Here is a 48,271-nt window from a genome sequence, read left to right as displayed (position 1 = left end):
CGCCATTGCCCCGCATCCCAACCCCGTGTTCGCCACAGCCGAACGCCAACCCTCTTGCCCGTTCGGGATTTCGCGCCCACCCTTGCCCCAGCCTCAAGAGGAGACCGCGATGAGCTGGAACCCCGCACTGACCCCCGGCTGCCCCGACGATACCGGGCTGGACGCCATCGAGACGCTGATCATCCCCCGCGCCCGCGATCTGGGCGGGTTCGAGGTGCGCCGCGCCCTGCCGGCACCCAAGCGGCAGATGGTCGGGCCGTTCATCTTTTTCGATCAGGCCGGTCCGGCAGAGATGCTGACCGGTCAGGGCATCGACGTGCGGCCCCATCCCCATATCGGGCTGGGCACGGTGACCTATCTGTATCGCGGCGACTTTCATCATCGCGACAGCATCGGATCGGATCAGATCATCCGCCCCGGCGCGCTGAACTGGATGGTCGCGGGCCGGGGCGTCAGCCATTCCGAACGCACCTCGGATGCGGCGCGGCAGGGGCCGAACGGTCTCTACGGCATCCAGACATGGATCGCGCTGCCTGAAACGCACGAGGATATGGATCCGCATTTCGAACATCACGCCCAGACCGCCCTGCCCGAAATCCGCGATGCGGGCATCGAAGCGCGGCTGATTCTGGGCCGCGCTTATGGCGAGGTGGCGCCCGCCACGATCTATTCCGACACCTTCTATCTGGATGTGCAGCTGGCGCCGCGCACCCGCTTTCCCCTGCCCGACGATCACGAGGATCGCGGCCTGTACATCACCGAAGGCTCTGTCTTCATCGCCGGGCAGGAATTCGAGGCCGGGCGGATGATGGTCTTTCGTCCGGGCGATGCGATCACCGTCGCCTCGGGCGACCGGGGCGCGCGGCTGATGGCGCTTGGCGGTGCGACGCTGAACGGCCCACGCCATATCTGGTGGAATTTCGTCGCCTCATCGCGCGAACGCATCGAAGAGGCGAAACGCGACTGGCGCGAGGCACGTTGGGGTCAGGGTCGCTTCGACCTGCCCAAGGGCGACAGCGACGATTTCATTCCCCTTCCCTGACGGAGACACGACATGCCCAAGACCCCCGAAGAGGTGCTGGATTTCTGGTTCTCGGACCAGATGACGCCCCTGTGGTTCGCCAAGTCCGACGATATCGACAAGGACATCACCGCCCGGTTCTCGGACACCTACGAGGCCGCGCATGCCGGTCAGCTGGACCTCTGGATGGATGCGCCCGACAGCGCGCTGGCACTGGTGATCGTGCTGGACCAGTTCCCGCGCAACATCTATCGCGGCGGACCGCGCAGCTTCGAAAGCAACGATCTGGCGCTGCGCCATGCCCTGACCGCGCTGGACAAGGGCTATGACACCGCCCAGCCCGCCGACCGGCGACAGTTTCTGTACCTGCCCTTCATGCACAGCGAGGATCTGGCCGATCAGGACCGCTCAGTCGCCCTTTACGAGGCGTTGGGCAATGGCAGCTCGCTGCATTTCGCGCGCGAACATCGCGACATCGTCGCCCGGTTCGGCCGCTTTCCGCACCGCAATGCCATTCTGGGCCGCGACGACACCCCCGAAGAGGCCGCGTTCCTGAAGACCCATTCCGGGTTCTGACGGGCTGCTGAACCTTGCCCCCGCCGCGAAGGCCGCCTAGCCTTCGTGGCATGGACCACCTGCCCTGCTTTTATGCGCCCGACACCGCCGCCCATGATCCGCAATTCTGGATGCTGCGGGGCGTGCCCATGCGCAACAAGGAAACCGCCGAACGGGCGACGCGTCTGCTGGCGGGCCTTGCGCTGGTGGATCTAGATGTCAGCGCCCCCCCGGTCACGGATCGAGCCGCGATGCGGGCGATCCATACCGCGCGCTATCTGGCGTTTCTGGAAACGGGCTGGGCCGAATGGCAGACAGCCCCCGGCGCGGGGCCCGAGGTGGTGGCCAACCTGCATCCGCAAAAGGCCACGCAGACCTATCCGCAGGGGATCACCGGGCGCGCGGGCTGGCACATGGCCGATACCGGCTGCCCGCTTGGCCGCGACACCTATGCCGCCGCATTGCGCGGGGTGGACACGGCGCTGGCAGCGGTCGCCGCCGTGCAGGGCGGCGCGCGCGCGGCCTATGCGCTGTGCCGTCCGCCGGGGCATCATGCGGATGCCGATACGGCGGCGGGGCACTGTTTCCTGAACAATTCCGCCATCGCCGCACAGGCCCTGCGCGCCGGTCACGACCGGGTCGCGGTGCTGGATATCGACGTGCATCACGGCAATGGCACGCAAGAGATTTTCTATGACCGCGCCGATGTGCTGACCGTGTCGGTCCATGCCGATCCGCAGGCCTTCTATCCCTTCTATCTGGGCCATGCGCATGAGGTCGGGCGGGACGAGGGCGCGGGGTTCAACCTGAACCTGCCGCTGCCGATGGGGTCAGGCAATGCGCCCTGGCTGGCGGCCATCGATGCCGCGCTGGACCGCATCGCCGATTTTGCCCCGGGCGCGCTGGTGCTGGCCCTTGGGCTGGACGCGCATGAGAACGACCCCCTGCGCGGTCTCAGCGTGACGACGCCGGGCTTTGCCGATGCCGCCGCCCGGATCAGGACCGCAGGCCTGCCCACCGTCATCGTGCAGGAGGGCGGCTATCTGTCCGACGATCTGACCCACAATATCGCCAGCTTTCTGCGGGGCTGGCAGGCCGCCCCCTGACCGGCCTATAGCGGGCAAATAACAGGGGGCATCCATGCGCATCTGCGTCATCAACACCGGCGGCACCATCTGCTGCACCGGCACACCGCTGGCGCCGATGGCACCGCAGCAATTCGCCCAAAGCGTGACGGATCTGCTGGGCGATGCGCTGGCGGCGGCCCTGCCGGGAGACCGGGTGCATATCGATCACGGGCTGCGGTTTTCGGATGAGGGGCCGGGGGTGCTGGACAGCACCGATCTGCGCCCCTCGGACTGGGCGCTGATGGCGGGGCGGGTGCTGGATCTGTATGACGACCACGATGCCTTCGTGATCCTGCACGGCACCGACACGATGGATTACACCGGCGCGGCGCTGCCCTTGCTGCTGAACGTCTTTGACGATCTGGGCCTGCCCTGCGCGTGCCTGTCCAAACCCGTGATTCTGACCGGGGCGCAGCTGCCGCTGTTCGTCCGGACGCCGCAGGGGCTGTTCCTGAATGCGGCCAGCGACGGGCTGGCGAACCTGACCGGCGCGCTGCAGGCCACCCGCCTGCGCCTGCCCGAGGTGGCGGTGTTCTTCGACGGAAAACTGTTGCGCGGCAGCCGGGCGCTAAAGGTCTCGACCACCCGGTTTGCGGCCTTTGACAGCCCGCATCTGCCGCCCTTGGCCGAAGGCGGGATCGGCCTGCATTCCGGCCCGGCGCAGCGCTTGCCCGGCCCCGCCGATCCCGCGCTGGCGCTGGACGCGGCCCCCGCCCGTGCGCTGGTCCGCGCGCAGCTGGACGCCATCGCGGCCGTGATCGACGATCAGCGCATCGCCCAGATCCCCGCCATTCCCGCCGATCACCGCGCCTGCGCCCCGCTGATGGCACAGATGATCGGCACCGCACTGGCCTCCGGCGCGACCGGCTTGCTGCTGGAAGGGTTCGGCGAGGGCAATATCCCCGCAGGCGGTGGCGCGGTTCAGGCCGCACTGACCGATGCGCAGGTGCCGGTCCTGATCGCCAGCCGGGCCATCGGTGGTCAGGTCGGCGCGTTCCATTATGCCGCCGGGGCGTGGATCGCGGCGACGGGTGCGATCGCGACAGGCGACATGACCCCGGTCGCGGCACTGGCCAAGCTGATGATTCTGAACGCGCTGTCCGGCCCTCGGGGATGGGACCGCCGCGTGCTGGCCGCCCTGCTGACGCGCAGCCTGACCGGCGAATGCGCGGCGACCGACCGGCTGGACGGCCCCCTGCGCCCCGGTCAGGCGATCCGAGCCGCCGATGGTGACGCAAGGCTGGACAACGATCCCGACAGCGGCCCCCGGTTCAGTGTCGGGGGCCAGATCCTCTGGCAGGCGCCCGGTCCCGGCACGCTGGCGATGCGGGACAACCGGCTGGTCCTGATCGCGCCGGATGGGGGGGTGCTGTGGACCAGCCCGGCCGCCGCGCCCGGCGCCGTGGCGATCCTGACCGCCCATCCGCCTGCGCTGCGCCTGTTCGATGCGGCGCGGTTGCAGGCCCCGCTGACGGTTCTGCCCTGCTGACAGGCGCGCGGTGATGGGCTAGTTTGCCCCGTCCAACCGGGGAACCCCATGTCACTGATCCACGTCCTGAACGGCCCGAACCTGAACCTGCTGGGCAAGCGCCAGCCCGAGATCTATGGCGCCGCAACGCTGGCCGATCTGGAGGCGTTGTGCCGCGAGGCCGCAGCCCCGCATGACATCCGCTTTCTGCAATCGAACTGGGAAGGCCAGATCGTCGACTGGATCCACGAGGCCCGCGACGAGGCGCAGGCGATCGTCATCAATCCCGCCGCGCTGACCCATACCTCGGTCGCGGTGCTGGACGCGCTGAACGCCTTTGACGGTCCGGTGATCGAGGTTCATATCAGCCAGGTTCACAAACGAGAGGCGTTCCGCCACCATTCCTTCGTCTCGAAACGGGCGGATGGGGTGATCGCGGGGCTGGGCTTTGGCGGCTATGTCGCCGCCCTGCGCCATGTGGCGACGCTGATCGGCTGAACCGGCGGCCTGACGCGCGCCCCTGAGGGAAACGGAAAAAACCGCCGGATCTGACCGCAGGGAGGAGGGTTGCGGCAGATCCGGCGGCTTTCCGGAGAGGTCCGTTTCCGGACCGGGAGGAGGACGCCACGAAGCATGGGCTTCACCCTTTGATCATGCACCAAGGCGCCGCCGGACGACATGGTTCGATGCGGCAGCGCAGCGGCGACGCGCGATTTTGCCGAAGGAACGGGCGGAATATGCTCGTTATGCCTGCATGATAGGCAGAGGTTCGATGGAACGCCCCCTTGCGGGTGATTCGCAGGCATCAGGGATCAGCGGCCCAAAGCCTCCAGATAGGTGCGCGACCACCATGCGACGTCATGGGTCTGCACGCCCTCCAGCAAAGCGGCGTGACGGTCGCGCCGTTCGGGCTGGGACATGCGCATGGCCTGCGCCATGGCGACGGCCAGATCATGGGGATCGTGGGGATTGATAATCAGCGCCTCGGTCATCGTCTCGGCGGCACCGGCAAAGCGCGACAGGATCAGCACACCCGGATCGGTCGGATCCTGCGCGGCGACATATTCCTTGGCCACCAGATTCATGCCATCGGCCAGCGGCGTCACCAGACCGATGCGCGCCTGCCGGTACAGACCCGCCAGCACCGGGCGCGGAAAGGGCCGGTGGATGAACCGGATCGGCGTCCAGTTCAGCGTCGCGAACTGGCCGTTGATGCGTCCCGCCAGATGTTCGGTTTCCTCGCGGATGTCCTGATAGGCATCGACCGCGCCCCGGGTCGGCGGTGCGATCTGCAGGAACGAGATCTTCTCGTGCAGATCGGGGATCTTTTCCAGCAGCAACTGATAGGCCCGAAATCTCTGCGGAATGCCCTTGGAGTAATCCAGCCGGTCCACGCCGATCATCATCTTGGCCTGCGTCAGGCTGCGCATGCGATCCTCGTCCGGGGCCTCGGCGGCCTCGGCCATGAAGGCGGCGGCGTCGATGCCGATGGGAAAGACCTGCGCGCGGACCTTGCGGCCCGACAGCTGGAACAGGTTGTCGGACACGAAATCCCCATCCGCCAGCTGCCGCGCGCTTTCGGCGAATGCCCCCAGATCGCGTTCGGTCTGAAAGCCCAGCAGGTCGTAATAGGACAGCCAGTCGAACAACTCTGCCGGATTGGGCAGGGCGCCGCAATCGGCGGGCCCGGGAAAGGGGATATGCAGGAAATGCCCGATGGGCGCGGTGACGCCCAAGGCGCGCAGTTCCTTGGCCAGCGGGAACAGGTGGTAATCCTGCACCCAGATCCGGTCGCCGGGCCGCAGATGCGGCAGCAGCATCTGCGCGATGCGGGCATTGGCACGGGCATAGCCGTCCAGATATTCCGGGCGGATCTGCATCAGGCTGGGCCGTCCATGGCACAGCGGCCACAGGATCGAGTTGGAATAGCCCAGATAATATTCGTCATGCTCCTGCGGGGTCAGGTCGAACGACATGCGCTGGAACGCCGCGCCGGGATGGTCCTGCAGGCTGTCCGAGGGGTCATCGACCACATCGCCGGAAAACCCGACCCAGACCCCGCCAGAGCTGCGCAGCGCGTCTTCCAGCGCCACGACCAGCCCCCCCGAGGGGTTGTCCCCCAGGGGCAGGCGGTTCGAGACGACCACAAGACGGGATTCGGGCAGGCGGGACATGGGGTCTCCTCAGGTCAGGGATGCATCAAGCCATGCGGCCAGTGCGGAAGGGTCGGCCAGACGATAGCGGGCGGCAGTCGCCCCGTCGCCCACCTTGATGGCAAAGCCGCCGCGCGACTGCGCCTCGGCCATGGCGGGTTCGTCGGTGGTGTCGTCGCCGGCAAAGACGGGCAGGCGGCCGGCAAAGGGCGGCAGCGTCATCAGATGGGCCAGCGCGCTGTCCTTGCCGACGCCGCCGGGGCGCAGCTCCATCGCCATCTTGGCGGGTTGCAGCATCAGATGCGGGTTGCGGGCGACCATGTCCTGCATGACGCCGTCGACGAAATCCTGCAATGACGGATCATCGCGGTAATGCAGCGCGACGCCATGGGGCTTTTCCTCGACAAGGATCGCGGGATGGGGGGCGGCACGCTCATGCGCCTCGGCATGCAGGGCCTTTGCGTCCACGCCGACGCTGTGCAGCGTGTCGATGCGCCCCGGCGCGGGGGACATCTCAGAGCCGTGGCTGCCCGCGATCATGCCCGCGAAATCACCCAGATGGCCGCGCAGATCCGCCACATCGCGCCCCGAGATCAGCGCCAGCGCGCCGCCCTGCCGCAGGCTCAGCGCCGTCAGACGGTCGCGCAGGGCCTGAGAGACGACCACCGCATCGGGACGCGGCGCGATATCGACCAGACAGCCGTCGAAATCCAGAAACAGGGCGACATCGGCGGGTAAAAGCGGCGGGGGGGACAGGGTCATGCGGGGCGGCTCTCCGGGGTTGGTGCGACAGGGAAACCCGGCAGTCGGCCTGCGGGTTCACGGCAATGTGCGTTATTTCTGCCGCAGCGCGGCGCCGGTGTCAAAACTCGACGCCCGCCTGCGCCTTGATACCCGCCCGGAAGGGGTGCTTGACCTGCGTCATCTCGGTCACCAGATCGGCGGCCTCGACCAGCGCCTCGGGGGCGCCGCGACCGGTCAGGACGACATGGGTCATGGGGGGTTTTTCAGCCGCCAGAAAGGCCAGCACCTCGGCCACGTCCAGATAGCCGTACCGGAATGCGATGTTGATTTCATCCAGCAGCACCATGCGGATGGCCGGATCGCGGATCATCTCCTGCGCCTTGGACCAGCCCGCCTGCGCCATGGCGATGTCGCGGGCCTTGTCCTGCGTTTCCCAGGTGAACCCCTCGCCCATGGCATGAAACTTGCAGATATCGGCGAAATGGGTGGTCAGCAGGGTCCGTTCGCCGGTGTTCCATGCGCCCTTGATGAACTGCACCACGCCCGAGGGCATACCATGCGCGATACAGCGCATGATCATCCCGAACCCGCTGGAGGATTTGCCCTTTCCCGGTCCGGTATGGACGATGATCAGGCCTTTTTCGCCGGTCTTGGTTTCCATCATACGGTCGCGGGCGGCCTTCTTCTTGGCCATCTTTTGCGCATGGCGGGCCAGATCGTCGGGCGTCTTGCCGGTCGTGTCGGGGGTGGTCGCGGGGTCGGGCTGGGTCATCGGGCGGCCTCTGAACGGTTGACAAATCGGGGGCGCGGGGCTTTTGGTGGGCGCGTGTTGGTTCCTGCTTATGGCAGGCGAAGAGGGAATGCGACAGGCCGGGATCACCCCGTCCAAGCGCAGCCGCCCCCGCGACCGTGACCGGAAAGGTCGCCCGATCCACTGGCCGCCCGCCGCAAGGCGCAGGCCGGGAAGGTGGGACGACCGTTGGGGAAACCCTGAATCCGCAAGCCGGGAGACCTGCCAGCACCAGAAACGATGACGGGCGAACGGGGTGTTTCGCAACCGGCAGGGACGTGGTCGCATCGCGCGCGCCGCCCCCGGTTCGGCATGCCCCTTTCGTCCCTTGGCTTTGAAGGGAATGGACCGCGATGCGCGCCGTCTTGCATGTCTGCACCACCTGCCGCGAGGTCGCGACCGAGGCCGATCCGATGGCCGATCCCGCGACCGATCCCGATGCGCCCCGCCCCGGCGCCCTGCTGCATGCCGCCCTGTCGGATGCCGCCCCCGAGGGGGTCGAGATCCGCGGCGTCGAATGCCTGTCGGCCTGTTCGCAAGGCTGTTCGGTCGCGCTGTCGGGCACGGGCAAATGGACCTATGTCTATGGCCGTCTGACGCCTGCCGATTGCGCCGATATTCTGGCGGGCGCCTCGGCCTATGCTGCCAGTGCCGACGGCATCGTGCCTTGGCGCGAACGCCCGGTGATCTTTCGCAAGCAGAGCCTTGCCCGCATCCCCCCGCATACCCCCCTACAGGAGCGACGCTGATGACCACTTTGCCCAAAGGTGATCTGACCAAGACCCCCGTCACCGTGATCACCGGCTTTCTGGGGTCGGGGAAAACCACGCTGATCCGCCACCTGATGCAGAACCCGCAGGGGCTGCGGCTGGCGGTGCTGGTCAATGAATTCGGCACGATGGGCGTCGATGGCGACATCCTGAAGGGCTGCGCCGACGACAATTGCCCCGCCGAGAACATCATGGAGTTGTCGAACGGCTGCATCTGCTGCACCGTGGCCGATGATTTCATCCCCACGCTGGAACGGCTGATGGCCCTGCCGGTGAAACCCGACCATATCCTGATCGAGACCTCGGGGCTGGCGCTGCCGAAACCGCTGCTCAAGGCCTTCGACTGGCCCGCGATCCGGTCGCGGATCACCGTCGATGGCGTGATCGCGCTGGCCGATGCCGAAGCGGTGGCCGCGGGGCGCTTTGCCCCCGATGTGGCGGCGGTCGATGCCCAACGCGCCGCCGATGACAGTCTGGATCACGAGACACCCCTGTCCGAGGTGTTCGAGGATCAGATCAGTTGCGCCGACGTGATCCTGCTGACCAAGGCCGATCTGGCCGGACCCGAGGGCATCGCCAGGGCTCGCGCCGTGATCGAGGCCGAACTGCCCCGCAAGCTGCCGATTCTGACGGTGACCGAAGGCCTGATCGACCCGCGCCTGATCCTGGGCCTGAACGCCGCCGCCGAAGACGACATCGACGCCCGGCCCAGCCATCATGACGGCGCCGACGATCACGAACACGAGGATTTCGACACGATCGTCATCGAGTTGCCCGAGATCACCGACCCCGCCGATCTGGCCGCCCGCATCGCGCGGCTGGCATCCGAACAGAACATCCTGCGGGTCAAGGGCCATGTCGCGGTGGCGGGCAAGCCGATGCGCCTGCTGGTGCAGGCCGTGGGCGGTCGCGTGCGTCACCAGTATGACCGCCCCTGGGGCCAACAGCCGCGCGTCTCGCGCCTTGTGGTCATCGCGGAACATGACGACGTGAACCCCGACGCGATCCGCGCCGTGCTAGAGGGCGTGCCCGCATGACCGGTCCCACCTGATGCATGTCATCTTCCGCGAACAGGTCGGTCTGGATCAGACCGACACCCCCTATGATCCGGGCCAGACGCCCGGCGATCTGGTCGTGCTGTCATTCTCGGACAGCGATCTGGGGGCGTTTGCGGCGGGATGGAAACGGGCGGCGGGCGGTCTGCCCCCGGTCCGGCTGTGCAATCTGGTGGCTTTGCGTCATCCGGTCTCGGTCGATACCTATGTCGATCAGACCCTGTCGGGCGCGCGCGGCATCCTGATCCGGCTGATCGGGGGAGAGGCCTATTGGCCCTATGGGCTGGCCTCGGTCGCCGATCTGGCGCGCAGGCGCGGCATCGCGCTGGCGGTGCTGCCCGCCGACGGGCGCGACGATGCGCGGCTGGACGATCTGTCCACCGTGCCCGCCTCGGTCCTGCGCGTGCTGCGCCGCCATTGCGATCAGGGCGGGGCTGTGGCCGCGCAGGCGGCGCTGGCGCAGATGGCCATCGCCTCGGGGTTGGAGGCCGCGCCGGTGCCGGGCATCAAGACGCTGCCGCAGATGGGGTTCTATGATCCCGATGCCGGGGTGATCGACACGCCGGGCCAGCCTGCGGCGCTGGTGACCTTCTACCGCAGCTGGCTGGCCGCCGCCGACATGGCCGCCATCGACGGGTTGATCCGCGCGCTGCGGGCCAGGGGCATCGCGGCCATCGGCGCCTTTGCGGCCTCGCTCAAGGCGCCGGGACTGGCGGACTGGCTGCGCGCGGCCCTGCCGGTCCCGCCCGCGCTGGTCGTGAATGCCACAGGCTTTTCGGCGGGCTCCGAGGCCCCCTTTGCTCCCTTCCCCGGCCCGGTCTTTCAGGTGGCCCTATCCACCAATCGCAGGCGGGAATGGGCGGTGGCGGAACGCGGGCTGTCGCCCTCGGATCTGGCGATGAACGTGGTCCTGCCCGAGGTCGATGGCCGGATCTTTGCCGGTGTCGTCAGTTTCAAATCGCCCGAGCGGCGCGACCCCGATCTGCAATATTCCCGCTTTGCCCATCGCCCCGATCCCGCGCTGATGACGGCGGCGGTGGACCGGATCGCGGCATGGGCGCGGCTGGCGCAGGTGCCGGTGCCCGACCGGCGAGTGGCGCTGGTCCTGTCCACCTATCCGGGGCGCGACTGGCAGATCGCCCATGCGGTCGGTCTGGACGCCCCCGCCTCGGCGGCAGCGGTGGCGGGGATGCTGGCCGATGCCGGATATGACGTGCCCCCCGGCCCGGCCATGCCCGAAGGCACCGTGGCATGGCCGCTGGACGATTACCGCACGGCGCTGGCCCGCCTGCCGCAGGCGCTGCGGGACGATCTGCTGGCCGCATGGGGCACGCCCGAGACCGACCCCGATTGCCGCGACGGCGCGTTCCATCTGCGCGTGGCGCAGCGCGGAAACCTGTGGCTGGCCCTGCAGCCCGAACGCAGCCACCCCGAGGGCCGCGAGGACAGCTATCACGACCTGACCCGCGTGCCCCGCCACGCCTATGTCGCCTTCTATCTGTGGCTGGCCGAACAAGACCCCCATGCGCTGATCCATATGGGCGCGCATGGCACGCTGGAATGGCTGCCGGGCAAGGCGGTGGCGCTGTCGGATGCCTGCTGGCCAAGCGCCCTGACCGGGGCACTGCCGGTGATCTATCCCTTCATCGTCAACGATCCGGGCGAGGCCGCGCAGGCCAAACGCCGCATCGGGGCGGTCACGCTTGGTCATATGCCGCCGCCGATGCGGGCCAGCGCGCTGCCCCCCGGCATGGCGGGGCTGGAACGCAGCCTTGACGAATACTCGACCGCCGACGGCATGGACCCGGCGCGGCGCGACCGTCTGATCGCCACCATCCGCGACGAGGCGCGCGCCCTTGGCGTCGAGGCCGATCTGGGCATCCCGCCGGAGGCCAGCGCCGCCGAGGCGATCACCCGCATCGACCGCTTTGTCTGCGACATCAAGGAAAGCCAATATGGCGAGGGGCTGCATATCTGGGGCACCGGCTCCTGTGGCGAGGGTGAACGCCACGGCCTGATGGCGGCGCTGGACGGGCGCTTTGTCGCGCCGGGGCCGTCGGGATCGCCCAACCGGGGGCGGTCTGATGTGATGCCCACCGGGCGCAACCTTTTCAGCGTCGATCCGCGCGCGGTGCCCACGCCATCGGCCTATGCCCAGGGCGTCACGCTGGCCGAGGAATTGCTGCGCCGTCATCTGCAGGATCACGGCGACTGGCCGCAGGGGCTGGTCGTGGATCTGTGGGGCAGCGCGACCATGCGCACGGCGGGCGAGGAATTTGCCATGGCCCTGCATCTGGCGGGGCTGAAGCCGGTCTGGGACGACGGCTCGGGCCGCGTGTCGGGGGTCGAGGTGATCCCCCTGGCCCTGCTGGACCGTCCCCGGATCGACGTGACGCTGCGGGTCTCGGGGCTGTTTCGCGACGTGTTCCCGGTGCTGGCGCAGCTGTTCCAGACCGGCGCCGCGACGCTGGCCGGTCGGGACGAGGCCCCCGACATGAACCCCTATGCGGCGGGGGCGCGGGTGTTCGGGCCGCAGCCCGGGCAATATGGTCTGGGCATGGGCACCGCCCCCGACAGCTTTACCGATGCCGCCCGCGCGGCGGCGGGCGAGGCGTGGATCGCGGCATCAAGCTGGGCGATCGGCGCGGATGGGGTCAGCCACGAGGCCCGCGACCAGCTGGAAAGCCGGCTGAACCGCGCCGACAGCTTCGTCCATGCGCAGGATCTGCCCGAAAGCGATCTGTTGCTGGCCGCCGATTACGCCGCCCACGAAGCCGGTTTTGCCGCCGCCATGGCGCGGATCGGTGCGCCAACCCCGGCGCTCTATCATCTGGACGCTACCCAGCCCGACCGCCCCCGCGCCCGCACCCTGACCGAGGAAATCGCCCGCACCACCCGCGCCCGCGCCGCCGATCCCGCTTGGGCCGATGCGATGACCGCCCACGGATATCGCGGCGCGGCGGAAATCGCCGCCACGCTGGACCATATGGCGGCCTTTGCCCATCTGGCAGGCGCGGTGCCGCCGCATCTGTTCGATCTGTATCACGACGCCACCCTTGGCCGCCCCGAGATCCTGGCCTTCATGGCCCATGCCAACCCCGCCGCGCTGGAGGCGATGCGCGATCTGTTTCGCCGACTGGCCAAGGCCGGGCTGTGGGTGACGCGGCGCAATTCGATCGCGGCCACGCTATGAGCGCGGGTGACGGCCAGATCGGGGGCCAGATCAAAGGCTGGTGCCCCGGCGCGCTGCAACCGATGGAATCCGGCGATGGCTGGGTGGTGCGCATCCGCCCCCCCGGCGGGCGTCTGGACGCCGCACAGGCCGGGGCGATCGCGGATGGGGCCTGTGCCCATGGCAATGGCGTGATCGAGCTGACGGGCCGCGCCAACCTGCAGCTGCGCGGCGTGACCCCCGCCAGCCATGCGCCGCTGATCGCCGCGCTGCGCGCCCATGGGCTGGTCGATGCGGATGCGGCGACCGAGGCGCGGCGCAACATCCTTGTGACCCCTTATGCCGACCCGCAGACGGATGCCCTGGCAAGCGATCTGGCCGCCGCGCTGGCCGCCAGCGGGCTGACCCTGCCGTCGAAATTCGGCTTTGCTGTCGATCCCGGTCCAAGCCCGGTCCTGACCCGTGACCCCGCCGATATCCGCATCGAGCGTCACGCCCAAGGTCTGATCCTGCGGGCCGAGGGGATGGCGCAGGGCGCCCCCTATCGCGGCCCGGAACAGGCGCTGGATCTGGCCCGCTGGTTTCTGGATCAGGGCGGCGCGCCGGACGGGCGGGGCCGGATGGCAGCGCTGATCGCGCGCAGCACCCGTCCCCCCGGCGCCACGCTGGCCGCGCCCGCCGCCACCCCACAGCCCGGTCCCGGCGCCACGCCCCAGGGCATGCTGGCGGCGCTGGAATTCGGACAGATCCCCTCCGACACGCTGCGCCGCCTTGCCCGGCTTGGCCCCCTGCGCCTGACACCATGGCGGATGGTTCTGGTGACCGGCACCCGCAGCCTGCCTGTCCTGCCGGGCGTGATTCTGGACCCCCGTGACCCGGCCCTTGGCCTGCGGGCCTGCCCCGGTGCGCCCGCCTGCCCGCAGGCCCATGCTGCCACCCGTCCGCTGGCACGCGCCCTTGCCGGGCTGGTGCCCGAGGGCGCGGTGCTGCATGTGTCGGGCTGCACCAAGGGTTGCGGCTGGCCACGCGCGGCGGATATCACCCTGACCGCGACCGCTGCGGGGTTCGACCTGATCCGCCATGGCCGCGCCTCTGATCCTGCAACCCTGCGCGGGTTGCATGCCCTGCAATTGCCGAAGGTTCTGTGATGCCCCATGATTACGAAAAGGACGGCGCCGCGATCTATCGCCAGTCCTTTGCCACCATCCGGGCCGAGGCCGATCTGGACGGATTTGACGCAGACGAGGAACCCGTCGTCGTGCGCATGATCCATGCCGCGGGGCTGGTCGGGCTGGAACATGACGTGCGCTTTACCCCCGGCATGGCCACCGCCGCCCGCGCCGCCCTGGCCGAAGGTGCGCCGATCCTGTGCGATGCGCGCATGGTCAGCGAGGGGATCACCAAGGCTCGCCTGCCCGCCGGAAATCAGGTGATCTGCACCCTGAACGACCCCCGTGTGCCGCAGATGGCGGCACAGGCGGGCAACACCCGCAGCGCCACCGCATTGGAGCTGTGGCGCCCGCATCTGGGCGGCGCGGTGGTGGCGATCGGCAATGCGCCCACCGCGCTGTTCCATCTGCTGAACATGCTGGAAGACCCCGACTGTCCCCGCCCCGCCGCCATCATCGGCTGCCCGGTGGGTTTTGTGGGCGCGGCGGAATCCAAGGATGCGCTGATGGCCGCACCCCCCGCGCCTGCGGTCATCGTGCGCGGGCGTCTTGGCGGGTCCGCCATCACCGTCGCCGCGATCAACGCGCTGGCCAGCCGGAAGGAATGAGGGCGATGGGCCAGATCATCTGCGCAGGGCTGGGGCCGGGCGATCCCGACCTGATCTCGGTCCGGGCGGACCGGGCGATCCGGGGGGCACGGCATGTGGCCTATTTCCGCAAGCCCGGACGGCAGGGACAGGCCCGCCGCATCGTCGAAGGGATGCTGGCCCCCGACGCCGTCGAATATCCGATGGAATACCCCGTCACGACGGAGATCCCCTTTGACAGCCCGGTCTATAACGACCTGCTGTCGGCCTTTTACGATGACTGGGCCGACCGGCTGGCGGCGTTGGCCCGGGACGCCGATGTCGTGGTGCTGTGCGAGGGGGATCCGTTTCTCTACGGCTCGTTCATGCATCTCTATGTGCGGCTGAAGGACCGGGCGCAGGTCGCGGTCATCCCCGGCATTCCCGGCATGGTCGGCTGCTGGAATGCCAGCGGCACGCCGATGACATGGGGCGATGACGTGCTGACCGTGCTGATGGGCACCCTGCCCGAGGACGATCTGGCGCGTCACATGGCGGGCAGCGACGCGCTGGTCATCATGAAGACCGGGCGCCATCTGCCCCGCGTGCGCCGCGCGCTGGCGGCGGCGGGACGGCTGGACGATGCGCTGCTGGTCGAACGCGGCACCATGCCCGGCCAGCGCATCGCCCGGCTGGCCGATGTCATGGCCGAGGATTGCCCCTATTTCGCCATCGTGCTGGTCCATGGCCGGGGCCGCCGTCCGGTGGCCCTGCCCGATGGCGCCCGCCCCGATGCGGGCTTGCCGGATGTCCCCCTGCCCCACGCTCCCCTGCCCGGTGCAGCCGAATGACCGGCTGGATCGCCGTCGCGGGTCTGGGACCGGGCTCGGACGCGCTGGTCACCCCCGAGGTGACGACGGCGCTGGATCAGGCGACCGATATCGTGGGCTATATTCCCTATGTCGCGCGGGTGGCGCCCCGAGCCGGGCTGGTCCTGCATCCGTCCGACAACCGGGTCGAGCTGGACCGGGCGCGGCTGGCTTTGCGGCTGGCGGCGGACGGGCGGCGGGTGGTCATCGTGTCATCGGGCGATCCCGGCGTCTTCGCGATGGCCTCGGCTTTGTTCGAGGCGGTCGAGGCCACCGGCACCGATCCCGACATCCGCATCCTGCCCGGCATCACCGCGATGCTGGCGGCAGCGGCGCGGGCGGGGGCGCCCCTGGGCCATGATTTCTGCGCCATCAACCTGTCGGACAATCTGAAACCCTTTGCGCTGATCGAACAGCGCCTGCGCCATGCCGCGCGGGGCGATTTCGCGATGGCCTTTTACAACCCCCGTTCGGCCAGCCGCCCCGAAGGGTTCGCCCGCGTGCTGGAAATTTTGCACGAGGAATGCGGCCCCGACCGCCTGATCATATTTGCCCGCGCCGTCAGCACCCCGGACGAGGCGCTGCGCGTCGTCACGTTGGCCGAGGCGCGGCCCGAGATGGCCGATATGCGCACCGTCGTCATCGTCGGCAATGCCGCGACCCGACGGGTGGGGCGGTGGGTCTATGCTCCGCGCAGTGTGGGGGCGGTCTGATGCAGCCAGTCCAGCGCCTGCTGCGGCGTGGCAACCACATCGGCGCCGGACATAGCGGGCCGGTCGATCATCACGACCTGCACCCCCAGTTCGCGCGCGGCCTGCAGCTTGGCGCTGGCGCCCGCGCCGCCGCTGTTCTTGGCGACGAGATGGGTGATGCGATGCGCAGCCATCAGGGTGCGGTCGCCCTCGGGGTCGAACGGACCGCGCGCGATCACCACCTGCGCGCGGGGCAAGGGCACAGTCTCGGGCGGATCGACCAGACGCAGCAGCCAGTCATGCGGCAGGGCGGCAAAGGGCGTCAGGGTCTGCTTGCCGATGGCCAGAAAGACCCGCGCCGGATCGGGCGGCAGGGCTGCGACCGCGCCCGCAATGTCAGGCACATGGGTCCAGCGATCCCCCGGCCCTGCGCGCCATTCGGGGCGTTGCAGCACCAGCAGCGCTATCCCCTGCGCGGCGCAGGCGATCTGCGCATTGCGGCTGATCTGCGCGGCAAAGGGATGGGTCGCGTCGATCACATGGCTGATCCGCCGATCCCGCAGCCATGCTGCCAGCCCCTCGGGGCCACCGAAACCGCCGATCCGCACGGCCAGCGGCTGCGCGACCGGCGCCGCCGTGCGCCCGGCATAGGAAAACACCGCATCGACGCCCGCATCCGCCAGCAGCTGCGCCATGCGGCTGGCCTCGGTCGTGCCTCCCAGCAGCAGGACGCGCATCATGTCTGACCCCTGGCTGTCGATCATCGGCATGGGCGAGGATGGACCGGCGGGCCTGTCCGATGCAAGCCGCCGCGCGCTGGCCGGGGCAAGTGTGGTCTTTGGTGGGCCGCGTCATCTGGCGCTGGCGGATATGGGTGCGCGGGGGCGGGCCTGGCCGGTGCCCTTCGATCCCGCGCCGCTGCTGGCGCTGCGGGGGCAGCCGGTGGCGGCGCTGGTCTCGGGCGATCCGTTCTGGTGCGGGGCGGGGGGCAGTCTGGCCGCCCGGCTGGCCCCCGGGGAATGGCGCGCCTTTCCAGCGCCGGGGGTCATCTCTCTGGCCGCCGCGCGGCTTGGCTGGCGGCTGGAGGATTGCGTGACCCTGGGCCTGCACGCGGCGCCCTTTGCACGGCTGCGCCCGCATCTGGCGCGCGGCTGCAGGATCATTGCGACCCTGCGCGACGGCGACGGCCCCGCAGCGCTGGCCGCATGGCTGGTGGCGCAAGGGGCGGGGGCGACACGATTGATCGTGATGGAGCGTTTGGGTGGGCCGTCCGAACGGGTCCGCCACGCCCCCGCCGATGGGTTTGCGATGGATTGTGCCGCACCCGTGGCCGTGGCGTTGGATGGGGCCGATCTGCCGCGCGGCTTCGGCCTGCCGGCGTCGCCGGGCCGCCCCGAGGCGCTGTTCGCCCATGACGGCCAGATCACCAAATCGCCCATCCGCGCCCTGACGCTGGCGGCGCTGGAACCCCGCCCCGGGGCGCTGCTGTGGGATGTCGGGGGCGGCTCGGGCTCGGTCTCGGTCGAATGGGTGCTGGCCGGGGGACGCGCCCTGACCATCGAGCCGCGCGCCGACCGCATCGCGAATATCCGTGCCAATATCGACGCCTTCGGGCTGGCCGGGCGGATGACCGAGGTCCATGGCGCGGCGCCGGACGCCTTGGCCGACCTGACCGATCCCGACGCCGTGTTTCTGGGCGGCGGCGCCAACCCGGCCCTTGCCGCCGCGCTGTGGGACCGCCTGCCTCCCGGCGCGCGGCTGGTGGCCAATGCCGTCACGCTGGAGACCGAGGCTTTGCTGGCCGATCTGCACGCGCGCCATGGCGGCCGCCTGCTGCGGCTGGACATCGCCGAGGCGCAGCCTCTGGGCCGGATGCGCGGCTGGACCGCCGCCCGCCCCGTCGTGCAATGGGCCGTCACGCGATGAGGCCCCCGTTCCGCATCGCCCCCCACCGCATCGCCGGGATCGGCTGTCGCCCCGGCACGCCGTTGCAGGCGTTGAAAATTGCCCTGAGCGCCATGGGCGGGGCCGACGTACTGGCAACCATCCCCGATCGCGCATCCGACCTGCGCCCGCTGGCCACGGCCCTGAACCTGCCGCTGCATCTGGTCGCGGTGGCGGGCATCGTCACGCCGACGCAATCGCCGCGCATTCTGGCCCTTCACGCCACCGGATCGGTGGCCGAGGCCGCCGCCATCGCCGCAGCCCAGCCTCGGGGGGGCAGGCTGGTCCAGACCCGCCGCACCTTCGGCACCGTCACCATCGCCATCGCCATCGCAGAGGTTTCATGACCGTCCATTTCATCGGCGCAGGCCCCGGCGCGCCCGACCTGATCACCCTGCGTGGGCGCGATCTGATCGCGGCCTGCCCGGTTTGTCTGTATGCAGGCAGCCTTGTGCCGCCCGCCCTGCTGGCCCATTGCCCTACGGGCGCGCGGATCGTGAACACCGCCGCGCTGAGCCTTGATCAGATCATCAACGAGATGGCGCAGGCTCATGCGGCGGGGCTTGACGTGGCGCGGCTGCATTCGGGCGATCTGTCGGTCTGGTCGGCGATGGGCGAACAGCTGCGCCGCCTGCGGGCCTTGGACATTCCGGTTCATGTGGTGCCGGGCGTGCCGTCCTTTGCCGCCGCCGCCGCCGCGCTGCAGGCGGAACTGACGCTGCCCGGCCTTGCCCAATCGGTGGTCCTGACCCGGACGCCGGGGCGGGCATCCGCCATGCCTGCGGGCGAAAGCCTGACCGCATTCGGCGCGACCGGGGCGACGCTGGCGATCCATCTGTCGATCCACGCGCTGGACCGGGTGGTCGCCGATCTGACGCCCCATTACGGCCCTGACTGTCCGGTCGCGGTGGTCTGGCGGGCCAGCTGGCCTGACCAACGGCTGATCCGCGCCACGCTGGCCACCATTCAGGCGCAGGCCCAGGGCATCGACCGCACCGCGCTGATCCTTGTCGGCCCGGCATTGGCGGGCGAGGGGTTCGACGACAGCCGCCTTTACGCCGCCGATTACGACCGCCGTTACCGACCCATCGGCCCCGACCCAAGATTTCCTGACCCGAGGTTTCCCGAATGACCGCCACCACCCCCGCCCCGATGGTTCCGGGCCTGATGATTTCGGCCCCTGCCTCGGGGACGGGCAAGACGATGCTGATGCTGGGCCTGCTGACGGCGCTGCGGCGCAAGGGGCTGGGGGTGCAGCCGTTCAAATCCGGCCCCGATTACATCGACCCGGGGTTTCATCTGGCGGCCTCGGGGCGGGCCAGCTTCAATCTGGATGCCTGGGCGATGGAGCCGGGGCGCATCGCCGCCCATGTCACGGGCCAGCCCACAGCCGATCTGGTGCTGGCCGAAGGCTCAATGGGCCTGTTCGACGGGGTCGCCAAGGCGGGGGAAACCGGCATCGGTTCCAGCGCCGAGATCGCGGTGATGATGGGCTGGCCGGTGGTTCTGGTGGTGGATGTGGGCGGGCAGGCACAATCGGCGGCGGCGACCGCGCGCGGCTTTGCGACGCTGCGCCCCGATCTGCCGTTCGCGGGGGTGGTGCTGAACCGCGTCGCCTCGGCCCGGCACGAGGCGCTGATCCGCGAAGGGATGGTCGAGGCCGGCATCCGCGTGCTGGGCGCCCTGCCCCGACAGGGCAACATCACCCTGCCCGAACGCCATCTGGGACTGGTGCAGGCCGAGGAGACCGCAGGCCTGCAGGCCATTCTGGACCATGCGGGCGATTTCGTGGGCGCGCATTGCGATCTGGATGCGATCGTGGCGGCGGCGGCCTGCCGCGCCCTGCCCGACAGCGCCCCCGCCCTGCCCCTGACGCCGCCCGGCATGCGCATCGCGCTGGCCCGCGACGCGGCCTTCAGCTTTGTCTATCCGCATGTGGTCGAGGCGTGGCGGCGCGCGGGGGCGACGCTTCTACCCTTTTCGCCGCTGGCCGACGAAGGGCCGGATGACAGCGCCGATTGCTGCTGGCTGCCCGGCGGCTATCCCGAACTGCACGCCCCCCGGCTGGCCGCCTGCGACGGCTTTCGCCGCGCCATGCACCGCTTTGCGGCCACCCGGCCGGTGCATGGCGAATGCGGCGGATACATGACGCTTGGCGCAGGACTTGTGGATGCGGCGGGGGATCGCCACCAGATGCTTGGGCTGCTGGGGTTGGAGACCAGCTATGCCAAGCGCCGGATGCATCTGGGATACCGTCGGGCGCAACCGCTGCAACCCCTGCCCGGGCTGGGGGTGCAGCCGCTGCGGGGGCACGAATTCCACTATGCCTCGATCCTGTCCCAGCCCGATGCGGCGCTGGCCCGCGTCACCGATGCCACCGGCGCCGAGGTTGCGGAAACCGGCAGCAGGGTTGCGATGCCGGGTGGCGGGCAGGTCACCGGCACCTTCTTTCACCTGATCGCCCCCGCCCGGACGTAACGCACCCGGACCTGATCACGGGACGGCTTGACGCAAGCTCGCCCTTCCCGTCTAGGTAAGGGTCTGAATGGTGCCCGTCAGACGCGACCCGCGTCGGGCTTCATCGGGAATGGGGAAGGGCGGACCCAATCGCGGCGCCCGAAGCCTCAGCCGCCCCCGCGACTGTATGCGGAGAGCGCGCGTCACCAGATGCCACTGGAGCGATCCGGGAAGGCCGACGCAGCGCCCTGACCCGCAAGCCAGGAAACCGGCCATGTCAGGCAACCTTCCCGCCGTCGGGTGTGACGGCCATCGGAGACTGGACCATGCATATCGAAGAGGGCGTCGTGACCGGCGCCAAGATCATCCTCAGCTATGCCACGGCCGCAACGGCGGGGGTGTATTCCCTGAAACTGGCGCTGGACGCCGTGCGGGCGCAGGGCGCGGCCTCGCTGGCCGGGCGCGCCGCGCTGGCCAGCGCGCTGACCTTCGTGTTCTTTCAGGTGCTGCCCACATGGCCCGTCGGCGTGTCCGAGGTGCATCTGATCCTGGGCTCGACCCTGTTTCTGCTGTTCGGGGCCGCACCTGCAGCGATCGGGCTGTCCTTGGGGCTGCTGGCACAGGGGCTGTTCTTTGCGCCCTTCGATCTGCCGCAATACGGGATGAACGTCACCACGCTGCTGGTGCCTTTGTTCGCGGTCAGGGCGCTGGCGGGGCGCATCATCGCGCCGGGCACGGCCTATGTGGATCTGCGCTATGGTCAGGCGCTGGCGCTGTCGACCGCCTATCAGGGCGGGATCGTGGCATGGGTCGCCTTCTGGGCGTTCTATGGTCAGGGGGCCGAGGCCTTGGCGGGCGTGCTGTCCTTTGGCGCCGCCTATCTGCTGGTCATCGCGTTGGAGCCGCTGGTCGATCTGGCCGTGCTGGCCGGAGCCAAAGCCTCGCGCGGCTTGCGCGGCAGCGGTCTGGTCACGCCGCGCCTTTACGCATGATCCGACTGGTTCTGATCGGGATCGGCACGGGCCATCCCGACCACCTGACATTGCAGGGCGTCCGCGCCCTGCAACAGGCCGATCTGGTCCTGATCCCGCTGAAAGGCGCCGAGAAAGAGGATCTGGCCCATCTGCGGCTGGCGATGCTGGACCGGCACCGCCCCGGCGGCGCGGTGGCCACGGTCGATCTGCCCCGACGCGCGGCGGATGGCGATTATCTGGAGGCGGTCGATCGCTGGCACGATGCCATCGCATCGGCCTGGAGCAGTGCGGTCAGCAAGGCCCTGCCGCAGGGGGGCACCGTCGCGCTGCTGGTCTGGGGCGATCCGTCGCTGTATGACAGCAGCCTGCGGATCGCCGCGCGGCTGGACTGGCCGGCTCAGGTCATCCCCGGCATCACCGCGGTGCAGGCGCTGTGCGCGGCCCATGCCATCCCGCTAAATGCACTGGGCGCGCCCGTCCAGATCACCACCGGACGCCGCCTGCGCGATCACGGCTGGCCCGAGGGCTGCGACCGCGTGATCGTCATGCTGGACGGCGCCTGCGCCTTTGCCGATCTGCAACCCGAAGGCGTGCGGATCTGGTGGGGTGCCTATCTGGCGATGCCCGAACAGCTGCTGGAGGCCGGACCCTTGGCCGAGGCCGCCCCCCGCATCATCGCCGCACGGGCGGCGGCGCGGGCGGCACATGGCTGGATCATGGACTGCTATCTGCTGGCAAAGGACGCCTGATCAGAACAGGAAGATGTCGTCGGCCACATCCTGCCGCGTCAGATCGGGGTTCAGCAGCACGATCCGGTTGCCCGAACCCAGATCGATCACCACCCCCTGATCCGTCTCGGTGACGCGGTTGTTCACAAAGCCGGTCACATTCGGACCAACCAGACCCCTGGCGATCATGATCCGGTCGATATCGGGCTGAAAATCCAGAATCGTGTCGACACCAATCGCGCCTGCAAAGACGAACTGATCCGCCCCCGCACCGCCGCGCAGCTGGTCATTGCCCGGCCCGCCGATCAGCGTGTCATTGCCCATGTCGCCGTTCAGGCTGTCATTGCCAAAGCCGCCCAGCAGCAGGTCATTGCCCGCTCCGCCGAACAGCCGGTCGAATCCCATGTCTCCGGTCAGGACGTCATCGCCGTCGCCGCCCATCAGCACATCATGGCCAAAGCCCCCGGACAGACGGTCATTGCCCGCGTCGCCCATCAGGTGATCATTGCCCATCTGGCCCAGAATGACGTCATTTCCCTGCCCGCCGCTGACCGTGTCATGGCCCGCGCCCGCCACGATCCAGTCGCTGCCCTGTCCGGCAAACACCCGGTCGTTTCCGGCCCCGCGGCTGATCAGATCATTCCCGGCCGTGCCGAAATTGCCACGATGCGGTTCGCCGACCTGCGACAGCCAGGCGGCGCCATTGGGGGGCGGTACGTTCAGAACGGGCGCCGCCACGGTCGAGATGATGATGCCCGGCGCGGCGTCCAGATTGACCGGCCCAAGGGTCGAGGCGAAGTTCTGTGTCGCCATGACGATCCGCTGGCCCTGATACATCCCGGTTTCCAGCCCGACGCCCAGATAAGTGACGTTGGGGTCAAGGATGTTGGCGCGGTGGCTGGGGCTGTCCATCAGGTTCTGATGCAGCTGCCGAACCTCGTCCAGCAGCGATCCGTTCCCGTTATCCGACAGCAGCGCCAGATTTTCGGTCACCCGCCAGCTGCCCTGCAGCGGAAAATTCGCTTCCTCGATCCGGTCGCGCGCGCTGGATCCGCCCTGCCCGGTATGGCTGAAATTGCCGGTCTGCAACAGCCAGCGGCTGTGATCCTCGGACGAATCGTTCAGGCGGGTTTCCAGCGTCAGGGGCTGCAGGCCGTTCCGCCCCCGCTCGGCATTCACCAGGCTTAGAAAATAGCGTTCCGCTGCGGTCGCTTGTGACATTCGATCCATTCCCCACGCCTGTCTTGCGCGATCATAGACCAACATCTCCGCGCCGAGGGCCGCTAAATCCGGAAAATCAGACACAAGATCCGGAGCAAACCTCCGCAGGGTGGCGCTTGGGGGTCATCGCCCCCAAACGCCGTGGCCTTACGCCTGCAGCGACCGGACACCGACCTCGCCCTCTTCGCGCGACTTGATCGCCGCCACGGCCGCGATGCTGCCCGCAGCCGTGGTGAAATAGGGGATCTTGTCATACAGCGCGACGGCGCGGATCTCGCGGCTGTCGGCGATGGCCTGAACGCCCTCGGTCGTGTTCAGGACCATCGCGATGTCGTCATTCTTCAGCCGGTCGACGATGTTCGGACGCCCCTCATAGACCTTGTTCACGCGGGTCGAGGCGACCCCATGCGCATCCAGAAAATCCGCCGTCCCCGAGGTGGCCACCAGAGTAAAGCCCATCCCCACCAGATCGCGGGCGGCCTGTGCCAGCGCGTCGGTCTTGTCGCTGTCCTTGACCGACAGGAACACGCGGCCCGTATCGGGCAGGTTGGTGCCCGCGCCCATCTGCGCCTTGAGAAAGGCCCGCGCAAAGTTCCGGTCCCAGCCCATCACCTCGCCGGTCGAGCGCATTTCCGGCCCCAGCAGCGTATCGACGCCGGGGAAACGGGCAAAGGGCAGCACCGCTTCCTTGACCGAAAACCAGGGCGTGATCGGATCGGCCAGCGTCATCGGATCGGCAAAGGGCAGATCGGTTTCCGGACCCACGCCTTCGGGATAGGGCGCGCGGGCAGGAAAATTCGACATCGGCTCTCCGGCCATCAGGCGGGCGGCGATGCTGGCGATGGCGCTGTCGGTGGCCTTGGCGACAAAGGGAACGGTGCGGCTGGCGCGGGGATTGACCTCCAGCACATAGATCTCGTTGTCCTTCAGCGCGAACTGCACGTTCATCAGGCCCTTGACCTTCAGCGCGCGGGCCATCGCGGTGGTCTGAACCTTCAGTTCCGCAATGGTGGCGGCGTCCAGCGTGTGGGGCGGCAGCGAGCAGGCGCTGTCGCCCGAATGGACGCCCGCCTCCTCGATATGTTCCATGATGCCCGCGACATGGACGTTATGGCCATCGCACAGCGCATCCACGTCAACCTCGATCGCGCCCGACAGATACCTGTCCAGCAGGACCGGGCTTTTGCCGCTGACGGTCACGGCCTCGGTGATATAGCGGCGCAGGTGGTCCATATCGCGCACGATCTCCATCGCGCGGCCGCCCAGCACATAGGACGGGCGGATCACCAGCGGGAAACCGATGCGTTCAGCAATCGCGATGGCCTGTTCGTCGCTGCTGGCGATGCCGTTGATCGGCTGTTTCAGGCCCAGATCCTGCAGCAGATGCTGGAACCGCTCGCGGTCCTCGGCCAGGTCGATGGCATCGGGGGTGGTGCCCAGAATCGGGATGCCTTCGTCCTGCAGCGCATTGGCCAGTTTCAGCGGGGTCTGGCCGCCGAACTGGACGATGACGCCGTGCAGGGTGCCGTTCTGCTGTTCGGTATGCAGGATTTCCAGCACATGTTCGAAGGTCAGAGGTTCGAAATACAGCCGGTCCGAGGTGTCGTAATCGGTGCTGACCGTTTCCGGGTTGCAGTTGATCATGATCGTCTCGTAGCCCGCCTTGGTCAGCGCATAGCAGGCATGGCAGCAGCAATAGTCGAACTCGATCCCCTGCCCGATCCGGTTCGGGCCACCGCCCAGGATGACGACCTTCTTGGCCCCGGTCGGGCGCGATTCGCATTCCACATCGCCCATCGCCGGGGTTTCATAGGTGGAATACATATAGGGCGTCTGCGCCTCGAATTCGGCGGCGCAGGTGTCGATGCGCTTGAAGACCGGGCGGATATCCAGGGCGCGGCGGGCGCGGCGGATATCGGTTTCGTCGCGCTTGGTCAGGCTGGCCAGACGGGCATCGGTAAAGCCCATCATCTTGACGCGGCGCAGGCCTTCGGCATCAGTGGGAATGCCGTTTTCACGGATGACATGCTCGGCATCGATGATCTCGCGGATGCGGGCCAGAAACCACGGATCAAACTTGGTCACGCGGTGGATCTCGTCATCCGACAGGCCGAACCGCATCGCCTCGGCGATGACGCGGATGCGGTCGGGAGTGGCTTTCGACAGAGCGGCGATGACGGCGGGCTTGCCCTGTTCGCTGGCGCCCTCGATGGCGATCTCATCCAGACCGGACAGGCCGGTTTCCATCGAGGCGAGCGCCTTTTGCAGCGATTCGTGAAAGCTGCGGCCAATGGCCATGACCTCGCCCACCGATTTCATCGCCGTCGTCAGCTCGGGCTTGGAGCCGGGGAATTTCTCGAAGGCGAAGCGCGGGATCTTGGTGACGACATAGTCGATGCTGGGTTCAAAGCTGGCGGGCGTGACCTTGGTGATGTCATTGTCCAGCTCGTCCAGCGTATAGCCCACCGCCAGTTTCGCAGCGATCTTGGCGATCGGAAAACCCGTGGCCTTCGAGGCCAGCGCCGAGGACCGGCTGACGCGCGGGTTCATCTCGATCACGACCATGCGGCCATCTTCGGGATTCACGGCCCATTGGACGTTCGAGCCGCCGGTTTCCACGCCGATCTCGCGCAGAACCGCAATGCTGGCGGTGCGCATGATCTGATATTCGCGGTCGGTCAGGGTCAGCGCGGGGGCGACCGTGATGCTGTCGCCGGTATGCACGCCCATCGGATCGACGTTTTCGATGGCACAGACGATGATGGCATTGTCGTTGCGATCCCGCACGACCTCCATCTCGAATTCCTTCCAGCCCAGCAGGCTTTCGTCGATCAGCACCTGCGCCATGGGCGAGGCGTCAAGGCCCGAGCGCACGATCCGTTCGTAATCGTCGCGGTTATAGGCCACCCCGCCGCCGGTCCCGCCAAGCGTGAAGGCCGGGCGGATGATCGCGGGCAGGCCGATGTCCTCAAGCGCTTCCATGGCTTGCGCGACGCCGGTGTTGATGTCGTATTTGCCGTTCGCCAGTTTGGGGGCGGCGATGATCGTGGCCTTGGGATTTTCCAGACCGATGCGGTCCATCGCCTCGCGGAACAGCTTGCGGTCTTCGGCCATCTCGATGGCGCTGCGCTGCGCGCCGATCAGCTCGACCCCATAGCGGTTCAGCGCACCGCTGTCGGCCAGCGCCAGCGCAGTGTTCAACCCGGTCTGACCGCCCATCGTCGGCAGCAGCGCGTCGGGGCGTTCCTTGGCAATGATCTTTTCGACGATTTCGGGGGTGATCGGCTCGATATAGGTCGCGTCGGCCATTTCCGGATCGGTCATGATCGTCGCGGGGTTCGAGTTCACCAGAATAACCCGGTATCCCTCCTCGCGCAGAGCCTTGCAGGCCTGAGCACCCGAGTAATCGAATTCGCAGGCCTGCCCGATGACGATGGGCCCCGCCCCGATGATCAGGATAGACTTGATATCGGTTCTTTTCGGCATGGTTTTGGCCCCCGGGCTGGTCGTGCATCGATCGCGGCAAATCGTCCGGGGTTATAGTCCGCCACGCCTCGGGCGCAAGGTGCGGCGGCGCGCAAAGGGAAAATTGCGGGTGGGGGCGACACAAGGCGTGCTGCAGGCCATCCGACACGATTCAATTCCCGGTCAGCAGGGCCAGCGCCGCCGTGTAGCGGTTGGTGGTGGGCATCGCCGTCAGCTGCGACCGGACCATGAAGGCCTGGACCAGCTTGTCGATCCCCTCGGTCGTCGCGATCTCCTTGAATCTGGCGCTGCCCAGCACGCGTTCGGATGCGCGGGTGTACTCCTCCAGCTGCCGGTCCACGGGCAGCTGGCCATAGCTTTCGGGAAACCCGAAGGCGCCCTGAAAGACCTTCCGCAGCGGGGTGTTTCCGATGATCTCGAACCATAGCGTACGATCGGATGAGTCGCGTCCGCCCAAGCGTTGCACCTCACGCCGGGCGTTCAGCGCCAGGCGCAGATTTTCATCCGACATGCCGATCCGGCGTTCGAATTCGCGCTGCACAAAGGCGTTGCTGACCGTCCGCGCCAATTCCGCATCCGCCGCCGCATCGGCGTCAACAACCGCAGAGGCGTCCGCCGGGGGCTTGGGGGCGCCATAGCCAAAGGCCTCGGCCAGCCGCAGATAACGTTTGTCAGCCAGCCGATTCACCAGCGAGCTTTCATCTGCAACATCCGACTCGAGGATTTTTTGGATAAAAGCCTTGTTGGCGATGTCGCCCTCCAGTCCGAAAGCGGACAGCGCCGTTGACATCAGGCGATAGTCTTTGACCAGATCCTCGGCCTGCCCCGCCCTGCCGATATTCTCCTGAAAATAGGTGGTCGCGCGCAACACGATGGGATCGCGGGCGACGGCCTCGATCTGTTGCGGCTCGATCCGCTGGACGATTTTCCAGCCGGCTAATCCGGTCACGCCGATGGAAATGCTCATTGCGACCTCACTCTCGGGTGCTGGCGAACAGGCGGGCTTCGCGGGGCAGAAGGTCGCGCAGCTTGCGCATCGCCTGATAGGGGTTGGGCGCGATCGCGGCAGCAGTGGCCTCGGCCAGAAGCAGGCGGCTGTCGCGATCCTCGAATACCTGGCTGAGTTGTTCGATGGCCAGAACCAGCTGCCGCTGACCCAGGGCCGGGTCCGCATCGCCCGACAGGATCAGCTGGGCGATATAGAGCGCCCGTGACACCGGGGTCCGGGCGTTGTCGGGATGGATGGCGTCACGCAGGCGCAGCACGTGAACATTGGGCGTCGTGATCGAGATGCGCGCCCGCCGGTCGCCGTTTTCGATCACGGCGCCATTGATCAGCACCCGTTCGCGCGGCGCCAGCTTGAGGACAAGACCGCTCATGCCCTGACCTCGCCCCTCAGCCCGCGCATGATGGTCATATTGATGTCGATCAGCGCCTCGGTGGTGGCCTGTCCGGCCATGACCGCCTGCCCATGGCGGATCGCAAAACCGGCCAGAGAAATCAGGCCCGCCTTTGTCGCGTCCGGCAGGCCATTGGCCGGTTCGGCCAGATCGGTGGCGAGCAACGTCCACAGCTGGGAATTCTTGAAAACTGCCTGGATCGTCTCCTGATTGTCGGCCTTGCCCGGAGACTGGCGCAGCATGCGCGTCACACGGGAAAAGATGTCGTATTCTGCATCCCGGGGCGTGCGCAGCCCGCTGGAGCAATAGCCATTGTCGTTCAGTGGCGTGACCGCGTTCAAGATTGTGCTTCCCGTTCTGGTGTCATGGCTGGGGTGGCGGGAGCCCGAAGGCGCCCGCCCTTTTCATCAGCGGTATCAGCGGAACAGGGCCATGATGGCCGAGGGTGCCTGGTTCGCGATCGACAGCGACTGGATGCCCAGCTGCTGCTGGGTCTGCAGCGCCTGCAGCCGGGCCGAGGCCTCTTCCATGTCGGCATCGACCAGCGCGCCGATGCCCAGCTTCAGCGAATCGGCCAGCTTGCCCACGAATTCGGACTGACCGGCCAGCTGCTTGCCATAGGAGCCCAGCTCGGCAGTGGCTTCCAGCACGGTGCTGATGGCCGTTTCGATATCGGACAGGAACAGACCGATATTGTCGGTGCCATCATCGCTTGGCTCCAGGCTGGTCGCCGCGTCGAAGATGGTCGTTTCGCCGAAGGTGGCGCCGGTTGAATCCAGATCGAGCGCGCCGATGAGCGTATCTAGGCCCGTGGTTTCGACGGTGATCGCGTTGATCGTGGTCGTCACCCCAGTGCCGCGGTCAAGCGAGGCCAGCACCTTAAGATCGGCTTCGCCCGATTTCAGCAGGTTCACGCCGTTCATCTGCGTGCCATTGATCACAGATGCGATCTCTTTGAACTTCAGTTCGATATCGGTGGTGATCTTGGCCTTTTCGCTAGCGGTTGCGGTGTTATAGGCACCCGCTGCCAGATCCTTGATCGCAGTCAGACTTGCGACGATCTTTTCGGCACCCTCGCGGGCGGTGGACACCACGGCATCGGCCACGTTCAGGTTCGACTGGATCGTCTTGAACGCCGAGCGGTCGGTTTCCATGACTTTGGAGATGGCCCAGACGGCTGCGTTGTCCTTGGCGTTGGCGACGCTTTTGCCCGTCGCGATATCCGCCTGCGCTTTGCCCAGTTGTGAGTTGACGGATTTCAGGGTCTGGAGGGCCACCATGGCGCTGGTATTGGTCAGAATGCTGGTCATATCGTTCTCCGTATGGTGCTTTGCACCGGGGATTGCTTCTGAGGCCTTCTGACCGTTCGGGCGGTTGCCCTGCGCCGTTCTGGGCGTCGTACCGTTCTATCTGCCGGTCCTTGACATCTAGTGAACTTTCGCCAGCCGCTCAAACGAACCTTCCGCAGCATTTTATTAAAACCGTTGCGGCATCTGCGCCTGCGTCGGCGTCACATTGCGGCGGCCGAGCGAATCATACGTCTGCAGACTGCGGGCCGCCTGCACGATCGATCGCACCTGTTCGGCAGCCTGCTGCGCCCCGGCCAGCGCGGCCAGTGCCAGAACGCGCAATTCGGCCAGTTCGGGTTCCAGCCGGGTGCGGGCAGCGTCGTCGATGCCGGTTCTGGCTGCGGTGCGCGACAGGGCGTCGATGGCGGTCAGCGCCTGACGGGCATCCCCCGCGATCAGCGCGGCCCGGACCAGTTCCATCTGGCGGGTGACGGCGCGGGTCATGCCCCCTCGCCCAACATCCGGGCAAAGCCCAGATCCAGCTGGCCCGCCAGCAGGGCTGCATGTTCGCGCGTCAGAAAGCTGGCAAACTGGTCTTCGCCCGCGCCGCCGGAAAACGCCCCCTCGGCAGGTGGAGGGCCGTAATATTTCAGCATCTCTTCCAAAAATGCCTGCTCCAGCTGGTCCGCAAGGCCGGTTGTCGTGTCGTTCTGCCGTCCGGCCGGCAGGATGGATCCGATCTGCATATCTGTCCCCGCTGTTCGATTTCGATCCTTCTGAAATATCGCGGAGCCGTAAATAATTAGTAAGGAATCTGCGCTATCGAGGAAAAAACCGCGAGGCTGACCATGGCTGACATCCAGATGATTCCGAACTGGCCCTCTCGACCGTCAGAGGCCGCGCAGGACGCGAGCCTGCCTCAGGACGGCGCGTCAGACTTTGCGCTGCCTGCACTGTCCTATGTGCAGCCCCAGCCCGCGCCGATCGCGGATTCCGCAGCGATGCCCGGCGACGCGCTGACCCGTTGGCTGGAAACCGTGCTGGGCCTGACCGCCGGGATCGGCGAAGCTGCGGATCCCTCCTTTGCGGCGATGGATGCGGGCCTGCCGCAGATCGACATCCCCCCGACGGCGCCGGAGAACGACCCGGCGACGATGGTGGAACTGCTCTTTCAGCCCCCGAATCCGTCGCCCGCCCCGCCCGAGGCTGACATTCCTGTCCTGGTCCAGGGAACACCGCCCCTGCCGATTGTTGCCGAACCGACGCAGGGACCAAACATCGTGACGACGGAGCTGCGCCTGCCCGCGCAGACGCAGATGCAGACGCCTGCAGCTTTGCCGGGTCCGGGCCGTGTTCAGGCCGCCGCCTCGCCTGCACCGGCGGCGCAGCCCGCCCCCGGGACGTCACAGGCGGCACCTGCAGTGACAGGCGCGGGGACAAACCTGTCCGCGTCGGCCATCGGCGCGACGACCGCGATGACGCGGGTTCAGACGCCGGACCGACCCGCCTTCCGTCCGCCCGCCTCCCGTCCGACAGACCCGGCACAGGGTGGCGGCCTGGGCCAGATCCCTCTGCTTCACGATGCGACGCCGCAGCGCGTGGGGGCTGAGGGCGGTCGGACAGTCTTACCTCACCCCGTCCTTGTGACGCAGGGGTCCAAGGTGACCGCGACAGTCCCCGCCGGGGCCGAGGGCAGTGGCGATGGCGATGTCAACGACGCGCTCGCGGTGATCGGATCGCGATCACATCCGGCACCTTTGCCCGAGGCCGAGCGGGCGGCGGCAGGGTTTGCGCCCGTCCTGCGCGACGCCGCAGGACCGCCGCCTGGCATGATGGCGGGCACGGTCGAGCCGGGGGGCAGCGCCGAGCCGATGAATCTGCCGGATGCCCCAAGGGCCGGCGCGCTGGTGGCGGGCGCATCCCCGCCAGCCCCTGACACCGGACAGGCACCCGATCCGCGCCCGGTGATCCGGCAAGTGACCGAGGCGCTTGTGACGATCCGCGGCGACCGCACCGAAATCGCACTGTCACCCGAGGAGCTGGGCCGTGTCCGGCTGATCATGACCGGCCCGGACCGCAGCCATATCACCATCTTTGCCGAACGCCCCGAGACGCTGGACCTTGTCCGTCGCAATGCCGATCTGCTGACCCAGCACCTGGCCGATGCCGGAGTCAGCACCGACAGCATGAGCTTTCGCCGCGACGACCGGGCGGGCTGGCCCGACGACGCGCCGCAGGGGATGGCCGATGACGATGACAGCCCTGCCCCGCCGGATGCCACGCTGGTCCGGCTGACCCCCGCGTCGCTCAGCGACCGGCGCCTTGATATCCGGATATAGGAGATTCCCATGATCGACGCCCTGACGCCCCCCGCCACACCTGCAACGCCCGCCCCCGCGACCGCCACCGGATTTTCCGCAGCGGGCACCGGCGGGGATTTCCAGACCTTCCTGACCATGCTGACCGCGCAGCTGAAGAATCAGGATCCGCTGAACCCGATGGAGGGCACCGATTTCGCCATCCAGCTGGCGACCTTTGCCGGGGTGGAACAGGCGGCGCTCAGCAACACGTTCCTGCAGCAGATGGCCGGTCAGTCCAGCATCGCCGGATGGATCGGGAAAGAGGCCCGGACCACCGCGCCGGTCTGGTTCGGCACAGATCCGATCACGCTGGATGTCGCGCCGGATGACCGGGCGGACAGCGTGCAACTGGTCGCCCGCAACGAACTGGGCGCAGTGGTCGCCCGGGAAGAGATCGGCCCCGGCGCTGGGCAGATCGACTGGCTGGGCCAAACGGCGCAGGGCACCAAGCTGCCCGATGGGCTGTACCGCTTTACCCTGGAAAGCCGCGTCGGAGACGAGCTGATCGCCGACACGGCGGTCAGCACCTATGCCCGCATCGTCGAGGCTCAGTTCGATGCCGGGGGCGGGCGGCTGGTCTTCGAGGGCGGCAGCTCTGTCGCCGCGGATGAGGTGACGGCGCTGCGCGATCCGGCCTGAAACCGGTGACGATCCGGCATCAGCGCGGATTGGGATCGGGTTCGATCCGGGGCAGGAAGCTGCCGCCCAGACCGGCGATGGCGGCGCGGATGCGTTCGGTCGCGGGGCTGGGGGCCCGGTCGGCGCGGTGCAGCAGATACCAGCTGCGCTGGATGGGCAGGCCGATGGCCGACAGCGCGGTCAGACGCCGGGCGCGCAATTCCTCGGTGCAGGTATGCTGAGAGATCAGGGCGATGCCCAGACCCGCGATGACGGCCTGCTTGATCGTCTCGTTCGTGCCCATCTCGACCGCGCGCCACGGGGCGCCTTCGCCGATGCGGTCCAGAAACCGGGTCATCAGGATGCGGGTGCCCGAACCGTCTTCGCGCGACAGAAAGGTCTGGGCCAGCAGATCGCCCGGCATCACCGGATCCTGCGCGGCCAGCGGATGGTCGGGGGCCGCGATGATGATATGGGGATGCGGCCCGATGGGATCGGCGATCACGGCGGGTTCGCGGGGCGGGCGGCCCATGATCGCCAGATCCAGCTCGTCCCCCGCCAGCGCGGCCAGAATGGCGTCGCGATTGCCGATGCGCAGCGTCACCTCGATCCGGGGCAGGGCGCGCAGCAGGGTCGCGACCAGAAAGGGCGCGAAATACTTGCCGGTCGACACCACCCCCAGGACCACAGTGCCGCTGTGCCCCTGACGCAGGGCCGCGACCTCGCGCCCTGCGCGGGCCAGCGCGGTGGCGGTCTGCGCCTCGGCCAGCAGCAGGGCGCGACCTTCGGCAGTGGGGCGAAAGACGCCATGTTCGGCCCGCTGCAACAGCGCCGTCCCAGCCAGATCGTCCAGCGATTTCAGTTGGCTGTGAATGGCGGGCGGGGTCAGGCCCATCTGGGCGGCCGCCAGGGTCAGGCTGCCGCTGTCGGCGACGGCGCGCAGGGCGCGCAGCTGGCGCAGGGTGATCGCATCCGTCCGCATCTTCACGTTTCCTGAATTCTTATTCCGTCTTATTAAATTTCCTTAAACCAACCCCGCTGTCAATCTGTCCTCATGCCGGTCGCCACACAGACCGACATCCGGGAGAGAATGTTCATGACCACAGCGCATCTGGAGACCCGGCTGATCGCCGACCGCTTCCGTCCGGTGCTGACCGGTCTGGCCAATGGCGCGGTGGCGCTGGCCGACCGGATCCGGCGCGGCGGCGTGGATGCAGGCCCCCCGCCCCCCGATCAGGCGGCGGACGGGTTGTTCGCCACCGCCCTGCAAGATGCGGATCTGCGCTGGATGACCAGCAGCCGCCAGCCGCAGATCCGGGCGATGCAGGCAGAGGGCACGCTGGCGCTGGCGCTTGATCCGCTGGACGGCGCGGCAGGTCTGGAAACGAACGCCCCGGTCGGGACGATCTTTGCGATCTTTCCCGCCGAAGACACCCCCGAGGCCAGCTTCCTGCGCCCGGCCCGTCAGATGCTGGCGGCGGGCTATGTGCTTTATGGTCCGCGCTGCTGCCTCGTGCTCAGCTTTGGCAAGGGCACGCAAATTTACGGTCTGGACCCCGAAAGCCAGCGCTTCATGCTGGTGCGGGATGGGGTAACGCTGCCCGCAGCCTCGCCGGAATTTGCCATCGACGCCTCGGATTACCGGCATTGGTCGCGCCCGGTCCGGGCCTATATCGACGACTGCCTGGCGGGAACCGAGGGGCCGCGCGCCCATGATTTCAACATGCGCTGGATCGGCGCGCTGGCCGCCGAGGCGCATCGCATCCTGACCCGCGGCGGCATCTTTCTGGACCCCGCCAACGGGCGGCCCGGTGCGGAGCGCGGGCGGCTGCGGATGCTGCATCAGGCGGCGCCCGTCGCCTTTCTGATCGAACAGGCGGGGGGGCGGGCCACCGATGGCGCGCTGCCGGTTCTGGATGCGCCCATCACCGCGCTGGACGCCCGCTCTCCGCTGATTTTCGGCAGTGCCGACAAGGTGGACCGGGTGGCCAGCTATCACGACCTGCCCGAGGCCGAGGTTTCGGCCCTGTTCGGCCATCGCGGCCTGTTCCGCGCCTGAGGATATCATGAGCAAGAAGCACCCCATTATTTCGGTCACGGGCAGTTCCGGCGCGGGCACCACGACGGTCAAATCGACTTTTGACCAGATCTTCCGGCGCGAGGGCATCAAGGCCGTCAGCATCGAGGGCGACGCCTTTCACCGCTATGACCGGGCCGCGATGAAATCCGAACTGACCAGCCGTCTGGCGGCGGGCGACGCCACCTTCAGCCATTTCAGCTATGACGCCAACGAACTGGAAAAGCTGGCCGAGATCTTTCGCATCTATGGAGAGACCGGCCGGGGCGAAACCCGCCACTATGTCCATGACGAGGCAGAGGCCGCGCGATGGGGCAATGCGCCCGGCACCTTCACCGATTGGGCGCCTTTCGAGGATGGCAGCGATCTGCTGTTCTACGAAGGTCTGCACGGCGCGGTCGTGAACGATACGGTCGATCTGGCCGCGCTGGCCGATCTGAAGATCGGCGTGGTGCCGGTGGTCAATCTGGAATGGACCCAGAAGATCCACCGCGACAAGGCGCAGCGCGGTTATACGACCGAGGCGGTCACCGACACGATCCTGCGCCGGATGCACGCCTATGTGCACTGCATCTGCCCGCAATTCACCCAGACCGACATCAATTTCCAGCGGGTGCCGGTGGTCGACACCTCGAACCCGTTCATCGCGCGCTGGATTCCCACGCCCGACGAAAGCCTTGTGGTGATCCGGTTCCGCAATCCCAAGGGCATCGACTTTCCCTATCTGACCCAGATGATCGATGGATCGTGGATGAGCCGCGCCAATTCCATCGTCATCCCCGGACCCAAGATGGATCTGGCGATGCAGCTGATCCTGACCCCGATGATCCTGCGCATGACGCATGACGCCAAGCGCGCCTGACCCTTTCGAAGGAGGACCGACCATGAACGAGATGCCAGCCAAGATGGACACCAAAAAGCGTTATGCCGCGGGCGTGCTGAAATATGCGCAGATGGGCTATTGGGAACCTGATTATGTCCCCAAGGACACCGACATCATCGCCCTGTTCCGCATCACCCCTCAGGATGGCGTGGACGCGGTCGAGGCGGCAGCGGCGGTGGCGGGCGAAAGCTCGACCGCGACCTGGACGGTGGTCTGGACCGACCGGCTGACGAATTGCGAGAAATACCGCGCCAAGGCCTATCGCGTGGATCCCGTTCCGAACAGCCCCGGCGAATATTTCGCCTATATCGCCTATGACCTTGACCTGTTCGAGGGCGGCAGCATCGCCAACCTGACCGCGTCGATCATCGGCAACGTCTTTGGCTTCAAGCCGCTGAAGGCCCTGCGGCTGGAGGACATGCGCCTGCCCGTGGCCTATGTGAAGACGTTTCAGGGCCCCGCCACCGGCATCGTCGTCGAACGCGAGCGCCTGAACTGCTATGGCCGCCCGCTGCTGGGCGCGACGGTCAAGCCCAAGCTGGGCCTGTCGGGGCGCAACTATGGCCGCGTGGTCTATGAGGCGCTGAAGGGGGGCCTCGATTTCACCAAGGATGACGAGAATATCAACAGCCAGCCCTTCATGCATTGGCGCGACCGGTTCCTGTACTGCATGGAGGCCGTGAACCGCGCCTCGGCTGCCACCGGAGAGGTCAAGGGCACCTATCTGAACATCACCGCAGGCACGATGGAGGAAATGTACGCCCGCGCCGAGTTCGCCAAATCGCTTGGCTCGATCATCGTGATGATCGATCTGGTGATCGGCTATACCGCGATCCAGTCGATGGCCAAATGGGCCCGCGACAATGACATGATCCTGCACCTGCACCGGGCCGGGCATTCGACCTATACCCGTCAGCGCAACCACGGCGTCAGCTTCCGCGTCATCGCGAAATGGATGCGTCTGGCCGGGGTCGATCACCTGCATGCGGGCACGGTCGTCGGCAAGCTGGAGGGCGATCCGGCCACGACCAAGGGATACTATGACATCTTCCGCGAAGAGCGGAATCCCATGGCGCTGGAGAACGGGATCTTCTTCGATCAGGAATGGGCCAGCCTGAACAAGATGATGCCGGTCGCGAGCGGAGGCATCCATGCGGGCCAGATGCACCAACTGCTGCATTATCTGGGCGAAGATGTGGTGCTGCAATTCGGCGGCGGCACCATCGGCCACCCCCACGGGATCGCCGCGGGCGCACAGGCCAACCGTGTGGCATTGGAGGCGATGGTCTTTGCGCGCAACTCGGGCCGCGACATCTGGAACGAGGGCGAGGATATCCTGCGCGCCGCCGCCCGCACCTGCACGCCGCTGAAGCAGGCGCTGGATGTGTGGAAGGACGTCAGCTTCAACTATGCCTCGACCGATGCGCCCGATTTCGCGCCCACCCCCCAAGTCTCGAACTGAAGGACAGATCCGATGAAAATGACGCAAGGACAGTTCAGCTTTCTGCCCGATCTGACCGATGACGACATCCGCGTGCAGGCCCAATACGCCATCGACCGGGGCTGGGCCGTGTCGGTCGAATATACCGACGACCCCCATCCCCGGAACACCTACTGGGAGATGTGGGGCCATCCGATGTTCGACAACCCCGATGCGGCGGCGGTCGTGTTCGAGGTCAACGAATGCCGCAAGGCCCATGGCGGCGTCTATATCCGGGTCATCGCCTTCGACGCATCGCCGGGATGGGAATCGATCCGCATGGCGATGATCGTGAACCGCCCCGCCATCGAGCCCGGCTTCCGTCTGGTCCGGCAAGAGGGCGAGGGCCGGTCGGTCCGCTACAGCATCGAAAGCTATGCGATGCGCGAACCCGAAGGCGCCCGCTATACCTGAGGCCTGCTCGGCCTGACACGAAAGCCTCGGGTTCTGCCCGTGCGGCGTCCCCTCCTGCGCCGCACGGGGTCCATGCCTGACACACCCCGCCCTTCTGCCGCACCCATGAGGTTTCCGATGACCGATGCATCCGCCGATCTGCCCAGCCCGGACGTTCCGACCCATGTCGATCTGGCGCAGGATTTCGCCGATAGCGGCGTGGCCGAGGTGCTGGGTGATCTGGACCGCGAACTGGTCGGTCTGGCCCCGGTCAAGGCCCGCATCCGCGAAACCGCCGCCCTGCTGCTGGTCGACCGCGCCCGCCGCAGGATGGGTCTGGCCACTGAAACCCCCACCCTGCACATGAGCTTTACCGGCAATCCCGGCACCGGCAAGACCACCGTCGCGCTGAAGATGGCGGCGCTGCTGCACCGCTTGGGCTATGTCCGCAAAGGCCATCTGGTCACCGTCACCCGCGACGATCTGGTCGGCCAATATATCGGCCACACCGCCCCCAAGACCAAAGAGGTGCTGAAAAAGGCCATGGGCGGCGTCTTGTTCATCGACGAGGCCTATTATCTTTATCGTGCCGAAAACGAACGCGATTACGGACAGGAGGCGATCGAGATCCTGCTGCAGGTCATGGAAAACAACCGCGACGATCTCGTGGTGATCCTGGCGGGCTATGCCGACCGGATGGACCGCTTCTTCGGCTCGAATCCCGGTTTCCGGTCGCGCATCGCCCATCACATCGAATTTCCCGATTACAGCGACCCCGAACTGATCCACATCGCCACCGGCATGTTGGCGCGCCAGAACTACACGCTGGATCAGGGGGCCAGCGACGCGCTGACCGATTATGTCGCCGCCCGGCGCGGCCAGCCGCATTTCGCCAATGCCCGCTCGATCCGCAATGCGCTGGACCGCGCCCGCCTGCGTCAGGCCAACCGCCTGTTCGCCGAGGCGAAAGGCCCGCTGGACGCCGCCGAACTCTCGACCCTGACGTCCGCCGACATCCGCGCCAGCCGGGTCTTTGACGGCGGGCTTGACGTGGACCGCGCCAGCAGGCAGGCCGCTGCCGAATAAGCCCCGCATGAACTGGGAGAAGACCATGGATTTCGACCGCAAGATCAGGATCGCCCCGTCGATCCTTTCCGCCGATTTCGCGAATTTCGGCGCCGAGATCCGCGCCATCGAGGATCAGGGGGCCGATTGGGTCCATGTCGATGTGATGGACGGGCATTTCGTTCCGAACCTGACCTTTGGCCCCCCGGCCGTCAAGGCGTTCCGCCCGCATGTGAAAACCTTCATGGACGTGCATCTGATGATCGCCCCGGTGGACGCCTATATCGACGCCTATGCCGAGGCCGGTGCCGACATGATCACCGCCCATGTCGAGGCAGGCCCCCATCCCCACCGCACCCTGCAGGCGATCCGCGCGACCGGCAAGAAGGCCGGCATCGCCCTGAACCCCGGCACCCCGGCCGAGGCGGTGGATTACCTGCTGGACCTCTGCGACATGGTGCTGGTTATGACCGTGAACCCCGGATTTGGCGGGCAGAAATTCTTCCACAGCCAGCTGGACAAGATCGCCCGCATCCGCGCCCTGATCGGCGACCGCCCGATCCATATCCAGGTCGATGGCGGCGTCGATCCCACCACCGCGCCGCTTGTCGCCAAAGCCGGGGCCGATGTGCTGGTCGCAGGCTCGGCGGTCTTCAAGGGCGGCTCGGTCGCCAGCCCTGACGTCTACGGCACCAACATGCAGGCCATCCGCGCAGCGATCGCCTGATCCTGCTTTGGTCTAGAAATATCCCGGGGGGTCGCGGGGGCCGGCCCCCCGCTCCAACGGCTGGCCCCCGCTCCCTCCATTTGACAATCCCGCCATCCCCGCGTCTTCTGCGCGCCTGAACACAGCAGGAGGTTAGGATGGATCTGGGCATCAAGGGCAAACGGGGACTGGTCTGCGCCGCCTCCAAGGGGTTGGGCCGGGGCTGCGCCGAGGCGCTGGCCGCCGCAGGCGTCAATCTGGTCATCAACAGCCGCACCGAGGCCGAGATCACCCGCACCGCCCATGAGATCGCCGAAACCTACGGGGTCGAGGTCATCCCCGTCGCCGCCGACATCACCACCGCCGAGGGTCGCGCCCGCGTGCTCGACGCCGTGGGCCATGCCGATATTCTCGTGACCAATGCGGGCGGCCCGCCGCCGGGCAACTGGCAGGACTGGAGCCGCGACGACTTTATCCGCGCCATCGATGCCAACATGCTGTCGGCGGTGGCGCTGATGCAGGCGCTGGTGCCGGGCATGATGGACCGGGGCTGGGGCCGGGTCGTCAACATCACCTCGGGCTCGGTCCGCGCGCCCATTGCCATTCTGGGGCTGTCCAACACCGCGCGCACCGGGCTGACCGGCTTTGTGGCGGGCATGTCGCGTCAGGTGGCGGGCAAGGGCGTCTGCGTGAACAACCTGCTGCCGGGCATCCACGCCACCGACCGCGCCGACAGCCTGGACGGCGGCGTGGCCAAGACCAAGGGCATCACCGTGGACGAGGCCCGCGCCCAACGTCAGGCCACGATCCCCACCGGCAGCTATGGCACGGCGGCCGATTTCGGCGCGACCTGCGCGTTTCTGTGCAGCCAGCAGGCGCGATTCATCGTGGGCCAGAACGTGCTTCTGGACGGCGGCGCGCTGAACGTCACGATCTGACGGCCGCGACCCGCCGCCGCGTGCTGCCCGCGACCCGCCCGGTTGCGGGTGGCCCCGCGCGCTGCTAGGTCCAAGCAAAACCCGACCGAAAGGCTTGGCCCGCATCGTGACGACATCCCCGACCGCAGCCTCCAGATTGCAGGTGGACCGGCTGACGCGCAGCTTCGACGGCGTGCCGGTGGTCGATGATGTCAGCTTCGACATCGCGGCGGGCGAGGTCGCCTGCCTGCTGGGCCCCTCGGGCTGCGGTAAGTCGACCACGTTGCGGATCATCGCCGGGGTGGACATGCAGGATCATGGGCGCATCTTCGTCGATGGCCAGCTGATCTGCGATACCAGCTTTCGCATCCCGCCCGAACGGCGGGCCATCGGCCTGATGTTTCAGGATTTCGCGCTGTTCCCGCATCTGTCGGTGCGCGACAATGTGGCCTTCGGCCTGCCCGGCGGCTTCAAGGCCAACCGGGACCGCGTCGGCGCGCTGCTCGAACGGGTGCACATGTCGCGCCATATCGACAGCTATCCGCACGAGCTGTCGGGGGGCGAACAGCAACGCGTGGCCCTGGCCCGCGCGCTGGCGCCCCGGCCCCGCGTCCTCTTGATGGACGAACCCTTCTCGGGCCTCGACGAGCGCCTGCGCGACGGCATCCGCGACGAGACGCTGGCCCTGCTGAAGGACGAGGGCACCGCCGTCCTTCTGGTCACGCACGAACCGCTCGAGGCGATGCGCATGGCCGATCAGATCCTGCTGATGCGCGCGGGCCGGATCGTCCAGCAGGGCGCGCCCTACAACCTTTACAACGCACCGGTGGACCGTCAGGCGGCAGGGTTTTTCAGCGACATCAATGTGCTGACCGGGCGCGTTCAGGGCGCCCTGACGGACACGCCCTTCGGGCAGTTCCTGACACCCGGCATCCCCGAGGGCGCCGAGGTCGATATCGTCATCCGTCCCCAGCATCTGAGGATCGACTTCGACCGCGCGGGCCAAGGCCCGGCCCCCACCGCCGAAAACGGCAGCGCCGCGCGCGCCCGCGTCATCCGCGCCCGCTATCTGGGCCGCGATTCGCTGGTCGAATTCGCCACGGATGCGGGCGCCATCACCCTGAACGCCACCGTGCCGGGCGTCTTTCTGCCGCCCCCCGGCACGCCCATGTGGCTGATGCTGCGGCGCGACCGCGTCTTTGTCTTTCCGCGCCCCTGACAACCCTGCCGCCGCAAGGGGGGGCCTTGCGCCCCCCGCCGCGCAAGCGCGCCTCCCCCCGCAGGATATTTCCGCCAAGATGAAAGGCCCTGCCGGCGTCATTTCATCTTGGCGGAAATATCCCCGGGGGAGTCGTGGCCTGCCACGACGGGGGCGGGCAGCCCCCCCCTTGCGGCGCATCACGCCTGTCCGGTCGCGTCCCGATAATCCGACAGCACTTGCGCCAGATGCAGGCGTCGCCCGGCGGGATCGGCCAGCCCCTCGCACAGCCGGCGCGCGCGTTCGGACATCTGCTGGCAGGCATCCGGATTGGCGCGGGCCCAGGTCAGACGATCAGTCAGGTCGGTGGCGCCGGGGGCCAGCGGGATGTAATGCGACCAGGGGCGAAAGATCGGGGTGATGAAGCTTTCCCACCCGTCCTCTTCCTTCAGCACCACGGCATGGCTGTGGGCCAATGTCAGGAAATCGGCATCGCCTTCGGAGCCGCCAAGGCAGATCGCATAGCGCGGCGCGATGGCGGGCGGCGGGGAAAGCGGCGCGGGGGCTGTCAGGCTGGCCCGGGCAAGGGACTTGGTCAGGCGCGGATCGGGGGTCAGGGCCAGATCCGTCACCGGCGCGGCCGTGCCGGATTGGGTCGCGCCGGAATGGGCGGCCAGAAATCGCCAACGGGGGGTCTGCGGCAGCGCCTCGGCGGCGCGTCGAAAAGCAGCGGATTCGGGTGGCCTGGACAGAAGGGCGGTGATCGCGGCCTCGGCTGTCAGGGGGCTGTTCGGGGCATGGCCGGACAGACCGCCCCGCCAGAGCGCCACATCCGCACGCAAAGCCCAGACCGGATCGGGACCACGGGGCGCGCCGGGAAAGCCCTCGTTTCCGATCCGGTGCAGCCATGGGGCGGGCCAGAGGAACAGATCCTGTGCGCCCTTGCGGCGCAGCCCGGCGATCAGCGGCCCGCCGGTCGGATGTTCGGGCCCGCTGCCGGACAGGCAGGCCGGGCGCATGTCCAGCCAATAGATGCCCTTGTCGGTCACCTCGGCGATGTCATTGGCCACGGCGGCCACGCGCAGCAGGCCGGGGCGTTGCGCGTCCAGATAGAACTTTCCGTCCGTCCCCCGCGTGACCGGCATGGCCGTGCCATCCGCGCCAAGCAATTCGCCCCGGGCCAGATCGAGGCACAGCGCATCCGTCGTCGGGGGCTGATCGGTGCGCGCTTGGGCGCTGATCCGGGCGGGGGCGGCGTGGCGGGCCAGCCGGTCGGCCAGCCGGGCGCGCCGCGCCGCGCCGATCCCGGCGCCGGGCAGCGGAACCTCCAGCATGCGCGCCACGCGGGGCAGGTTGCTTTGCCGGGCCAGCCTGACCGCCTTGCCGGGCATGGCGGGCACCTGGGCCAGATCATACCAGGGCGCAAGGGCGCGGCGGTAATCCTCGGGCGTGGCCTCGTCGATGTCGATCTCGATGAATTCGGGGCGCGTCCCAAAGTGGGCACGCACGCCGTCCAGATGGTCAGCCCAGTCCTCGGCCCAGATGTCGGCCAGATCGCCCAATGCGACGCCCAGAGACATCGCATAGCTGCGCGCATAGGCGCCGCCGCGATGCAGATAGCGGCTGACGACCCAATCCTCGACCTGCCGCGTGTTCAGCAGAAAGACAGCGCCGGGATAATGCTGGTCCAGCAGGGCGTATTCCTTGAACGCCTCGATCACCGGCATGTTCAGAAAACGGACCGATTCCATGTCGGTAAAGGCGGTGATCTGGTCGGACCAGCGCGCCAGCGGCTTGCCCCCGGTCAGCTTGGCATAGGCAATATCCTCGGCCAGCGCGCCTTCCAGCCAATGGGCGGCGGGGATGCCGTTCATGTCGAACAGTTGGGCGATAAAGGTCGTGCCGCATTTGTTGAAGCCGATCTGGAAGAACTTGGGCGGCATGTCGGGCCTTTCACGAGGTCGTGTCCGACGATGAAGCGCGGCCCCACGCCTGTCAACGGGCCGGGCTGCCGAAGGTCCGTGCAGGGGCCTTTCCCGTCCTGCCGTGCTGCGACAAAGGTCTTGCCTTGGGGCAAGCCTGCGGCTAGCACCAAGGGCAGGAATTCGGGAGACATCGGCCATCGCGCCGGGGCCGAAGGAGAAGCCGCCCCGGCAAGCTCTCAGGCAAAAGGACCGTTTTCCCCAAGAACTCTGGAGAGTGGCCGCAAGGCCCGCCGAAGGGATAACGATCTCAGGCGCCCACAGACCGGATGACGGCGGCGGGCAAGGACAGAGGGGGCATCGACGTGCGGGGCATTCCCCGTCCAACCGATGCCGGCTGTCCGGCTGAACCGCAGGAGGCCCCATGGCCGACGAGACCCGCCGAACCGGACTTTACGATCTTCACGTCGAACTGGGCGCCCGGATGGTGCCCTTTGCAGGCTGGCAGATGCCCGTGCAATTCCCGATGGGCGTCATGGCCGAACATCTGCACACGCGGTCCCAGGCCGGCCTGTTCGATGTCAGCCATATGGGGCAGGTGCTGGTCACCGCCGATGACGGGCAGGTCGCGACCGCCGCCGCCGCGCTGGAAACGCTGATCCCCACCGATGCGATGGGTCTGGCGCCGGGGCGACAGCGCTATGGGCTGTTGACCAACGAACAGGGCGGAATTCTGGACGATCTGATGTTTGCCAACCGGGGCGATCATTTCCTGCTGGTCGTGAATGCGGCCTGCGTGACGCAGGATATCGCGCATCTGCAGGGGCTGGCCGGGGTCCGGGTGACCCCGGTGACCGATCGCGGATTGCTGGCCCTGCAGGGGCCCCTGGCCGCCACGGTGCTGGCGCGGCTGGTGCCCGGCGTGGATGACATGCGCTTCATGGACAGCCGCATTCTGGACTGGGATGGCGCCGATCTGTGGGTGTCCCGGTCGGGCTATACAGGCGAGGACGGGTTCGAGATCTCGGTCCCCGAGGCACGGCTGGACGCCTTTGCCCGTGCGCTGCTGGGCCACCCTGAGGTGGCGCCCATCGGCCTTGGCGCGCGCGACAGCCTGCGGCTGGAGGCCGGGATGCCGCTTTATGGCCATGACATGGACGGGTCGGTGACCCCCGCGCAGGCGGCCCTGGGCTGGTCAATCCCCAAGGTTCGCCGCGCAGGCGGCGCGCGGGCAGGCGGGTTTCCCGGCGCCGATGTGATTCTTCCCGAGCTGGGCACCCCTGCAACCTTGCGCCGGGGCCTGCGCCCCGAGGGCCGCGCCCCGATCCGCGAGGGTGTGGCGATCTTTGCCGCAGCCGAGGGCGGCGAGGCCATCGGTCATGTCACCTCGGGCGGGTTCGGGCCGACGATCGGCGGGCCGGTCGCCATGGCGCGGCTGCCGGTCGATCTGGCCGAGGGCGATCAGGTCTGGGCCGAGCTGCGCGGCAAGCGCATCCCGGTGACCCTGTGCGCCCTGCCCTTCGTTTCCCCATCCTACAAACGCTGAGGAGCGTCTTCATGCTGAAATACACCGAAGATCACGAATGGCTGCGCGCCGAGGGCGACGAGATCGTCGTGGGCGTCACCAAGCATGCCAGCGAACAGCTGGGCGATGTCGTGTTCATCGAGTTGCCCGACGAGGGGCGCGAGGTCACGGCTGGCGAAGAGATCGTCGTGATCGAAAGCGTCAAGGCGGCCAGCGACATCACCGCACCGGTGGCGGGGGTGATCACGGCGGTGAACGCGGCGCTGGCCGACAACCCCGGCGATGTGAACGGCGATCCGATGACCGCGTGGTTTTTCCGCCTGAAGCCTGCCGATGCGGGCGCGATGGACGGGTTCATGGATGAGGCGGCCTATCGGGCGCTGGTGGACTGATGCGTTGCCGGGCCCTGCCCGGCGACAGGCCGGGGGCGCTTCGCCCCCCGGACCCCCCGAGGATATTTCTGGACCAAAGCAGGCCCGAGAGGGGTGCTGCCTGGATGGAGTGACGGATGAGCCGCTGGACCCCGACCGATTACAACCCCGATGATTTTGCCAACCGGCGCCATATCGGGCCGTCTCCGTCCGAGATGGACCAGATGCTGGCGGCGGTGGGCGCCGACAGCCTTGATCAGCTGATCGAACAGACCGTGCCTGCCGCGATCCGGCAGGCGGACCGGCTGGACTGGCCCGCCTTGTCCGAAGCCGGGCTGCTGGCGCGGATGAAAGAGGTCGCGGCCAAGAACCGGGTGATGACCAGCCTGATCGGGCAGGGTTACTACGGGACCGTCACCCCGCCCGCCATCCAACGCAACATTCTGGAGAATCCGGCCTGGTACACGGCCTATACCCCCTATCAGCCCGAGATCGCGCAGGGGCGGCTGGAGGCGCTGCTGAATTTCCAGACCATGGTGGCGGATCTGACCGGGCTGCCGGTGGCGAATGCGTCCCTGCTGGACGAGGCGACGGCGGCGGCCGAGGCGATGGCGATGGCGCGGCGGCAGTCGAAGTCCAAGGCGGATGCGTTCTTCGTGGCCCATGATCTGCATCCGCAGACGATTTCCGTGATCGAGACGCGGGCGGCGCCTTTGGGCATCCGCGTGATCACCGGATCCATCGACGATCTGGTGGCGACCCAGGTCTTTGGCGCGATCTTTCAATATCCCGGCACCTTTGGCCATATCCGCGACCTGACGCCCGAGATCGAGGCGCTGCATGCCGCCGGAGCGCTGGCGGTGGTGGCGACCGACCTGCTGGCCCTGTGCCTGCTGAAGGAGCCCGGCGCGATGGGGGCGGACATCGCCGTGGGCAGCGCGCAGCGGTTCGGGGTGCCGATGGGGTATGGTGGTCCTCATGCGGGGTTCATGTCCTGTCGCGACGGGCTGAAGCGGGCGATGCCGGGGCGCATCGTGGGCGTCAGCATCGACAGTTCCGGCAACCCGGCGCTGCGGCTGGCCTTGCAGACGCGCGAGCAGCATATCCGGCGCGAGAAGGCGACCAGCAATGTCTGCACCGCGCAGGCGCTGCTGGCGGTCATGGCGGGGTTCTATGCGGTCTTTCACGGCCCCGTGGGTCTGCGCGCCATCGCGCAGCGGGTGCATCTGCATGCGGTGACGATCGCGGATGCGCTGCGCGCGGCGGGGGCCGAGGTGGCGCCGCAGGCGTTCTTTGACACGATCACCGTCAAGGTGGGCGTGGGACAGCAGGGCATCATGGCCGCCGCCCGGCATCGCGGCATCAATCTGCGCAAGGTCGGCCGCGATCGCGTCGGCATCAGCGTGGACGAGACGACCGATGCCGGGGTGATCACCCGGCTGCTGGATGCGTTCGGGATCACCGATATGGCCGGGCAGGCCATGGCGCCGGCCATCCCCGAGGCTCTGCTGCGCGAGAGTGATTACCTGACCCATCCGGTCTTTCACATGAACCGCGCGGAATCCGAGATGATGCGGTACATGCGGCGGCTTTCGGACCGGGATCTGGCGCTGGACCGGGCGATGATCCCGCTTGGCAGCTGCACGATGAAGCTGAATGCCGCGGCCGAGATGATGCCGATCACCTGGCCCGAATTCGGGGCGCTGCATCCCTTTGCTCCCCATGATCAGGCGGCGGGCTATCACGAGGCGATTGCCGATCTGACCGACAAGCTGTGCGTGATCACCGGATACGAGGCGTTTTCCATGCAGCCGAACAGCGGCGCGCAGGGGGAATATGCGGGGCTGCTGACCATCGCCGCCTATCACCGCAGTCGCGGCGAGACCCGCGATATCTGTCTGATCCCCGTGTCGGCGCATGGCACCAACCCGGCCAGCGCGCAGATGTGCGGAATGCAGGTCTTGGTGGTGAAATCCGCGCCCAATGGCGATATCGATCTGGAGGATTTCGCCGACAAGGCGGCCAAGGCGGGTGATCGGCTGGCAGCGGTGATGATCACCTATCCCAGCACGCATGGGGTGTTCGAAGATACCGTGCGGCAGGTCTGCGACATCACCCATCAGCATGGCGGTCAGGTCTATATCGACGGGGCGAACATGAACGCGCTGGTCGGTCTGGTGAAACCCGGAGAGATCGGCGGCGATGTCAGCCACATGAACCTGCACAAGACCTTTGCCATCCCGCATGGCGGCGGCGGGCCCGGCATGGGGCCGATCGGGGTCAAGGCGCATCTGGCGCCCTTCCTGCCCGGCGATCCGCGCGATGCCGACAGCGGGGCGGTCAGTGCGGCGCCCTATGGTAGCGCCTCGATCCTGCTGATCAGCTGGGCCTATTGCCTGATGATGGGCGGTGAGGGGCTGACGCAGGCGACGCGGGTGGCGATCCTGAACGCGAATTACATCGCGGCGCGGCTGGCCGGGGCCTATCCGATCCTGTTCATGGGCAACCGGGGCCGGGTCGCGCATGAATGCATCATCGACACGCGGCCCTTTGCCGAACATGGCGTGACCGTCGATGACATCGCCAAGCGCCTGATCGACAACGGCTTTCACGCCCCCACGATGAGCTGGCCGGTCAGCGGCACGCTGATGGTCGAACCCACGGAATCCGAGACCAAGGCCGAGATCGACCGCTTTATCACCGCCCTGCTGGCGATCCGGGCCGAGATCACCGAGGTGGCCGAGGGCCGCATCAGTGCCGCCGACAGCCCGATGCGCCATGCGCCGCATACGGTCGAGGATCTGGTGCGGGACTGGGACCGCCCCTATAGCCGCGAACAGGGCTGCTTCCCTCCGGGGGCGTTCCGGGTGGACAAGTACTGGCCCCCCGTGGGCCGCGTCGACAATGCCCATGGCGACCGCAATCTGGTCTGCACCTGCCCGCCATTGGAGGCCTATGCCGAAGCCGCGGAATAGGCAGTTTGCTGTAATGGTCTGTTTAATCCCGGCCTTTGGGGAACCCACCCATGGGCCGGGGCATTTCACCTTTATGTCAGAACCGGGCACGCGGATGTGACCGCCTGCCCGGCGTTCAACCCAAGAGGTGC

At 67.6% G+C, this 48,271-nt stretch carries 45 protein-coding genes and 3 riboswitches; of the genes, 31 read left to right on the top strand and 14 right to left on the bottom strand.

What is annotated here, in order from left to right:
• The first annotated feature begins 109 nt into the window (after nt 1-109).
• From EG885_RS12030 to aroQ, 5 genes are read left to right on the top strand one after another with little or no spacing between them, the layout of a single operon-like run.
• Nucleotides 110-1,042: a pirin family protein gene (locus EG885_RS12030; RefSeq protein ID WP_131574811.1), complete on the top strand. Its 933-nt coding sequence runs from the start codon at nt 110-112 to the stop codon at nt 1,040-1,042.
• Between the two features lie 12 nt (nt 1,043-1,054).
• Nucleotides 1,055-1,597, top strand: a complete 543-nt coding sequence (locus tag EG885_RS12025) for a DUF924 family protein (RefSeq protein WP_131574809.1) — start codon at nt 1,055-1,057, stop codon at nt 1,595-1,597.
• Between the two features lie 50 nt (nt 1,598-1,647).
• Entirely contained in the window at nt 1,648-2,682 is a 1,035-nt protein-coding gene (locus EG885_RS12020; protein ID WP_242679629.1) for a histone deacetylase family protein, read from the top strand.
• A gap of 34 nt (nt 2,683-2,716) precedes the next feature.
• Nucleotides 2,717-4,192, top strand: a complete 1,476-nt coding sequence (locus EG885_RS12015) for an asparaginase domain-containing protein (protein ID WP_131574806.1) — start codon at nt 2,717-2,719, stop codon at nt 4,190-4,192.
• Nucleotides 4,193-4,240: 48 nt separating this feature from the next.
• On the top strand, nt 4,241-4,669 hold the full coding sequence (aroQ, locus tag EG885_RS12010) for a type II 3-dehydroquinate dehydratase (protein ID WP_131574804.1): 429 nt from the start codon (nt 4,241-4,243) through the stop codon (nt 4,667-4,669).
• A gap of 314 nt (nt 4,670-4,983) precedes the next feature.
• Here aroQ and EG885_RS12005 read toward each other — a convergent pair whose 3' ends face one another.
• The 3 genes from EG885_RS12005 to cobO all read right to left on the bottom strand — a co-directional run bounded on the left by EG885_RS12005 (nt 4,984) and on the right by cobO (nt 7,840).
• Nucleotides 4,984-6,345, bottom strand: a complete 1,362-nt coding sequence (locus EG885_RS12005; protein WP_131574802.1) for an alpha,alpha-trehalose-phosphate synthase (UDP-forming) — start codon at nt 6,343-6,345, stop codon at nt 4,984-4,986.
• 9 nt (nt 6,346-6,354) lie between these two features.
• Nucleotides 6,355-7,086 carry a trehalose-phosphatase gene (gene otsB, locus EG885_RS12000; protein WP_131574800.1) on the bottom strand — a complete coding sequence of 244 codons (732 nt, stop codon included), beginning with the start codon at nt 7,084-7,086 and terminating at the stop codon, nt 6,355-6,357.
• A gap of 100 nt (nt 7,087-7,186) precedes the next feature.
• Complete coding sequence (cobO, locus tag EG885_RS11995; protein WP_131574798.1) at nt 7,187-7,840, bottom strand: cob(I)yrinic acid a,c-diamide adenosyltransferase; 654 nt, start codon at nt 7,838-7,840, stop codon at nt 7,187-7,189.
• Between the two features lie 41 nt (nt 7,841-7,881).
• Nucleotides 7,882-8,102: riboswitch (cobalamin riboswitch) on the top strand.
• Between the two features lie 109 nt (nt 8,103-8,211).
• On the opposite strand from cobO, the gene EG885_RS11990 reads away from it, so the two are divergent.
• The 7 genes from EG885_RS11990 to cobJ are packed head-to-tail and all read left to right on the top strand — an operon-like array spanning nt 8,212 to nt 16,172.
• Nucleotides 8,212-8,607 carry a DUF1636 family protein gene (locus EG885_RS11990; protein WP_131574796.1) on the top strand — a complete coding sequence of 132 codons (396 nt, stop codon included), beginning with the start codon at nt 8,212-8,214 and terminating at the stop codon, nt 8,605-8,607.
• Nucleotides 8,607-9,665, top strand: coding sequence for a cobalamin biosynthesis protein CobW (gene cobW, locus EG885_RS11985; protein WP_131574794.1), 1,059 nt, complete (start codon nt 8,607-8,609; stop codon nt 9,663-9,665). The genes EG885_RS11990 and cobW overlap by 1 nt, the downstream gene beginning before the upstream one ends.
• A 13-nt stretch (nt 9,666-9,678) precedes the next feature.
• The gene (cobN, locus tag EG885_RS11980; protein ID WP_131574792.1) at nt 9,679-12,876 is read left to right on the top strand and encodes a cobaltochelatase subunit CobN; all 3,198 of its coding nucleotides are present in this window, start codon (nt 9,679-9,681) and stop codon (nt 12,874-12,876) included.
• The gene (gene cobG, locus EG885_RS11975) at nt 12,873-14,003 is read left to right on the top strand and encodes a precorrin-3B synthase (RefSeq protein ID WP_131574790.1); all 1,131 of its coding nucleotides are present in this window, start codon (nt 12,873-12,875) and stop codon (nt 14,001-14,003) included. Before cobN ends, cobG begins: the two co-directional genes overlap by 4 nt.
• Nucleotides 14,003-14,632: a precorrin-8X methylmutase gene (locus EG885_RS11970; RefSeq protein ID WP_131574788.1), complete on the top strand. Its 630-nt coding sequence runs from the start codon at nt 14,003-14,005 to the stop codon at nt 14,630-14,632. The genes cobG and EG885_RS11970 overlap by 1 nt, the downstream gene beginning before the upstream one ends.
• Nucleotides 14,633-14,637: 5 nt before the next feature.
• On the top strand, nt 14,638-15,441 hold the full coding sequence (locus tag EG885_RS11965) for a precorrin-2 C(20)-methyltransferase (protein ID WP_131574786.1): 804 nt from the start codon (nt 14,638-14,640) through the stop codon (nt 15,439-15,441).
• Nucleotides 15,438-16,172, top strand: coding sequence for a precorrin-3B C(17)-methyltransferase (cobJ, locus tag EG885_RS11960; RefSeq protein ID WP_131574783.1), 735 nt, complete (start codon nt 15,438-15,440; stop codon nt 16,170-16,172). The genes EG885_RS11965 and cobJ overlap by 4 nt, the downstream gene beginning before the upstream one ends.
• Here cobJ and EG885_RS11955 read toward each other — a convergent pair.
• A complete protein-coding gene (locus EG885_RS11955; RefSeq protein ID WP_131574817.1) occupies nt 16,142-16,888 on the bottom strand; it encodes a cobalt-precorrin-6A reductase in 747 nt (248 codons plus the stop codon). The two genes, cobJ and EG885_RS11955, sit on opposite strands and share 31 nt — an antisense overlap.
• Before the next feature lies 1 nt (nt 16,889).
• Between EG885_RS11955 and cbiE the strand changes: the two genes are divergently transcribed.
• The 6 genes from cbiE to cobF all read left to right on the top strand — a co-directional run bounded on the left by cbiE (nt 16,890) and on the right by cobF (nt 22,275).
• Nucleotides 16,890-18,077, top strand: a complete 1,188-nt coding sequence (gene cbiE, locus EG885_RS11950; RefSeq protein WP_131574781.1) for a precorrin-6y C5,15-methyltransferase (decarboxylating) subunit CbiE — start codon at nt 16,890-16,892, stop codon at nt 18,075-18,077.
• Nucleotides 18,074-18,442, top strand: a complete 369-nt coding sequence (locus EG885_RS11945; protein WP_131574778.1) for a cobalamin biosynthesis protein — start codon at nt 18,074-18,076, stop codon at nt 18,440-18,442. Before cbiE ends, EG885_RS11945 begins: the two co-directional genes overlap by 4 nt.
• On the top strand, nt 18,439-19,227 hold the full coding sequence (cobM, locus tag EG885_RS11940) for a precorrin-4 C(11)-methyltransferase (protein ID WP_131574776.1): 789 nt from the start codon (nt 18,439-18,441) through the stop codon (nt 19,225-19,227). Before EG885_RS11945 ends, cobM begins: the two co-directional genes overlap by 4 nt.
• The gene (locus EG885_RS11935; protein ID WP_131574773.1) at nt 19,224-20,573 is read left to right on the top strand and encodes a cobyrinic acid a,c-diamide synthase CobB; all 1,350 of its coding nucleotides are present in this window, start codon (nt 19,224-19,226) and stop codon (nt 20,571-20,573) included. Before cobM ends, EG885_RS11935 begins: the two co-directional genes overlap by 4 nt.
• A gap of 51 nt (nt 20,574-20,624) precedes the next feature.
• Nucleotides 20,625-20,843: riboswitch (cobalamin riboswitch) on the top strand.
• 35 nt (nt 20,844-20,878) lie between these two features.
• Nucleotides 20,879-21,544: an energy-coupling factor ABC transporter permease gene (locus EG885_RS11930; protein WP_131574771.1), complete on the top strand. Its 666-nt coding sequence runs from the start codon at nt 20,879-20,881 to the stop codon at nt 21,542-21,544.
• A complete protein-coding gene (cobF, locus tag EG885_RS11925; RefSeq protein WP_131574768.1) occupies nt 21,541-22,275 on the top strand; it encodes a precorrin-6A synthase (deacetylating) in 735 nt (244 codons plus the stop codon). The genes EG885_RS11930 and cobF overlap by 4 nt, the downstream gene beginning before the upstream one ends.
• Here the strand turns inward: cobF and EG885_RS11920 are convergent, their stop codons facing one another.
• The 8 genes from EG885_RS11920 to EG885_RS11885 form a co-directional block, all read right to left on the bottom strand.
• Entirely contained in the window at nt 22,276-23,475 is a 1,200-nt protein-coding gene (locus EG885_RS11920) for a CAP domain-containing protein (RefSeq protein ID WP_165571124.1), read from the bottom strand. It lies immediately after the preceding gene.
• 147 nt (nt 23,476-23,622) lie between these two features.
• On the bottom strand, nt 23,623-26,961 hold the full coding sequence (carB, locus tag EG885_RS11915) for a carbamoyl-phosphate synthase large subunit (protein ID WP_131574764.1): 3,339 nt from the start codon (nt 26,959-26,961) through the stop codon (nt 23,623-23,625).
• A gap of 151 nt (nt 26,962-27,112) precedes the next feature.
• Nucleotides 27,113-27,928 carry a DUF1217 domain-containing protein gene (locus EG885_RS11910; protein ID WP_131574762.1) on the bottom strand — a complete coding sequence of 272 codons (816 nt, stop codon included), beginning with the start codon at nt 27,926-27,928 and terminating at the stop codon, nt 27,113-27,115.
• A 7-nt stretch (nt 27,929-27,935) separates the two neighbouring features.
• Nucleotides 27,936-28,340, bottom strand: a complete 405-nt coding sequence (flbT, locus tag EG885_RS11905) for a flagellar biosynthesis repressor FlbT (protein ID WP_131574759.1) — start codon at nt 28,338-28,340, stop codon at nt 27,936-27,938.
• Nucleotides 28,337-28,702: a flagellar biosynthesis regulator FlaF gene (flaF, locus tag EG885_RS11900; RefSeq protein WP_242679628.1), complete on the bottom strand. Its 366-nt coding sequence runs from the start codon at nt 28,700-28,702 to the stop codon at nt 28,337-28,339. Before flaF ends, flbT begins: the two co-directional genes overlap by 4 nt.
• Before the next feature lie 75 nt (nt 28,703-28,777).
• Nucleotides 28,778-29,671, bottom strand: coding sequence for a flagellin N-terminal helical domain-containing protein (locus EG885_RS11895; RefSeq protein WP_131574754.1), 894 nt, complete (start codon nt 29,669-29,671; stop codon nt 28,778-28,780).
• 165 nt (nt 29,672-29,836) lie between these two features.
• Entirely contained in the window at nt 29,837-30,154 is a 318-nt protein-coding gene (locus EG885_RS11890) for a hypothetical protein (protein ID WP_131574752.1), read from the bottom strand.
• On the bottom strand, nt 30,151-30,396 hold the full coding sequence (locus tag EG885_RS11885) for a rod-binding protein (protein ID WP_131574750.1): 246 nt from the start codon (nt 30,394-30,396) through the stop codon (nt 30,151-30,153). Before EG885_RS11885 ends, EG885_RS11890 begins: the two co-directional genes overlap by 4 nt.
• Nucleotides 30,397-30,498: 102 nt before the next feature.
• Between EG885_RS11885 and EG885_RS11880 the strand changes: the two genes are divergently transcribed.
• Nucleotides 30,499-31,989: a flagellar hook-length control protein FliK gene (locus tag EG885_RS11880; protein WP_131574748.1), complete on the top strand. Its 1,491-nt coding sequence runs from the start codon at nt 30,499-30,501 to the stop codon at nt 31,987-31,989.
• Between the two features lie 9 nt (nt 31,990-31,998).
• Nucleotides 31,999-32,649: a flagellar hook capping FlgD N-terminal domain-containing protein gene (locus EG885_RS11875; RefSeq protein ID WP_131574746.1), complete on the top strand. Its 651-nt coding sequence runs from the start codon at nt 31,999-32,001 to the stop codon at nt 32,647-32,649.
• Nucleotides 32,650-32,668: 19 nt separating this feature from the next.
• Here EG885_RS11875 and cbbR read toward each other — a convergent pair whose 3' ends face one another.
• The gene (gene cbbR, locus EG885_RS11870; RefSeq protein WP_131574744.1) at nt 32,669-33,610 is read right to left on the bottom strand and encodes a LysR family regulator CbbR; all 942 of its coding nucleotides are present in this window, start codon (nt 33,608-33,610) and stop codon (nt 32,669-32,671) included.
• A gap of 114 nt (nt 33,611-33,724) precedes the next feature.
• Between cbbR and EG885_RS11865 the strand changes: the two genes are divergently transcribed.
• The 8 genes from EG885_RS11865 (at nt 33,725) to EG885_RS11830 (ending at nt 41,368) form a co-directional block, all read left to right on the top strand.
• The gene (locus EG885_RS11865) at nt 33,725-34,687 is read left to right on the top strand and encodes a fructose-1,6-bisphosphatase (RefSeq protein ID WP_131574741.1); all 963 of its coding nucleotides are present in this window, start codon (nt 33,725-33,727) and stop codon (nt 34,685-34,687) included.
• A gap of 7 nt (nt 34,688-34,694) precedes the next feature.
• The gene (locus EG885_RS11860) at nt 34,695-35,567 is read left to right on the top strand and encodes a phosphoribulokinase (protein WP_131574739.1); all 873 of its coding nucleotides are present in this window, start codon (nt 34,695-34,697) and stop codon (nt 35,565-35,567) included.
• Between the two features lie 22 nt (nt 35,568-35,589).
• Entirely contained in the window at nt 35,590-37,050 is a 1,461-nt protein-coding gene (locus EG885_RS11855) for a form I ribulose bisphosphate carboxylase large subunit (RefSeq protein WP_207392263.1), read from the top strand.
• Nucleotides 37,051-37,062: 12 nt separating this feature from the next.
• A complete protein-coding gene (locus tag EG885_RS11850; RefSeq protein ID WP_131574737.1) occupies nt 37,063-37,482 on the top strand; it encodes a ribulose bisphosphate carboxylase small subunit in 420 nt (139 codons plus the stop codon).
• Between the two features lie 117 nt (nt 37,483-37,599).
• Nucleotides 37,600-38,547, top strand: coding sequence for a CbbX protein (gene cbbX / locus EG885_RS11845; protein WP_131574735.1), 948 nt, complete (start codon nt 37,600-37,602; stop codon nt 38,545-38,547).
• A gap of 25 nt (nt 38,548-38,572) precedes the next feature.
• Nucleotides 38,573-39,253 carry a ribulose-phosphate 3-epimerase gene (gene rpe / locus EG885_RS11840; RefSeq protein WP_131574813.1) on the top strand — a complete coding sequence of 227 codons (681 nt, stop codon included), beginning with the start codon at nt 38,573-38,575 and terminating at the stop codon, nt 39,251-39,253.
• A gap of 137 nt (nt 39,254-39,390) precedes the next feature.
• Nucleotides 39,391-40,170: an SDR family oxidoreductase gene (locus EG885_RS11835; RefSeq protein ID WP_131574732.1), complete on the top strand. Its 780-nt coding sequence runs from the start codon at nt 39,391-39,393 to the stop codon at nt 40,168-40,170.
• A gap of 106 nt (nt 40,171-40,276) precedes the next feature.
• Nucleotides 40,277-41,368, top strand: coding sequence for an ABC transporter ATP-binding protein (locus EG885_RS11830; protein WP_242679627.1), 1,092 nt, complete (start codon nt 40,277-40,279; stop codon nt 41,366-41,368).
• Between the two features lie 179 nt (nt 41,369-41,547).
• Here EG885_RS11830 and EG885_RS11825 read toward each other — a convergent pair whose 3' ends face one another.
• Entirely contained in the window at nt 41,548-43,290 is a 1,743-nt protein-coding gene (locus EG885_RS11825) for a glycosyl transferase family 90 (RefSeq protein WP_131574728.1), read from the bottom strand.
• 153 nt (nt 43,291-43,443) lie between these two features.
• Nucleotides 43,444-43,534, top strand: a riboswitch (glycine riboswitch).
• Nucleotides 43,535-43,693: 159 nt separating this feature from the next.
• Between EG885_RS11825 and gcvT the strand changes: the two genes are divergently transcribed.
• The 3 genes from gcvT (at nt 43,694) to gcvP (ending at nt 48,140) form a co-directional block, all read left to right on the top strand.
• On the top strand, nt 43,694-44,815 hold the full coding sequence (gene gcvT, locus EG885_RS11820) for a glycine cleavage system aminomethyltransferase GcvT (RefSeq protein ID WP_131574726.1): 1,122 nt from the start codon (nt 43,694-43,696) through the stop codon (nt 44,813-44,815).
• A gap of 14 nt (nt 44,816-44,829) precedes the next feature.
• The gene (gene gcvH, locus EG885_RS11815; RefSeq protein ID WP_207392264.1) at nt 44,830-45,186 is read left to right on the top strand and encodes a glycine cleavage system protein GcvH; all 357 of its coding nucleotides are present in this window, start codon (nt 44,830-44,832) and stop codon (nt 45,184-45,186) included.
• A gap of 116 nt (nt 45,187-45,302) precedes the next feature.
• Nucleotides 45,303-48,140, top strand: a complete 2,838-nt coding sequence (gene gcvP / locus EG885_RS11810; RefSeq protein ID WP_131574722.1) for an aminomethyl-transferring glycine dehydrogenase — start codon at nt 45,303-45,305, stop codon at nt 48,138-48,140.
• Nucleotides 48,141-48,271 lie beyond the last annotated feature (131 nt).

The organism is Paracoccus nototheniae (assembly GCF_004335005.1).
Lineage (GTDB): Bacteria > Pseudomonadota > Alphaproteobacteria > Rhodobacterales > Rhodobacteraceae > Paracoccus > Paracoccus nototheniae.
Note: the sequence above shows the minus strand (reverse complement) of the source record. Positions and strands in the feature narration are given on the sequence as shown.

Excerpts from the sequence above, each read along its gene's own strand:
- EG885_RS11935 (WP_131574773.1), top strand. The coding sequence starts at position 19,224 with ATGACCGCCACCACCCCCGCCCCGATGGTTCCGGGCCTGATGATTTCG.
- cbiE (WP_131574781.1), top strand. The coding sequence starts at position 16,890 with ATGTCTGACCCCTGGCTGTCGATCATCGGCATGGGCGAGGATGGACCG.
- EG885_RS11890 (WP_131574752.1), bottom strand. The coding sequence starts at position 30,154 with ATGACCCGCGCCGTCACCCGCCAGATGGAACTGGTCCGGGCCGCGCTG.
- EG885_RS11945 (WP_131574778.1), top strand. The coding sequence starts at position 18,074 with ATGAGGCCCCCGTTCCGCATCGCCCCCCACCGCATCGCCGGGATCGGC.
- EG885_RS12005 (WP_131574802.1), bottom strand. The coding sequence starts at position 6,345 with ATGTCCCGCCTGCCCGAATCCCGTCTTGTGGTCGTCTCGAACCGCCTG.
- EG885_RS11860 (WP_131574739.1), top strand. The coding sequence starts at position 34,695 with ATGAGCAAGAAGCACCCCATTATTTCGGTCACGGGCAGTTCCGGCGCG.
- otsB (WP_131574800.1), bottom strand. The coding sequence starts at position 7,086 with ATGACCCTGTCCCCCCCGCCGCTTTTACCCGCCGATGTCGCCCTGTTT.
- cbbR (WP_131574744.1), bottom strand. The coding sequence starts at position 33,610 with ATGCGGACGGATGCGATCACCCTGCGCCAGCTGCGCGCCCTGCGCGCC.
- rpe (WP_131574813.1), top strand. The coding sequence starts at position 38,573 with ATGGATTTCGACCGCAAGATCAGGATCGCCCCGTCGATCCTTTCCGCC.
- EG885_RS11930 (WP_131574771.1), top strand. The coding sequence starts at position 20,879 with ATGCATATCGAAGAGGGCGTCGTGACCGGCGCCAAGATCATCCTCAGC.
- cobJ (WP_131574783.1), top strand. The coding sequence starts at position 15,438 with ATGACCGGCTGGATCGCCGTCGCGGGTCTGGGACCGGGCTCGGACGCG.
- gcvP (WP_131574722.1), top strand. The coding sequence starts at position 45,303 with ATGAGCCGCTGGACCCCGACCGATTACAACCCCGATGATTTTGCCAAC.
- EG885_RS11955 (WP_131574817.1), bottom strand. The coding sequence starts at position 16,888 with ATGCGCGTCCTGCTGCTGGGAGGCACGACCGAGGCCAGCCGCATGGCG.
- EG885_RS11990 (WP_131574796.1), top strand. The coding sequence starts at position 8,212 with ATGCGCGCCGTCTTGCATGTCTGCACCACCTGCCGCGAGGTCGCGACC.
- EG885_RS11910 (WP_131574762.1), bottom strand. The coding sequence starts at position 27,928 with ATGAGCATTTCCATCGGCGTGACCGGATTAGCCGGCTGGAAAATCGTC.
- EG885_RS12025 (WP_131574809.1), top strand. The coding sequence starts at position 1,055 with ATGCCCAAGACCCCCGAAGAGGTGCTGGATTTCTGGTTCTCGGACCAG.
- EG885_RS11850 (WP_131574737.1), top strand. The coding sequence starts at position 37,063 with ATGAAAATGACGCAAGGACAGTTCAGCTTTCTGCCCGATCTGACCGAT.
- cbbX (WP_131574735.1), top strand. The coding sequence starts at position 37,600 with ATGACCGATGCATCCGCCGATCTGCCCAGCCCGGACGTTCCGACCCAT.
- carB (WP_131574764.1), bottom strand. The coding sequence starts at position 26,961 with ATGCCGAAAAGAACCGATATCAAGTCTATCCTGATCATCGGGGCGGGG.
- cobO (WP_131574798.1), bottom strand. The coding sequence starts at position 7,840 with ATGACCCAGCCCGACCCCGCGACCACCCCCGACACGACCGGCAAGACG.
- EG885_RS11825 (WP_131574728.1), bottom strand. The coding sequence starts at position 43,290 with ATGCCGCCCAAGTTCTTCCAGATCGGCTTCAACAAATGCGGCACGACC.
- EG885_RS11970 (WP_131574788.1), top strand. The coding sequence starts at position 14,003 with ATGCCCCATGATTACGAAAAGGACGGCGCCGCGATCTATCGCCAGTCC.
- EG885_RS11865 (WP_131574741.1), top strand. The coding sequence starts at position 33,725 with ATGACCACAGCGCATCTGGAGACCCGGCTGATCGCCGACCGCTTCCGT.
- EG885_RS12020 (WP_242679629.1), top strand. The coding sequence starts at position 1,648 with ATGGACCACCTGCCCTGCTTTTATGCGCCCGACACCGCCGCCCATGAT.
- flbT (WP_131574759.1), bottom strand. The coding sequence starts at position 28,340 with ATGAGCGGTCTTGTCCTCAAGCTGGCGCCGCGCGAACGGGTGCTGATC.
- cobN (WP_131574792.1), top strand. The coding sequence starts at position 9,679 with ATGCATGTCATCTTCCGCGAACAGGTCGGTCTGGATCAGACCGACACC.
- cobM (WP_131574776.1), top strand. The coding sequence starts at position 18,439 with ATGACCGTCCATTTCATCGGCGCAGGCCCCGGCGCGCCCGACCTGATC.
- EG885_RS11835 (WP_131574732.1), top strand. The coding sequence starts at position 39,391 with ATGGATCTGGGCATCAAGGGCAAACGGGGACTGGTCTGCGCCGCCTCC.
- EG885_RS11875 (WP_131574746.1), top strand. The coding sequence starts at position 31,999 with ATGATCGACGCCCTGACGCCCCCCGCCACACCTGCAACGCCCGCCCCC.
- EG885_RS11920 (WP_165571124.1), bottom strand. The coding sequence starts at position 23,475 with ATGTCACAAGCGACCGCAGCGGAACGCTATTTTCTAAGCCTGGTGAAT.
- EG885_RS11965 (WP_131574786.1), top strand. The coding sequence starts at position 14,638 with ATGGGCCAGATCATCTGCGCAGGGCTGGGGCCGGGCGATCCCGACCTG.
- cobF (WP_131574768.1), top strand. The coding sequence starts at position 21,541 with ATGATCCGACTGGTTCTGATCGGGATCGGCACGGGCCATCCCGACCAC.
- EG885_RS11855 (WP_207392263.1), top strand. The coding sequence starts at position 35,590 with ATGAACGAGATGCCAGCCAAGATGGACACCAAAAAGCGTTATGCCGCG.
- aroQ (WP_131574804.1), top strand. The coding sequence starts at position 4,241 with ATGTCACTGATCCACGTCCTGAACGGCCCGAACCTGAACCTGCTGGGC.
- EG885_RS12015 (WP_131574806.1), top strand. The coding sequence starts at position 2,717 with ATGCGCATCTGCGTCATCAACACCGGCGGCACCATCTGCTGCACCGGC.
- cobG (WP_131574790.1), top strand. The coding sequence starts at position 12,873 with ATGAGCGCGGGTGACGGCCAGATCGGGGGCCAGATCAAAGGCTGGTGC.
- cobW (WP_131574794.1), top strand. The coding sequence starts at position 8,607 with ATGACCACTTTGCCCAAAGGTGATCTGACCAAGACCCCCGTCACCGTG.
- EG885_RS11895 (WP_131574754.1), bottom strand. The coding sequence starts at position 29,671 with ATGACCAGCATTCTGACCAATACCAGCGCCATGGTGGCCCTCCAGACC.
- EG885_RS11880 (WP_131574748.1), top strand. The coding sequence starts at position 30,499 with ATGGCTGACATCCAGATGATTCCGAACTGGCCCTCTCGACCGTCAGAG.
- gcvT (WP_131574726.1), top strand. The coding sequence starts at position 43,694 with ATGGCCGACGAGACCCGCCGAACCGGACTTTACGATCTTCACGTCGAA.
- EG885_RS11885 (WP_131574750.1), bottom strand. The coding sequence starts at position 30,396 with ATGCAGATCGGATCCATCCTGCCGGCCGGACGGCAGAACGACACGACA.
- EG885_RS12030 (WP_131574811.1), top strand. The coding sequence starts at position 110 with ATGAGCTGGAACCCCGCACTGACCCCCGGCTGCCCCGACGATACCGGG.